The sequence below is a fragment of the Streptomyces sp. NPDC102259 genome, assembly GCF_044766465.1.
Classification (GTDB): Bacteria; Actinomycetota; Actinomycetes; order Streptomycetales; family Streptomycetaceae; genus Streptomyces.
In genome coordinates, this window is record NZ_JBIWMA010000024.1 from 1 (window position 1) to 56659 (window position 56659).

At 71.5% G+C, this 56659-nt stretch carries 49 protein-coding genes and 1 pseudogene (1 of these 50 cut by a window edge); 18 read left to right on the forward strand and 32 right to left on the reverse strand.

The window, feature by feature from the left end; genetic code table 11:
- From ACIRPU_RS35970 to ACIRPU_RS35980, 3 genes are all read right to left on the reverse strand, one after another.
- The coding region (locus ACIRPU_RS35970; RefSeq protein WP_403875119.1) for a sigma factor at positions 1-131 on the reverse strand (131 nt) is incomplete at its 3' end.
- 91 nt (positions 132-222) lie between these two features.
- The gene (locus ACIRPU_RS35975) at positions 223-1428 is read right to left on the reverse strand and encodes an NAD(P)/FAD-dependent oxidoreductase (protein WP_403874946.1); all 1206 of its coding nucleotides are present in this window, start codon (positions 1426-1428) and stop codon (positions 223-225) included.
- Between the two features lie 290 nt (positions 1429-1718).
- On the reverse strand, positions 1719-2561 hold the full coding sequence (locus ACIRPU_RS35980) for a class I SAM-dependent methyltransferase (protein WP_403874948.1): 843 nt from the start codon (positions 2559-2561) through the stop codon (positions 1719-1721).
- A 375-nt stretch (positions 2562-2936) separates the two neighbouring features.
- On the opposite strand from ACIRPU_RS35980, the gene ACIRPU_RS35985 reads away from it, so the two are divergent.
- The gene (locus tag ACIRPU_RS35985) at positions 2937-5342 is read left to right on the forward strand and encodes a M4 family metallopeptidase (RefSeq protein ID WP_403874950.1); all 2406 of its coding nucleotides are present in this window, start codon (positions 2937-2939) and stop codon (positions 5340-5342) included.
- 129 nt (positions 5343-5471) lie between these two features.
- Here ACIRPU_RS35985 and ACIRPU_RS35990 read toward each other — a convergent pair whose 3' ends face one another.
- The 3 genes from ACIRPU_RS35990 to ACIRPU_RS36000 all read right to left on the reverse strand — a co-directional run bounded on the left by ACIRPU_RS35990 (position 5472) and on the right by ACIRPU_RS36000 (position 8440).
- Positions 5472-6707: a glycoside hydrolase family 64 protein gene (locus ACIRPU_RS35990; RefSeq protein WP_385567380.1), complete on the reverse strand. Its 1236-nt coding sequence runs from the start codon at positions 6705-6707 to the stop codon at positions 5472-5474.
- 192 nt (positions 6708-6899) lie between these two features.
- Entirely contained in the window at positions 6900-7655 is a 756-nt protein-coding gene (locus tag ACIRPU_RS35995; protein ID WP_403874952.1) for a dienelactone hydrolase family protein, read from the reverse strand.
- 164 nt (positions 7656-7819) lie between these two features.
- Positions 7820-8440: an L-threonylcarbamoyladenylate synthase gene (locus ACIRPU_RS36000; RefSeq protein WP_384119042.1), complete on the reverse strand. Its 621-nt coding sequence runs from the start codon at positions 8438-8440 to the stop codon at positions 7820-7822.
- A 413-nt stretch (positions 8441-8853) separates the two neighbouring features.
- Between ACIRPU_RS36000 and ACIRPU_RS36005 the strand changes: the two genes are divergently transcribed.
- Complete coding sequence (locus tag ACIRPU_RS36005) at positions 8854-10389, forward strand: helix-turn-helix domain-containing protein (RefSeq protein ID WP_403875121.1); 1536 nt, start codon at positions 8854-8856, stop codon at positions 10387-10389.
- 115 nt (positions 10390-10504) lie between these two features.
- Here the strand turns inward: ACIRPU_RS36005 and ACIRPU_RS36010 are convergent, their stop codons facing one another.
- The 10 genes from ACIRPU_RS36010 to ACIRPU_RS36055 form a co-directional block, all read right to left on the reverse strand.
- On the reverse strand, positions 10505-11731 hold the full coding sequence (locus tag ACIRPU_RS36010; RefSeq protein ID WP_403874955.1) for a cytochrome P450: 1227 nt from the start codon (positions 11729-11731) through the stop codon (positions 10505-10507).
- A complete protein-coding gene (locus tag ACIRPU_RS36015) occupies positions 11728-12972 on the reverse strand; it encodes a cytochrome P450 (RefSeq protein WP_403874957.1) in 1245 nt (414 codons plus the stop codon). The genes ACIRPU_RS36010 and ACIRPU_RS36015 overlap by 4 nt, the downstream gene beginning before the upstream one ends.
- Positions 12969-13595, reverse strand: coding sequence for a GTP-binding protein (locus ACIRPU_RS36020; RefSeq protein WP_403874959.1), 627 nt, complete (start codon positions 13593-13595; stop codon positions 12969-12971). The genes ACIRPU_RS36015 and ACIRPU_RS36020 overlap by 4 nt, the downstream gene beginning before the upstream one ends.
- On the reverse strand, positions 13564-13929 hold the full coding sequence (locus ACIRPU_RS36025; RefSeq protein ID WP_403874961.1) for a DUF742 domain-containing protein: 366 nt from the start codon (positions 13927-13929) through the stop codon (positions 13564-13566). Before ACIRPU_RS36025 ends, ACIRPU_RS36020 begins: the two co-directional genes overlap by 32 nt.
- Positions 13926-14348, reverse strand: a complete 423-nt coding sequence (locus tag ACIRPU_RS36030) for a roadblock/LC7 domain-containing protein (protein WP_028806383.1) — start codon at positions 14346-14348, stop codon at positions 13926-13928. The genes ACIRPU_RS36025 and ACIRPU_RS36030 overlap by 4 nt, the downstream gene beginning before the upstream one ends.
- Positions 14345-15808 carry an ATP-binding protein gene (locus ACIRPU_RS36035; protein ID WP_403874963.1) on the reverse strand — a complete coding sequence of 488 codons (1464 nt, stop codon included), beginning with the start codon at positions 15806-15808 and terminating at the stop codon, positions 14345-14347. The genes ACIRPU_RS36030 and ACIRPU_RS36035 overlap by 4 nt, the downstream gene beginning before the upstream one ends.
- Positions 15809-16106: 298 nt before the next feature.
- The gene (locus ACIRPU_RS36040) at positions 16107-16574 is read right to left on the reverse strand and encodes a hypothetical protein (protein WP_403874965.1); all 468 of its coding nucleotides are present in this window, start codon (positions 16572-16574) and stop codon (positions 16107-16109) included.
- Positions 16575-16734: 160 nt separating this feature from the next.
- Positions 16735-18048 carry a DUF3500 domain-containing protein gene (locus tag ACIRPU_RS36045; RefSeq protein ID WP_403874967.1) on the reverse strand — a complete coding sequence of 438 codons (1314 nt, stop codon included), beginning with the start codon at positions 18046-18048 and terminating at the stop codon, positions 16735-16737.
- A gap of 118 nt (positions 18049-18166) precedes the next feature.
- Positions 18167-18535, reverse strand: a complete 369-nt coding sequence (locus tag ACIRPU_RS36050; protein ID WP_384119028.1) for an ArsR/SmtB family transcription factor — start codon at positions 18533-18535, stop codon at positions 18167-18169.
- A gap of 214 nt (positions 18536-18749) precedes the next feature.
- Complete coding sequence (locus tag ACIRPU_RS36055; protein ID WP_028806388.1) at positions 18750-19124, reverse strand: hypothetical protein; 375 nt, start codon at positions 19122-19124, stop codon at positions 18750-18752.
- Between the two features lie 349 nt (positions 19125-19473).
- Here ACIRPU_RS36055 and ACIRPU_RS36060 point away from each other — a divergent pair, with 349 nt between their 5' ends.
- A complete protein-coding gene (locus ACIRPU_RS36060) occupies positions 19474-20367 on the forward strand; it encodes an alpha/beta hydrolase (RefSeq protein WP_403874970.1) in 894 nt (297 codons plus the stop codon).
- 5 nt (positions 20368-20372) lie between these two features.
- Here ACIRPU_RS36060 and ACIRPU_RS36065 read toward each other — a convergent pair whose 3' ends face one another.
- From ACIRPU_RS36065 to ACIRPU_RS36095, 7 genes are all read right to left on the reverse strand, one after another.
- Entirely contained in the window at positions 20373-22109 is a 1737-nt protein-coding gene (locus ACIRPU_RS36065; protein ID WP_403875123.1) for an RICIN domain-containing protein, read from the reverse strand.
- A 115-nt stretch (positions 22110-22224) separates the two neighbouring features.
- Complete coding sequence (locus tag ACIRPU_RS36070; RefSeq protein ID WP_403874972.1) at positions 22225-24378, reverse strand: beta-galactosidase; 2154 nt, start codon at positions 24376-24378, stop codon at positions 22225-22227.
- A 63-nt stretch (positions 24379-24441) separates the two neighbouring features.
- Positions 24442-25374, reverse strand: a complete 933-nt coding sequence (locus ACIRPU_RS36075) for a carbohydrate ABC transporter permease (RefSeq protein ID WP_403874974.1) — start codon at positions 25372-25374, stop codon at positions 24442-24444.
- Positions 25371-26240 carry a carbohydrate ABC transporter permease gene (locus ACIRPU_RS36080; RefSeq protein ID WP_403874976.1) on the reverse strand — a complete coding sequence of 290 codons (870 nt, stop codon included), beginning with the start codon at positions 26238-26240 and terminating at the stop codon, positions 25371-25373. Before ACIRPU_RS36080 ends, ACIRPU_RS36075 begins: the two co-directional genes overlap by 4 nt.
- A 1-nt stretch (position 26241) precedes the next feature.
- Positions 26242-27639: an ABC transporter substrate-binding protein gene (locus tag ACIRPU_RS36085; protein WP_403874978.1), complete on the reverse strand. Its 1398-nt coding sequence runs from the start codon at positions 27637-27639 to the stop codon at positions 26242-26244.
- A 296-nt stretch (positions 27640-27935) separates the two neighbouring features.
- On the reverse strand, positions 27936-29066 hold the full coding sequence (locus ACIRPU_RS36090; RefSeq protein WP_403875125.1) for a LacI family DNA-binding transcriptional regulator: 1131 nt from the start codon (positions 29064-29066) through the stop codon (positions 27936-27938).
- A gap of 191 nt (positions 29067-29257) precedes the next feature.
- Entirely contained in the window at positions 29258-29869 is a 612-nt protein-coding gene (locus ACIRPU_RS36095; protein WP_403874980.1) for a hypothetical protein, read from the reverse strand.
- Between the two features lie 340 nt (positions 29870-30209).
- On the opposite strand from ACIRPU_RS36095, the gene ACIRPU_RS36100 reads away from it, so the two are divergent.
- The 6 genes from ACIRPU_RS36100 (at position 30210) to ACIRPU_RS36125 (ending at position 37319) form a co-directional block, all read left to right on the forward strand.
- Positions 30210-31064 (forward strand): ABC transporter permease subunit, encoded by an 855-nt coding sequence (locus tag ACIRPU_RS36100; protein WP_355709421.1) that lies wholly within the window; start codon positions 30210-30212, stop codon positions 31062-31064.
- Entirely contained in the window at positions 31061-31948 is an 888-nt protein-coding gene (locus ACIRPU_RS36105) for a carbohydrate ABC transporter permease (protein WP_403874982.1), read from the forward strand. The genes ACIRPU_RS36100 and ACIRPU_RS36105 overlap by 4 nt, the downstream gene beginning before the upstream one ends.
- Before the next feature lie 54 nt (positions 31949-32002).
- Positions 32003-33652: an extracellular solute-binding protein gene (locus ACIRPU_RS36110; protein WP_403874984.1), complete on the forward strand. Its 1650-nt coding sequence runs from the start codon at positions 32003-32005 to the stop codon at positions 33650-33652.
- 52 nt (positions 33653-33704) lie between these two features.
- Complete coding sequence (locus ACIRPU_RS36115; RefSeq protein WP_403874986.1) at positions 33705-34760, forward strand: LacI family DNA-binding transcriptional regulator; 1056 nt, start codon at positions 33705-33707, stop codon at positions 34758-34760.
- A gap of 23 nt (positions 34761-34783) precedes the next feature.
- On the forward strand, positions 34784-36724 hold the full coding sequence (locus tag ACIRPU_RS36120; RefSeq protein WP_403874988.1) for a DUF2264 domain-containing protein: 1941 nt from the start codon (positions 34784-34786) through the stop codon (positions 36722-36724).
- A 142-nt stretch (positions 36725-36866) separates the two neighbouring features.
- Entirely contained in the window at positions 36867-37319 is a 453-nt protein-coding gene (locus ACIRPU_RS36125) for an NAD(P)H-dependent oxidoreductase (RefSeq protein ID WP_355709431.1), read from the forward strand.
- Positions 37320-37340: 21 nt separating this feature from the next.
- On the opposite strand, the gene ACIRPU_RS36130 is transcribed toward ACIRPU_RS36125, so the two are convergent.
- Both ACIRPU_RS36130 and ACIRPU_RS36135 read right to left on the reverse strand, forming a co-directional pair.
- On the reverse strand, positions 37341-37904 hold the full coding sequence (locus tag ACIRPU_RS36130) for a precorrin-3B C(17)-methyltransferase (protein WP_403874991.1): 564 nt from the start codon (positions 37902-37904) through the stop codon (positions 37341-37343).
- A gap of 75 nt (positions 37905-37979) precedes the next feature.
- On the reverse strand, positions 37980-38447 hold the full coding sequence (locus ACIRPU_RS36135) for a hypothetical protein (protein WP_403874993.1): 468 nt from the start codon (positions 38445-38447) through the stop codon (positions 37980-37982).
- 653 nt (positions 38448-39100) lie between these two features.
- On the opposite strand from ACIRPU_RS36135, the gene ACIRPU_RS36140 reads away from it, so the two are divergent.
- A complete protein-coding gene (locus ACIRPU_RS36140) occupies positions 39101-41371 on the forward strand; it encodes a M4 family metallopeptidase (RefSeq protein WP_403874995.1) in 2271 nt (756 codons plus the stop codon).
- Between the two features lie 267 nt (positions 41372-41638).
- Here ACIRPU_RS36140 and ACIRPU_RS36145 read toward each other — a convergent pair whose 3' ends face one another.
- Entirely contained in the window at positions 41639-42343 is a 705-nt protein-coding gene (locus ACIRPU_RS36145) for a hypothetical protein (RefSeq protein ID WP_403874997.1), read from the reverse strand.
- 153 nt (positions 42344-42496) lie between these two features.
- On the opposite strand from ACIRPU_RS36145, the gene ACIRPU_RS36150 reads away from it, so the two are divergent.
- The 3 genes from ACIRPU_RS36150 to ACIRPU_RS36160 all read left to right on the forward strand — a co-directional run bounded on the left by ACIRPU_RS36150 (position 42497) and on the right by ACIRPU_RS36160 (position 44986).
- The gene (locus tag ACIRPU_RS36150) at positions 42497-42769 is read left to right on the forward strand and encodes a hypothetical protein (RefSeq protein WP_403874999.1); all 273 of its coding nucleotides are present in this window, start codon (positions 42497-42499) and stop codon (positions 42767-42769) included.
- 512 nt (positions 42770-43281) lie between these two features.
- Positions 43282-43614 carry a hypothetical protein gene (locus ACIRPU_RS36155; protein ID WP_403875001.1) on the forward strand — a complete coding sequence of 111 codons (333 nt, stop codon included), beginning with the start codon at positions 43282-43284 and terminating at the stop codon, positions 43612-43614.
- A gap of 337 nt (positions 43615-43951) precedes the next feature.
- The gene (locus tag ACIRPU_RS36160) at positions 43952-44986 is read left to right on the forward strand and encodes a helix-turn-helix domain-containing protein (RefSeq protein WP_403875003.1); all 1035 of its coding nucleotides are present in this window, start codon (positions 43952-43954) and stop codon (positions 44984-44986) included.
- Between the two features lie 271 nt (positions 44987-45257).
- Here the strand turns inward: ACIRPU_RS36160 and ACIRPU_RS36165 are convergent, their stop codons facing one another.
- The 3 genes from ACIRPU_RS36165 to ACIRPU_RS36175 all read right to left on the reverse strand — a co-directional run bounded on the left by ACIRPU_RS36165 (position 45258) and on the right by ACIRPU_RS36175 (position 49194).
- On the reverse strand, positions 45258-46766 hold the full coding sequence (locus ACIRPU_RS36165; RefSeq protein WP_403875005.1) for a GMC family oxidoreductase: 1509 nt from the start codon (positions 46764-46766) through the stop codon (positions 45258-45260).
- 493 nt (positions 46767-47259) lie between these two features.
- Positions 47260-47856 (reverse strand): HD domain-containing protein, encoded by a 597-nt coding sequence (locus tag ACIRPU_RS36170; RefSeq protein ID WP_403875007.1) that lies wholly within the window; start codon positions 47854-47856, stop codon positions 47260-47262.
- A gap of 177 nt (positions 47857-48033) precedes the next feature.
- On the reverse strand, positions 48034-49194 hold the full coding sequence (locus ACIRPU_RS36175; RefSeq protein ID WP_403875009.1) for an LUD domain-containing protein: 1161 nt from the start codon (positions 49192-49194) through the stop codon (positions 48034-48036).
- 197 nt (positions 49195-49391) lie between these two features.
- Here ACIRPU_RS36175 and sigJ point away from each other — a divergent pair, with 197 nt between their 5' ends.
- Positions 49392-50327 (forward strand): RNA polymerase sigma factor SigJ, encoded by a 936-nt coding sequence (gene sigJ / locus ACIRPU_RS36180; protein WP_403875127.1) that lies wholly within the window; start codon positions 49392-49394, stop codon positions 50325-50327.
- A 157-nt stretch (positions 50328-50484) separates the two neighbouring features.
- Here sigJ and ACIRPU_RS36185 read toward each other — a convergent pair whose 3' ends face one another.
- From ACIRPU_RS36185 to ACIRPU_RS36195, 3 genes are all read right to left on the reverse strand, one after another.
- Positions 50485-51801 (reverse strand): MFS transporter, encoded by a 1317-nt coding sequence (locus ACIRPU_RS36185; RefSeq protein WP_403875129.1) that lies wholly within the window; start codon positions 51799-51801, stop codon positions 50485-50487.
- 292 nt (positions 51802-52093) lie between these two features.
- Positions 52094-52498 carry a hypothetical protein gene (locus tag ACIRPU_RS36190; protein ID WP_403875011.1) on the reverse strand — a complete coding sequence of 135 codons (405 nt, stop codon included), beginning with the start codon at positions 52496-52498 and terminating at the stop codon, positions 52094-52096.
- Positions 52495-53136 (reverse strand): S1 RNA-binding domain-containing protein, encoded by a 642-nt coding sequence (locus ACIRPU_RS36195; RefSeq protein WP_403875013.1) that lies wholly within the window; start codon positions 53134-53136, stop codon positions 52495-52497. Before ACIRPU_RS36195 ends, ACIRPU_RS36190 begins: the two co-directional genes overlap by 4 nt.
- A gap of 233 nt (positions 53137-53369) precedes the next feature.
- On the opposite strand from ACIRPU_RS36195, the pseudogene ACIRPU_RS36200 reads away from it, so the two are divergent.
- The 4 genes and pseudogenes from ACIRPU_RS36200 to ACIRPU_RS36215 form a co-directional block, all read left to right on the forward strand.
- Positions 53370-54276, forward strand: a pseudogene (locus ACIRPU_RS36200) (NADP-dependent oxidoreductase).
- A 78-nt stretch (positions 54277-54354) separates the two neighbouring features.
- Complete coding sequence (locus tag ACIRPU_RS36205) at positions 54355-55416, forward strand: alkene reductase (protein WP_403875015.1); 1062 nt, start codon at positions 54355-54357, stop codon at positions 55414-55416.
- Between the two features lie 13 nt (positions 55417-55429).
- Positions 55430-55897: a MarR family winged helix-turn-helix transcriptional regulator gene (locus ACIRPU_RS36210; RefSeq protein WP_403875017.1), complete on the forward strand. Its 468-nt coding sequence runs from the start codon at positions 55430-55432 to the stop codon at positions 55895-55897.
- 166 nt (positions 55898-56063) lie between these two features.
- A protein-coding gene (locus ACIRPU_RS36215; RefSeq protein WP_403875019.1) for an SDR family oxidoreductase crosses the window boundary here: on the forward strand, positions 56064-56659 show its 5' portion. It continues 325 nt past the right edge of the window; 596 of the gene's 921 nt are visible here — the first part of the coding sequence; its start codon is at positions 56064-56066; its stop codon lies off the right edge, out of view.

Below are 56659 nucleotides of genomic sequence, written 5' to 3' on the forward strand. Positions count from 1 at the left end.
CGCAGCCAGGTCTCCTGGAGGACGTCCTCGGCGTCCGCCGCCGATCCGAGCATCTCGTACGCGACCGTGAAGAGGAGATTGCGGTGGGCGACGAAGGTGTCGGTCGCCGGGTCGGTGGCATGCTCGCTCATGTCTGGAACCGTCTCCCTCGTGGTCCGCCCTGTTCACCGGAGGCGTTCAGGCGTGCCTGCACAGCGGGTTTTCCCGATCGGCCACCGAGGCTCAGGCCGCGCCTTCGGCGACGGCCGGTGCCTCGGCCCGCCCGGCTCGCAGCAGCTGTCGGCTCCTGGCGGTCCCCGGGGCGCGGTGCAGCCTGTACGTGCCGGGCTTGTGTGCCTCGTCCGCCAGGTGCCTGACGATGCCCTGGCACACGAGCTCCTTGACCTTCGCGCCGGGGCGTCCGCCGATGTGGAGCCACACCGCGACGTCGGACGTGTCGGCGAACTGGAAGATGCCGGCGCGTCGGCCCAGGCTGATGCACTGGGCGCCGAACCCCTGCTTGAGGGGCGCGGGCCGCTCGCCGGCGATCCGGCTGAGCACCGTGTCGGCGGCCCGCGCGCCCAGCGGCATCGCGGCCTGGCAGCTCATCCGCAGCGGCAGGTCCGACGGTGCCGCGGAGTCCCCGGCCGCGACGATGCGCGGGTCGTCCACGCTGGTCAGGGTCTCGTCGGTGCGCAGGCGGCCCAGGGCGTCGGTGCTCAGCCCGCTGCGCGCGGCCAGGTCCGGCACGCCGAACCCGGCGGTCCAGACGGTCACCTCACTCGGCAGCTCGCGGCCGTCGGCGAGCCGCACGGTGTCGCGGGTCACCGCCGTGACCTGGGTGTCGGGGCCGTCGAGCACGGTCACCCCGAGCGCCGCCAGCCGTTCGGCGACCGACCGCCGTCCCCGAGCATGCAGATACGGGCCGAGCACCCCGCCGCAGACCAGGGTGACGGTGCGGCCCGCCTCCGCCAGTTCGGCGGCGGTCTCGATGCCGGCCGGGCCCGCGCCGACGACCGTCACCGCGGCCGAGGCGGGCGCGGCGGCGATGACCGGCCGCAGCCGCTCGGCCTCCTCCAGGGTGGCGAGCGGGTAGGCGAACTCGGCCGCTCCGGGGACGTTCTGGTCGGCGCTGCCGCTGCCCACCGCGTAGATCAGGTAGTCGTAGCCGACCGTGCCGCCCGACGCCGGCTCCACGTGACGCCCGGCGGCGTCGATCCGGGTCACGCTGTCGACCATCAGCCGCACGCCGTCGGCCAGCACCTTCCGGTAGTCGACGACCGCTTCGTGGGAGCCGCCCACCAGTTGGTGCAGGCGGACGCGGTGGACGAAGGTGGGGCGGGGGTTGATCAGCGTCACGGTCACGTCGTCGCGCCGCGTCAGGCGGTTGGCGGCCATGACGCCGGCGTATCCGCCGCCGATCACGACGACTTCGTAGGTCCCGGTCATGGTGTCTCCTCCATGCTCAGCCTTGCTCGGTGGTCCGGCCTCAAGACACCGCGTCGTCGATCCCTGTGACAGCATGTGAGCCGGATCACCCCCAAGTGGGGCCGGTGTGACCGCACTTGGGCGTCGTCGTCCGCCCGGCCGTGGGGAAGGCGGGGCCGGTATGACCGTCGCGAAGCCGGTGAGGACGGCGGCCGACCGGGGACCTCGCAGGCGCCCGGCGCGTCGAGGCCGTCCGGACGCCCGTCCCGCCCCTGGCGGCGCCCACCCGCCGGGTCCGGGTCCGGTCACCGTTACGAGGCGCCCTTCCTCCAGACGAAGACCTCGGTGCTCGGCCGGCGTTCGGAGAACCGTTCCGACGCGGAGGCGTCCCGCAGCAGTCGACGCAGGTCCGCCTCGAAGTCGTCGCGGCGCGTGCCGAACAGATGGGGAGCCGAGAATGACATCGAGAACACCCCCGCCACGACGTCGTCGGCCGTGCGCTCGAGCGGCTGTCCGCCGGGCGCCACATGGCGCTGCGGACCGGTGAATCCGGCCCGGGCGAGCACCGCGGCCTCACCGTCGGGCGTGCCCTGCGGCAGCACGCCTCGACCGGCCCGGCGGACCGGCCCGAGGTAGTGCCTGATCAGTTCCTCGATCGCCGCACCGGGCGCCGCCGGATGGGGAAGACCGTCGACGGTGAGCGTCTCGGACTTCAGGTCCGAGATGTGCACCAGTGCCCCGCCGGGCCGCAGCATGTCCCGGGTGGTCGCCGCCACCAGCTCGCGATCCATCCAGTGGAAGGACTGGCCGAAGGTGGCGACGGTGAACTCTCCCAGATCCGCGGGCAGTTCCTCGGCCCGGGCCCGCACCCACCGGGCCTTCCCGGCCACTCCTCCTTCGGCGGCTTCCCGCCTTGCTTCGGCGATCATCTCCCGGTCCGGGTCCACGCCGACGACCTCGCTGAACAGGTGGGCCAGAGTCAGGGCGAGGATCCCCGGCCCGCATCCCACGTCGACGAGGCGTCCCCGTCCGTCGAGACGCAGGGCCTCGGCCAGCACGTCCGCCAGTCCCGGGGCGTACGGGAGCCGGCCGCGCCGGTAGTGGGCGGCGGTGCCGGCGAACAACGTCTCGTCCCACTCCCACCCGGCCGCCACGTCCGCCCACCGCCTTCGCGAAGTTCCCCTTCGGCTGTCCGCCGATGGTCCCACGGCCGGGGCGGCGCACACCGGCCCGGCCCGCCCGGCCCGCCCCCCGATTGCCGGGACAGCGAACGCACAGTCGCCTCACAGGGAGGCCGGGGGGTGGAGGCCCCGTCCCCGCCCGGCACCGAGGGATAACCCTTGAAGCGCCCGGCTTTGGCTGACATGCCACTGTCAAGCCTGTCATTCTCCCACCCAACTACCGCGCACCAGCGGCACGTTGTCTTCTCATGCTTACGGTCCCGCACCACTCAGCTCGTCCCGGACAGCACACCCGTCTGCCCGGTCTGTCACCGGCCGTTCCCCACGGCCGCCGCAGTAGGAGAACGAGTGAGACCCAGCCCCCGCAAGCGGACCACGGTCGGAGCGGCCCTGCTCTCCACCGCCGCCCTTCTGGCCCTCGGTGTTCAGACGGTTCCGGCGACCGCGTTGCCCGCAGCCCCCCACCCCAGCCCCCTGCGCGCCGGCGGCCAGTCCGCCGACCTCACACCCGCCCAGCGCACGACTCTGATCAAGAGCGCCGAGGCTAGCGCGACGGACACGGCCGAGTCCCTCGGCCTCGGCGCCCAGGAGAAGCTGGTCGTCAAGGACGTCGTGAAGGACAACGACGGCACCCTGCACACGCGTTACGAGCGCACCTACGCCGGTCTGCCCGTCCTCGGCGGCGACCTCGTCGTGCACACGCCCCCGGCCTCGCTGGCCGCCGGCACGGTGAGCACGACCTTCAACAACAACCGCCGTACCGTCTCGGTCAAGTCCACGACCGCCACGTACAGCAAGGCGGCCGCCCAGACCAAGGCCCTCACGGCGGCCAAGGCGCTCGACGCGACGAACCCCGCCGCCCAGAGCGCGCGAAAGGTGATCTGGGCCGGCGAGGGCACGCCCAAGCTCGCCTGGGAGACCGTGGTCAGCGGTCTCCAGGACGACGGCACGCCGAGCAAGCTGCACGTCATCACCGACGCCGTCACCGGCGCGAAGCTCTCCCAGTTCGAGGGCGTCCAGACCGGCACCGGCAACAGCCAGTACAGCGGAACCGTCACCATCGGCACCACGCTGTCCGGCTCGACGTACCAGCTGAACGACACCACGCGCGGCACGCACAAGACGTACAGCCTCAACAACGCCACGTCCGGCACCGGCACCCTGATGACGGACGCCGACGACACGTGGGGCACCGGCGCTGGCTCCAACACCCAGACCGCCGGCGTCGACGCCCACTACGGCGCCCAGGTGACGTGGGACTTCTACAAGAACACCTTCGGGCGCAGCGGCATCAAGAACGACGGCGTCGCCGCCTACTCCCGCGTCCACTACAGCACGGCGTACGTCAACGCCTTCTGGGACGACGACTGCTTCTGCATGACCTACGGCGACGGCACCAGCAGCACCCACGCGCTGACCTCGCTGGACGTCGCGGGCCACGAGATGACCCACGGCGTCACCTCCAACACCGCGAACCTGAACTACACCGGGGAGTCGGGCGGCCTGAACGAGGCCACCTCCGACATCTTCGGCACGGGCGTGGAGTTCTACGCGGCGAACTCCTCCGACGTCGGTGACTACCTCATCGGCGAGAAGATCGACATCAACGGCGACGGCAGCCCGCTGCGCTACATGGACAAGCCCTCCAAGGACGGCGGCTCCGCCGACAGCTGGTACTCCGGCGTCGGCAACCTCGACGTCCACTACTCCTCGGGTCCGGCGAACCACATGTTCTACCTGCTCTCCGAGGGCAGCGGCACCAAGGTCATCAACGGCACCTCCTACACCAGCACGACGTCCGACGGTGTCGCCGTCGCCGGCATCGGCCGGGCCGCGGCCCTGCAGATCTGGTACAAGGCGCTGACGACGTACATGACGTCCAGCACCACGTACGCCCAGGCCCGCACGGCCGCGCTGAACGCCGCCTCGGCGCTCTACGGCGCCAGCTCCGCCCAGTACGCCGGAGTCGGCAACGCCTTCGCCGGTATCAACGTCGGCAGCCACATCACGGTCCCGTCGACGGGCGTCTCGGTGACCAACCCGGGCAGCCAGTCCGCCACGGTCGGCACCGCGGTGAACCTCCAGATCTCCGCCAGCAGCACCAACAGCGGCTCGCTGACGTACGCCGCGACCGGTCTGCCCGCCGGCCTGTCGATCAGCAGCTCGACCGGCCTGATCTCCGGCACGCCGACCACGGCCGGCTCCTCCAGCACCACCGTCACGGTGACCGACAGCACCGGCGCGACCGGTACCGCCGCCTTCACCTGGACGGTCAGCTCCTCCGGCGGCGGTGGGTCCTGCACCGCCACACAGCTGCTGGGCAACGCGGGCTTCGAGTCGGGCAACACCACCTGGACGGCGAGCAGCGGAGTGATCACCAACTCCAGCAGCCAGGCGGCCCGCACCGGCTCCTACAAGGCCTGGCTCGACGGCTACGGATCGACCCACACCGACACGCTGACGCAGTCGGTGACGATCCCGAGCGGCTGCACCAACACCACGTTCACGTTCTACCTGCACGTCGACTCGGCCGAGACCAGCACCAGTACCGCGTACGACAAGCTGACGGTCACCGCCGGATCCACCACCCTGGCCACCTACTCCAACCTCAACAAGGCCACCGGGTACGTCCAGAAGTCCTTCAGCCTCGGGTCCTTCGCGGGCTCCACCGTGGCGCTGAAGTTCTCGGGCGTCGAGGACTCCTCGCTCCAGACCAGCTTCGTCGTGGACGACACCGCCGTCACGACCGGCTGATCAAGACCGGCTGATCACGATCGGTTGAACACGGCCGGCTGATCACGACCGGTTGATCCGCTCCGACCGACGACGTCCCGCACGCGGGCTCCCTCCGCGTGCGGGACGTCGTCGTGCGTGCGGTTCGGTTCAGTTCATCGGGTCGAGCGTCAGATACGCCTGGCGCGGCGAGCCGTCGTGGACGAGGGACTCCTGCTGTCCGACGTCGTCGAAGGCGAACGCGTACGCCTTGCCGTCCGCCATCTGCGCGTGGATCTTGCGGGCGTAGTGGTTGGTCACCGTGTCCTGGTAGAAGTTCGCCGTCGTGGTGTCCGGCTGGTTGGGGTTGACCAGGAGCGTGGAGCGGTTGAAGCCCGCGCACAGGGTGCGGGAGATCGGTCCGCGCACCGCGTCGTTCGGCGCGTCCAGGAGCCGGTGGCAGCCGAAGATGCTGGACGCGTCCGGTTTCTGGAAGCTGGTCACGACCGCGCCGGAGGAGTTGGTGAAGTTCATGACCCCGCCCGAGACCCGGCCGTAGTACCTGGTGCCCGGCTGGTCGGCGAACGGGGTGACGGTCAGCGTGGTCGTCGCGTACTTCTGCCAGACGCGGTTGACGTAGTCGTCCATGACGTTCGCCGGAAGGGCGCCCGTCTCCACCCCGTACAGCGGGGCGAGAGCCCGCAGCACGGTGCCGTCGGACCGGGTCTGGACGAGGTTCGCCCAGCCGCCGGGCTGTCCGCGCAGGGCGTTGAAGAAGCCGGTGTAGCCACCCGCCTTGAGGTGTCCGGCGCTGATGGTGGTGCCGTCGGCGCGCTGCACGCCGACCGCGTACGGCGCGGAGAACATGTCGACCTGAGTGCTGTTCAGCCACAGCCCGGAGTCGTTGAGCGTGTACTCCGACCAGTTGAACAGGATGTTCCGGTTCGGGTCGGTCGGGTTCTGCACGGCGGGCTGCACCAGCCCGCCGGTGGTCAGTCTGAAGTCGAGCTTCTGGCCGTAGGAGAAGTAGACCCGGCCGGAGAACTTGGGGATCCGGATGGTGGCGGACTGGCCGGCGGCCGGGCCCGCGATCGAGGCGTCGGGCGCGGGCGTGGGCGGATTGCCGCCGGCGGGCCAGGCGTGGAAGGCGCCGTTCGCGTCCGCCCAGCCCTGCCGGCCCGTCGTCAGCTGGGTGCCGAGGTTGTAGACGTAGAGGGCTTCGCCGCGCCCCGAGTTGTTGGTGATCTTCAGCGGGATGGTGTCGGGGACGGCCGCCTGGGCCGGGGGGCCGAGGGAGAGCAGCGCGCCGACGAGAGCGGCGGCTCCGGCGATTCTGAGTGTGAGCGTGATCCTTGAGAGCACTCTCCACCTCCGTGCGGGTAGGCCTGTGGGGTTGGTCCGTACCATGTTGAGAGCGCTCTCAACGTCGCATCGAGGTTGTGCCCATGTCAACAATGTGGACAGAGGCAGAGACAGAAAAGGAAAGACGGTCGAAGAGAGACGGAAGGAGAAAGACGGAAAGAGGAAGACGGAGACGGAAGGAACGAGGACGCCCTCGGCGGCTCGTGCCAAGGGCGTCCCGGTGCTCGGTCCCGGCGGTCAGAAGGTCCGCTTCAGCAGCTCCAGCAGCGCGGCCCAGTGCCGCTCGGAGCCCTTCTCGTCGTACGCGGTGGTGTCGGCCTGCGTGTAACCGTGCTCGGCGCCGGCGTAGACCTCACAGGTGTGACGGACGCCCGCTGCCGTGAGGGCGTCCTCGAAGCGCTCGATCTGCTCGGGCGGCAGGGAGTGGTCGTTGTCGGCGTGGCCGAAGTACACCTCGGCCGTGATGTGCTCGGCCGCCAGGTGGGGGCTGTCCGGCGCGTCGGTCACGAGCCGCCCGCCGTGGAAGCCGGCCGCCGCGGCGACCCGGTCCGGATACCCGCCGGCGGTCCACAGGACGAGCCGGGCGCCCATGCAGTACCCGGTCAGCGCCACCGGGCCGTCCGCGACGAGCGGGCTCTCCTCCAGCCACCGCAGATACGCGCCCGCGTCCCGCACGGCCGACTCGGAGGTGAGGGACTGGATGAGCGGGCTCAGGGCCGCGAAGATCTCCGGACGCGCCCCGGGGTCGATGAACTCGGGCAGCTCCACGACGGGCGCACGCCCGTGCCGGTAGAACACGTTCGGGACCAGCACCGTGTAGCCGGCCTCGGCGAGCCGGTCGGCCATCGCCCGCAGGTGCGGGCGCAGTCCGAAGGCGTCCTGGTAGAGCAGCACGCCCGGCCGGGGTGTCCCGTCGCCGGGATGCGCGAGATAGGCGTCGGCGACGCCGTCCTCGGTGGGGATGTCCACGGCTGTTCCCTGTACGGAGGTCATGGGGGTGCCTCTCTGCGCGGTGCACTGCGGCGAGCGGACGAGCGATCGACCGGCCCGGTGGGGCCGGGCAGCGACCATCGTTGCATGCACCATCCACCCGGCCTCCGGGACCCCCGAGCCGAGGACGTCGGGGCGCGAAGGGCGTTGCTCGAAGCGGGCGGGCGTCACTCGAACCGGGAGGTGTCACCCGCCCCGCGCCGCACGATCTCCGCCTCGCCGTCGGAGAAGTCGATGACCGTGGTCGGCTCGGTGCCGCAGTCCCCGGAGTCCAGCACGCCGTCCACCACGTGGTCGAGCTGGTCCTTGATCTCCCAGCCCTGGGTCATCGGCTCGTCCTCGCCGGGCAGCAACAGGGTGCTGGACAGCAGCGGTTCACCGAGTTCGGCGAGCAGGGCGTGGGTGACCACATGGTCCGGGATGCGCACGCCCACCGTCTTCTTCTTCGGGTGCTGGAGCATGCGCGGCACCTCCTTGGTCGCCGGGAGGATGAAGGTGTAGCTGCCCGGCGTCGACGCCTTGATCGCGCGGAACACGTCCTTGTCCACTCGTACGAACTGGCCGAGTTGCGCGAAGTCCTGGCACACGAGGGTGAAGTGGTGCTTGTCGTCCAGCTCGCGGATGGCCCGGATCCGGTCGATGCCGTTCTTGCTGCCCAGCCGGCAGCCCAGCGCGTAGCAGGAATCCGTCGGGTACGCGATCAGCGCGTCCGCCCGGATGGCGGCCGCGACCTGGGAGATGGTGCGCGGCTGAGGGTTGTCGGGGTGCACGTCGTAGTACTTCGCCATTGGCCGAGCTTATGCCGTGCCACGGGGCGGCGACTCCGCAGGACCGCCGCGCGGCTCGTCCAGGAGGAGCTCCCAGCTGTCGGCGAGCGGCCCCCGTGCTGCCGGGTCGCGTCCACCTGCCCGCATCCCGAGCCCCCACCCGAGGCCCTGAACCGCCTGCACGCCTCGACGGCCAGGCCCTCATGAACGGCCTGCACGCCGCCTCCGTGGTCGCCTGCCCGCTGTGCGTCGGGGGAGCCGGTCCGGCCGCCGTCGGCGTCCGGAAGTCCGCGACCGTCGGCCGACCTCCACGGTTCCCGCCGGCGATACCCCGGTCCCGCGGACGGACGTTCCGCCCCCGCGTGAGGTAACGTCCCCGACCGATATGACTGGTTCGGCCCGCAGGGGCCGTGAGGGACGAGGAGAGCGCCGACATGGCCGGCCGGGACGACGGCAAGCCCCACACCGACACGGCGGACGACGCCGACTCGGCGTGGGCGCGGGAGCTCCTCGGACATCTGCGCCCCACCGGCGGCGACCTCCGCAGACTCCTCGACTGGCTGGCGGACACGCTCGACGCGACCGTCTCCCTGCGCGACGACACCGGCGCCTCGCTCGCCGGGCCGCTCACCCCGCTCGACGAGGGCCTGGCCGCCGCCGTCATCGGCGGCCGGCTCGCCTCCGCCGCCTGGGAGGGCGAGGGCAGGTACGTGCGTCTGATCAGGGTCGAACTCCCGCGCCCCGCCTCGTCGGGCGTGCTCGCCGTGACCCGGACGAGCCCCTTCGACCGGCGCGCCTCCGCCGTCGTCACGCACACCGTGGGCGTCCTCGAACTCCTGCTGCGCGCGCGGGAGACCGCCGCGACCGGACAACGGCTGGCCCGCGCCACCGCCGACCTGCGCCTGGCCATCCTCCAGCTGCTCATGGTCGAGGACACCGTCGCCGCCCGACGCGTCGCCGCCGGCCTGTGGCCCGGCCTGCTCGACACCGACACCGCCTGCGTCTACGTGGTCGAGACCAGCCCCGAGGAACGCGACCGGCTCGCGGCGGCCTGCGTGGCGGCGACCCACGACGAGGCCCTCGTCGTGCGCTGCCCCGCCATGGACGGCCACGTCATCGTCGTCGTCCCGAACGACACCGCGGGCCGTGCACTGCGCGCCCTGTGCGACCGGCGCGCCGGCACGTTCCTCGGCGGCAGCGCCCTCCAGAGCCTCGCCCGCACCGCCATCGCCTACGGACAGGCCGTCAGCGCCCTCGCCGTCGCCCGCTTCCGCCCCGACAAGACGGCCGTCTACGCCGAACGCACCCACCCCGAACGCCTGATGGACCCCGAGATCCTGCGCACCTGGACGACCCGGCTGCTGCGCCCCCTGGACGCCCTGCCGCACCACACCCGCGCCGAACTCCTCGCCACCACCCGGCTCGGCCTGGAGTTCACCGCCGTCAACGCGGCGAAGGTGCTCGGCGTCAGCCGCAACACCGTCCGCGCCCGCATGGAACGCGTCGAGAACCTGCTGCGCGCCGACTTCTCCGACCTCACCGTCCGGGCCGCCGTCCACCTCGCGCTGCACACCCAGGTCGCCATCGCCGGGAACCTGACGGGGACCGCGGCGGCTCCCGCCCGGCTCGGCGAACTGCTCGGCGGGCCCGCCCTGCGCGACTGGGCGCGGGAACTGCTGGCCCGTCTCGACTCCGACGGCCGGGACCTGCGCGGCACGCTGCGTGCCTGGATCGCCGCCGGCGGCAACGCCGAACGCGCCGCCCAACTGCTCGGTGTGCACGCGCAGACCGTCCGCGAACACGTCCGCAGCGCCGAACCCGTCCTCGAACGCCAGCTCCTCGCGGCCGGCAGCGACCTGTACGAGGTCGTCCTGGCCCATGTGGCGGCAGGCGACCTCGCCCAGCCCGACCTGCACGAATCCGCCCACCGGGCGGAATCGGGCCATCCGGACCCACCTGTGCACAGGTGAGTCCTGCGGCGGCCGGAGCGGGCATCGACACGATTCCCAGCCGCTCGCCGGGCACGTACTTTCGAGGAGCGGCGGGGGTACGACCGGAACGGGGGACCGGTCGCACCCCCGCGCCTCAGCCCCGCAGGCGGACCGGGATCTCCTGCCAGCCGCTCGCGATGAACGAGGGCACCTGCCGCAGCTCCGCGGCCCCGGTGTCCAGCCGCAGCTCGGGGAACCGCTCGAACAGCGCGGGCAGCGCCGTCAGCGCCTCCATCCGGGCCAGCGGAGCCCCGATGCACCGGTGCACACCCATCCCGAAGGCCAGATGGTCCTCCGCCGCGCGCGCCGCGTCGAACACGTCCGCGTCCGCCCCGTAGTGCGCCGGGTCCACGTTCGCCGCCGCGTACGTCGTGATGATGGCGTCCCCGGCCGGGATCGTCACCTCACCCACCGTGACGTCCTCGACGGCGAACCGCAGCGGCAGACTGGCGATCGGCGGGTGCAGCCGCAGCGTCTCGTCGACGACCGCGTCCCAGCCGATCTCGCCCCGGCGGACGGCCGCCAGCTGCTCGGGCCGCCGCAGCAGCGCCACCGCCGCGTTCCCGATGAGGTTGACGGTCGTCTCGAAACCGGCGCCGATGACCAGCAGCAGCGTGTACAGCAGCTCCTCGTCGCTGAGCCGGTCGCCCTCCTCGTCGCGCACACGGATCAGCTCGGTCGCCATGTCGTCGCCGGGATGCTCGCTCTTGTACGCGATGAGCCCGCCCAGCACCGAGCCGATCTGCTCCTGCACACGAGCGGCGTGCTCCGGGGTCGGGTCGGTGGTGTCCATGATCGCCGCGACCAGCCGGACATTGGCCTCCCGCAGGTGGTCCGGCACCCCGAACAGCTCACAGACGATCTGCATCGGCAGCGGATGCGCGAACGCGGCCTTGAGGTCGACCGCGGCGTCGTCGCCCTTCTCCAGCCCGTCCAGCAGCTCCGCGGTGATCGCCTCCACCCGGGTGCGCAGCGCCTCGGTGCGCCGGTGGGTGAAGCTCGGCGCCACCAGTTTGCGCAGCCGCGCGTGGTCGGTGCCGTACGTGGAGAGCATGTTGATCACGCCGACCCAGCCCAGGATCCAGCCCCAGGAAGGGTGCTCGCCGAGTTCCGCCCACTGCCGCCAGTGCCGCCGCGGATCCTTGCTTACCCGCGGGTCCAGGATCAGCGCCTTCAGGGTGTCGTACCCGGTGGGCGCCCAGGCCGGGATGCCGCCGGGCAGCTCCACGGGCACGATCGGGCCGAGGGCGCGCAGCCGGGCGCTCTCGGCGTGCACATCGGTGCCGGACGGGTCGAGGACGATGCGGTCGGTCACGGTCACGAACGGACTCCTGAGGATTCGGAGGCGGGGGAGCGGGGGCTGAAGCGGACGGGCAGCGCGGTCAGCGCGCGGTGGAACGGACCGGGCCGCCAGGTCAGCCGCTCGCGGGGCACGACGGGGTCGAGGTCGGGCAGCCACTGGGTGAGCCGCTCGATCGCCTCCGTGACCAGCAGCAGCGTGTGCTGCTTCACCGGACAGGCATGCGCTCCGGCCCCCCACGACAGGTGCGAGGCGTCGTTGGGATGCCGGCCCTCGGTGACCTCCCGCTCGGCGAGGATCCCGAGCGCGCCGTACGACACCACGACCGGCACCGCCTCGCGCAGCCACACCCCGTGGAAGGCCACGGGCCGGCGGACGTAGTAGATGCCGTAGTTCGCGAGCGGCGTCTCGTGGTGCAGCACCTCGACCACCGCGTCCATGACGGGGCGGGCGCCGTCGGTGAGCGTGGAGTAGTAGAGCGGGTTGCCGAGGATCCTCGACAGCGTGTTGGACAGCAGGTTCGCGGTCGGCCCGTATCCGGCGCCGAGGGTGAGGAACACCTGCCAGGTGACCTCCTCCCGGGTCAGCCCGGCCGGGTGGTCCAGCAGCCGGCTCGGCAGGTCGTCGCCGCGCCGTTCGCTCTTGGCGGCGATGAGGTCCAGTACGTACTGCGCGTACTCCGCCTCGCCCACGGTCGCCCGGTCGCCGCCCTCCATCATCTTGCCCACGCCCGAGTGCAGCCGGTCGCCCTGGCTCTCCGGCAGGCCGAACAGGTCGTTGAAGACCAGCGCCATCAGCGGCTCGGCGAAGTCGCGGACCAGATCGGCCTCGCCCCTCGGCCCGATCCGGCCCACCAGCAGCCGTACCGCCCGGTGCACCCGCCCCCGCAGGTCGTGCGGTTCCACCAGGTCGAAGACGTCGATGAGGGTGGTGCGGTAGCGGACGTGCGCGGCCCCGTCGGCGAACAGGGCGTTGGGCCGCCAGCGCATCATGCCGAGCACCGGCGAGTCGTCGGGAACGGTCGACTCCCACGCGCGCGGGTCGTGCGAGAACGTCTCCTCGTCGTGCAGGACGTCCAGTGCGGCGCGCCGGTCGGTGACCACGTACGCCGGCACTCCGGGGGCCAACTCGGCCCAGCCGACCGGCCCTTGGCTGCGCAGCGCCAGGTAGCGGCGGTGCGGGTCGGCTGCGAAACCCTCGTCCCACAGCCGCACCGGCACGGAGCGCGCGAAGTCGTGCCGGTCAGGGGGATGGATGGTCACCGGGCCTCCGCGGGGTCATGTCCGATCAGATGCTCGACGAGCGCGAGGAGCGCGTCGATCGAGGAGTCGGGGTCCCGCGCGTCGCAGGTCACCATCGGCGTCCCGGGCTCCAGGTCCAGCGCCTGGCGCAGCCGCTCCGCACCGTAGTGGCGGGGCGCGTCGGGAAACGTGTTGAAGGCCACCGCGTACGGCAGCCCGCTCTCCTCCACCAGGCCCAGCACGTCGAATGACGCGTCGAGGCGGCGGCTGTCGACGAGGACGAGCGCGCCGAGCGCCCCGTAGGCGATGTCGTCCCACAGTGCCCGGAAGCGCTCCTGCCCGGGCGTGCCGAACAGGTACAGCACGATGTCACCGGGCAGGCTGATCCGGCCGAAGTCGATGGCGACGGTCGTCGTCGACTTGTCGCGCACCCCGGCCAGGTCGTCCACCTCGGCGGAGGCCTCGGAGAGGTGCTCCTCGGTGTGCAGCGGCCGGATCTCGGACACCGAGTCGATCAGGGTCGTCTTGCCCACCCCGAACGGCCCCGCGACCAGGATCTTCACCAGGTCGCGGGCGGTGTCGGGGCGGTGGACGGCGCCGGGCGCGCCGGCGCTAGGGGTGGTGTTTGAGGGCGCGGAGGCCATCGGCCACTCTCTTCAGCAGGTCGGGGTCGAACCGTTCGGCGGGCGGGATCGGCGCGCGGGCGAGAACGAGGTCCCGGTCGACGAGGCCGGCCGCCAGCACCCGCACCGCGGAGACCGGCAGCCTGAGCAGCGCCGCCGCCTCCACCACCGCCAGCGAGCCGCCCTCCAGGGTTTCCAGCAGGGCCAGTTCGGCGGCCGGCAGACCGACCGGCGGCGGCTCCTCGGTGCGGGCGAGCACCGACAGCCGCTCCAGGTGGGGCCGGCTGGGCCGGGTCACACCGCCGGTCGACAGGTACGCGGGGACGAGCGGACGGCCGGCCGGGCGGCGGGTCATGCCGGCGCGTTGTCGTCGGCTCCTCGGGGCGCGGCCGCCATGGCCTTCTCGCCCAGTCGTGCCACCTGGGAGTGGACCCGGTGTGCCAGCAGGTCCAGCCGCGTCTCGCCGTCGCCGTACGCGGCCACGCAGGTGCCGTGGTCGGTCGGCACGATCAGCACATAGCCGTGGTCGGACTCGATGACGATCTGGCGTACTTCCGCCCGCTCCCGGTCGGCGAACGCGGCGGCGGCCGTCCGGCAGGCCCCCTGCACGGTGCTGGTGATGGCGGCCACCCGCTCGGCCGACGGCTGCGACAGGGCGTCGGTGTACCCCGTCACCAGTCCGTCCCGGGTCAGCATGACGGCGGCCAGCACGTGCGGCACCTGCAGGATCGGTTCCAGCACCCATGCCGTGTCGCCCGTATTACGGCTGGTCATCTCGCCGCTTCCCCCTCGATGTCGGTGTGGTCGGTGTGGTCGGTGCAGTGCGTGTGGTCCGTGTGGTCGGGCTCGCCGGTCCGGTCGGCCGGGGTGCTCCCGTGGCCGCCGGCTCCGGCGTTCTCGGCGGCCGCGCGGGCCGCCGCCGTGCCGGACTGGAGCGCGCCGAGCGCGGCCGCGGCCTCCTCCGGTCTGCGCGCGGGTCCGTGCGTGGGGCCGTGCGCCGGTCTGTGCGCAGGGCTCTCTTCGGGTGCGGCGGCCCGGGTGCGGCGACGGCGCTGCGGCAGGCCGTCGGCGTCCGTCGGCTCGTGGTGCCCCGGCGCCGGCTCGGGGAGGCCGGTCTCGGCTCCGTACGCATGGGAGGGCACGGGCCGGTCGGCCGCGGCCTTGCGCGTCGTGCGCGGCGCGCTCGCGGCCGGCGGCCGGTCGGCCGGGTCGAGACGGCTGAGGAGATGGCTGTCGACCCGCAGCACCGCGCGCACGCCGCCGTACGGGGAGGCCGAGGAGACGTCGACGCCCAGGTCGAACTGCCGGGTGAGACGGCCGATGGCGGCCAGCCCCATGCGCGGCGGATCGCCCAGGTCGGTCAGCAGGATGGGGTCGTCGCCGGCCACCAGCCGCTGGGCGCGGTCGCGTTCGTCCCGCGTCATGCCGAGACCGGCGTCGTCGATGGTGACGCACACGCCGTGGTGGACGTGCTGCAGGCTCACCACGACGTCGGTGTCCGGCGCGGAGTGCCTGAGCGCGTTGTCGAGCAGCTCGGCGACGATGATGGCCACCGGCTCGACGGCGTGCGAGACCAGGGCGGTGCCGGTCTCGAGGTGGTTGTGGACCTGGACCCGGTGGTAGCCCGCGAGCCGGGCCTGACCGCCGGTCACCGCGTCCACCAGGTGCGACTCCTCGCGCGCCAGCCCGACCCACGCCCCGCACACCACGGCGGTGACCTGCGCGCGGCGCAGCGACTGTTCGTTCTCGTGGTCGAGCCGGAACAGGGTCTGCGCCAACTCCGGGTCGTCGTACCGCTGCTGGAGTCCGCGCAGCGCGTCCTGGAGCCGGTACAGGGCCGCCTGGATCTCCCGGGTGGCGCCCCGCATCCCGGCCTGTGCGGCCGCGTCGACCCGGGTGCGCTGGGCCGCCACCTCGGACTGGAGCGCCAGCACCACGTTCTCCAGCGCGATGCCCAGCGGGGTGCCGGTGGTCAGCGGCTGGAGCGGGCCCGGCTCGGGTACGTGCGGATGGGCCACCTGGCGGGCGGCGGCGGGCACTCGCCGGTCGGCCAGATGCTCGACCTCGGCCGTGAACGCCTTCAAGGACCCGTCCAGTTGGGTGCGCAGCGCGGCGATCTCGGCTCGCTGCCTGGTCTGTTGCCGCCGTATTCGCAGCAGTCCGCCGGCGAGGGCGAGCGCGGACAGTGTGCCGGCGGCCAGGACGCCGGCCACCAGGTCCGGTAATTCGATCATCGATTCGGTTCCAGGGAGGGTCGGGCGTCGTCTCGGTGCTCAGGGCAGTCGCTTCGGTGCTCAGATCGGGGGTGGGTCCGAGGGGCTCGAACCGGGCACTCGCAGCACAGTACACACCGTCATCGATCGATCCCGCACGGTTGAGTGAGACTTGCCTCCCAAAGGGCCCGGTATCTGTTCACTTCTGCGTCGACTGTCTGAATTGCCTTACGGGCTCGATGAGTTACCCGGCGGGCTCGGTCGGTTCGGTCGGCTCGGCCCGGCCGCGACGAGGGCGGTACGTCGCGCCCGGGACGCGCTACCGGCCGCACATCGGGGTCAGCACGGCCAGCGTGCCGTTGGCCTGGCGCAGGGCCAGCTCCAGCGTGACGGGCGCGTGCAGCATGCCGGTCCCGTCCGGCGGGACCAGCCACTCCAGGAACCGCGCGGCCCGGTAGGGCGGGGGAATCGCCACCCAGGAGCCCCGGCCCGCGCGTCTCAGTCCCGCGCCGATCCACCGGGTGGCGGGGTCCGGCGGGAGGAAGAATCCGACCCGGTGTGCCGCGGTGTCCACGAGTGTGGGTCCCGGAGCGGGGCGGGACGTCTGCCACAGCAGATCCAGGGTGAGCAGGCCCAGCCGGTCCGGCACGCTGAGGACGTCCCAGTAGCGGCCCGCCTCCAGCAGGGCGATCCCGTCGCCCTGGTCCCATTCCCGCTTGCACAGCCGCGGGTCCGTCGCGGCGGCGGCGAGCCACTCCACGCCGCGCGTCCACATCGCATCGCTCATGTCGGCTCCGTGTGACGTTCGCCCCCGGCCGCATGCCGAGCGGGCATATGCATGCTGGTAGATATTTCTACATGGCGGAAGGGGTGGCGAACCGTGGCGTTTCGGTGTGTTTCGTTCGAGTCCCGAGCCGCTGTTCGGACCCGCGGCGTCGGCCGGACCCCTAGTGGTCGCTCTCCAGGTGCAGTTCGAGCAGGTCCACGCCGTAGTCGCCGCCGTTGGGGGTGCGGATGATCGTGTGGATGTGCTGCTGGGTCGGGGTCCCGTTCGGGCCGCCCATGCCGCCGCCACCGTTGCTGTCCTTGGTGCCGTAGGCGAGCGGCGACTGGGCGTCGTACTCGATGAGGACGACCGGGCTGTGCACGCGGTAGTAGAAGGCCGAGGAGTCCTTGGTCTCGCCGATCCAGTAGAAGTACGTGTCGTCGAGGTGCTCCTCCACCTCCTTCATCTTCACCTCGGCGTGCCCGTCGTCCATGTTGCCGACGTAGACGCGCACCAGGTCCAGCAGAGCGCTCCGCTGGGCGGCGGTGAACCCGGAGGCGACGAGGCCCTGGTGAGCGAGCTCGAGGTTGTCCTGGCCCGCCCCGGCCTTCAGGTTGTCCCCGGCCTTGGACTCCGAGGAGATCACCTTCTTCCGCTGGGCGTCCGTGAGCGACCGCAGCAGGGTGAGGCCGGCCGTCGTCTCCTTCTTGAAGAGGGTGATCTTCTCGCCGACGTAGGTGGCCGAGGTCGGCTCGGAGCCCATGAAGGTGGGCGTCATGACCACCTGGTCGCCGAGCACGAAGTAGTTGATGGCCACATGGTGGCCCTCGTACTGGAAGCCCCACGGCTGGCTGGTCGACGGGGTGCCCATGAAGGTGAAGAAGTAGGCGCCCTCGGTGAGCGTGTCCCGGTTGCCGCCGCTGTAGTCGCCGAGGAAGGCGTTGAGCTTCATGATGTTGCGGGTCTGGGTGAGCCCCTCGGCGGACAGCGCGACCCCGAGCAGCGCGTAACCGAGGTCGCGCTGCTTGTCGGTCAGGTCGCCCATCCGGGCGCCCTCGCGCTGATAGCCGTCGACGTTGCTCCAGGCGAGCCACTCGTCGTCGTCGCCCTCGAAGACGGAGGCCTTGCGCTCCTTGGTGGTCAGCCCGTCCAGGAACGCCTGGGCGGCCTTGACGACCTTGTCGGTGGAGACGTCCGTCGCGTGGATCGAGTACAGGTCGTCCGCGACCTTGCCGTCGGTGGTGACACCGACGAAGTCCGCGTACTTGACCTCGCTCGCTCCGGGGCCCATGCCGCCGGCGCCGCCGCCGGGTCCCCCGGAGGGCATCCCGCCCGGTCCGCCGTAGGACGAGGAGGCGCCCGCGGTGTCGGAGGAGCCGGAGGAGCAGCCGGTCATGGTCGCCATCGCGGCGACACCGCCGGCGAGCAGCGCCTTGTTCATGAACCAGCGACGGCTGCGTTCGGTTGCGGGGGTACGTGGTCGGTGTCCGTGCATGGGCCCCAAGCTTCAGGAGCTACCTGAAGGAAACCTGAAACGGGACCCGCCGTCCCCCGGTCCGCCCCTGCCCCCGCCCGCACACTGGCCTCCGCCCTCGTCTTCATCCGCGCCCCCGTCACGTCCGGCCGGGGCCGCCGTGCGGTACCGGCAGCGGCAGATCGGCCTGGCGCAGCTCCGCCAGCAACTCGTTCTGTCCCGCGAGGAGTTCGGTGAGGATACGGCGGGCGGCCCGCAGCAGCTCGGCCACGTCGCCGCCCGCGAGCGCGTAGCTGACCGTCGAGCCCTCCCGGATCGACACCACGATCCCGGCACGGCGCAGCACCGCCAGTTGCTGAGACAGGCTGGACGGTTCGATCTCGATCTCGGTGAGCAGGTCCCGCACGGCGACGGGGCCGCCCTGGAGCAGTTCGAGGACCCTGATGCGGACCGGGTGCCCGAGCATGCGGAAGAACTCGGCCTTGGCCTGGTAGAGGGGAACCTGCATGGTCTCTCGCTCGCTCCCTGCCGCGTACGTGGTGCGTGGTGCGCGACGGCGCGGCGGCCCGCCCGGCCGCCCGTACGCCACCGCGCGCCACGTGCTGCGTCACGATCCTGGTGGCTGCGGACTCCGCACACCCGTGTGATGCGCTGATCTGGATGTGTCGAGATGAAGAAATCTTCAATTCCAGGGTGTGCGAAGCCGCGGGCCGTCCGGTCGCCTAGACCTCGAGCTCGGCCTCGATCCGCTTGAGCTGGTGGCGGGCCATGGCCAGGTTGGACCGGCCGCGGTCCAGGACGAGATAGAGGAACAGCCCGCTCCCGCCACGGCCCTTGAGCAGCCGGATGAGGTGGTACTGGCTGGCGAGCGTGATCAGGATGTCCTCGATCTCACCCTTCAGCCCCAGGTGTTCCATGGTGCGGACCTTGGCGCGGATCACATCGGTGTTGCCGGCCGCGGCCACGTTCAGATCGAGGTCCTTGCCGCCGCCGAGCGTGCCGAGTGCCATGCCGCTGGTGTAGTCCACGACGGCGACTCCCACCGCCCCCTCGATCGCGGTCATCGTCTCCTTCATCGAGATCTCCAGATTCGCCACGGCGTTTCTCCTGCCGGTTGCGCGGGCCCGGGCTCCTCCGGCCCCGCTGGTTCCTGGAACGTACGGAGCCCGTCCCCCGACGGGGTGACGCGCTTCGGGACTGGCCCGAGGAACTTCGGAACGCGAAGGTCTCCGCCGCATTTTGACCGTGGGGGTACGGGAGTTGAACGGATCGGCGGCGCCGGCGGGAACGCGTGATCCCGTCCCGTCGATCCCGCGCGTCCCCGGGTTCGAATCCCGGCGGCGTGAGATGGCGCGCAGGGAGTGGCGCGCTCGGTCCCTCGCGGTGCAGGATGACCTCAACCATCAGGAATCCTGTTGATTCCGCAGTGCGAGGACGGGACCGATCATGCCCCTCACCACCAGATTCCAGGCCAGGGCCGTCCAGCTGCTGCTCGGCGGCATGATGGCCCGCGTGCACAAGGACCTACGGTTCACCGACGTCCCCAAGCACGCCGAGACCCTTCAGGTGGAGACCGGCGCCGGGCCGGTGACCTGCACCGTCTACCGCCCGTCCGGCGCCGACGGCACGCCCGCCCCCGTCTACGTCAACTTCCACGGCGGCGGGTTCATCGTCGGGCGCCCCGAGCAGGACGACCACCTGTGCCGCTACATAGCCGCCACGGCCGGCTGCGTCGTGGTCAACGTGGACTACGCCGTCGCCCCGCAGCGGCCGTTCCCCGCCGCCGTCACCCAGGCCTACGACGTCACCGCGTGGATCGCCGGGAACGGTGACGCGGGCAGCTGGGACGGCTCCCGGCTCGCCGTCGGCGGACACAGCGCGGGCGCCAACCTGACGGCCGCGGTGTGCCGCACCGCCCGTGACCGCGGCGCTTTCTCACCGCGCCTCCAGATCCTCGACTCCGCCCCCGTCGACATGGTCACCGATCCCGCCGCCAAGCTCTCCCGCATCGCCAAGCCGCTGCTCACCCCCACCCTCATGCGGATCTTCACCGGCGTCTACGTCGCGGACCCGGCCAAGCGCGCCGATCCGCTCGTCTCGCCGGGGCTCGCCGACGACCTCGCCGGGCTGCCGCCCGCGCTGGTCATCACCGCGGAGAACGACCGCCTGCGCGACGAGGGGGACGCCTACGCCAAGGCCCTGGAGGCCGCCGGGGTGCCGGTCACGCACCGCGTCTTCGAGGGCGTCGACCACTACTTCACCCACGTCGGCCCGGTGCCGGCCGGGAAGGAGGCCATCGAACTGATGGCCGCCACCCTGCGCACCGCCCTCGCCGCCTGACACCCCTACGGGACGAGCTCCCAGTCCTGGGAGCCGTCCGCGAGCGCGTTCTGGAGGGTCAGCTGCGCTCCGGCGGACGCGCCCGTCAGGTACAGGTTCGTGTTCCTGACGGACTGCAGCCGGTAGAACCCGTCGGCGGTCCTGACGAGGTTCCAGCTGCCGGTGGCGCTGTTGTCGACCCACTGGCCGATCTTCTGGCCGGCCGTGGCGTTGCCGGTCCAGACGGCCGCCGCCCGGCCGCCCGACTTGTTCAGCAGGCTCACGCCACCGTTCGGCTCGGTCGTCACATGCCAGTACTGGGTGTCCGCGTTCGCCGCCGAGCCCGAGGCCTCGAGCCGGACGTCGGGCACGTCCGCGTTGCCGATGTTCGCGTCGTTGGTCCTGTTCCCGGTGCCGATCACCTGGTCGGTTCTGCGGTTCACCAACTGGTGGTAGGCGCCGGCCGAGTGGCCGAGGTCGACCTCGGCGTAGGCGATCGTGGACGTGCCCTGGTTGTTGAGGATCGCGATGCGCCCGGTGCCCTCGACGTACTGGAGGTCGCGGCTGTAGCCGGCCGCCGAGGTCGTCTGGTACTCCTTCCACGTGCTGTCGCCGCGTCCACTGTCGTTGACCCAGACGTTGCCGCTGCCTGCGGCGTTGTAGACCAGTCGGCCACCGGGCAGCCGGACGAGGACCGGGCTGCCGCCCGTCGCGAGGGCGTGCGAACCGGCGTCGAGCGGCAGGGTGCTCACGCCCGTGCCCGTCGCGGACCCGGCGAAGAACTTCAGCGGGTCGGAGGCGAGCACGTATTTGGTGTCGACGCCTCCGCCCCAGTACTCGAAGGTCAGCAGCCACTTGCCGTCGCTCGTCCGGACGACGTTGGCCATACCGGGCCGCCCGCCGCCGATCTCCGTCTTGCCGCCGCCCATATCCTGGTTCAGTCCCGCGATGTCCACCACCGGGTCGCTCCACTGTGCGGTGCGCCCGTCCCAGGTCTTGTGGGCGAGGATCTGGCCGTGCGAGTCCGTGGCCGTGCCGTTGGCGGGGTCGAGGGTCGGGACACCGGTGGTCGCGTCGAAGCCGGTGTAGTCGTTCTCGTCGGAGTAGTAGCAGACGAGCTTGCCCTTGTGGACCATCAGATACGGCTCCCAGACGGGGTCCACCTGCCGGTTCGTGTTCGCGGCCGCGATGTTTCGGCCGACCGCGCCCGCGCTGCCGCCCTGCCAGCCGCCGGTGGCGACGACGTTCTCGACCCTCCATGTCGCACCGTCGTCGGTGCTGGAGTACAGCGCGATCGCCAGGTCCTGGCGGTCGCCGTCGTTGGTCGGCGTCCAGTTCGGGTCGGCCGCCTTGTGCTCCTTGTAGTAGGCGTCGTCGCCCGACACCACGCTCGCCAGCAGCAGCGTGCCCTGCTTCAGGTTCCCGACGTCCTGCGGAAGGACGTACAGGTACGGGTTGGTCCAGTTGCTCGTGTACTTCGCGTACCTGGCGTCGGCCGACAGATACGCCGGAGCCCTGACCTCCGACAGCGGCTGCCAGGTCGTTCCGTGGTCGTCGCTCTTGTAGACCGGAAGGGTCTGCCGGTCGGCGCTGCCCGTCGCCGTCACGACCGTCGACTTCTCGAACGACGCCACCAGACGCCCGCTCGGCAGCTCCGCCGACTTCGGGTAGACCGCGCAGTTGCCCCGCCCCTTCAGGCACGGCTCGCCGCCGAGCTGGTAGAGGATCCCGCCCGTCGGGGCGTACGCCTGCGCGCCGGTCATGGGGATCGCCAGCAACGCGGACGCGGCGACGACGGTTCCCAGCACTCGGCCCGTTCTTCTTCTCTGCACAGCCCCTCCTCGGGGGACGGCCACGGTGATGTCCGCGGGGATCGGGTCAGGCGACGAGGACACGCACGTCCCAGGGCCCGAGGTCCAGGGCGGCGCCCGCGGGGACCGAGGCGCCGGTCAGGACGTCGGAGAGGGCCAGCGGGACACGGACGCCAGCCGGCTCCCAGCTCCAGTTGTGGACGATGTGGACGCGTCGTCCGTCCGGTGCGGTGCCGGTCGTCGCGGTGACGGAGGCCGGGAGGTCCCGCCAGGCGTGCCGCGCGGCCGGCGCGAGCCACTCGGCCAGCGCCCGCCCGAGGTCGCGCCCCGGCGCGGTGCCCACGTACGTGACCCGGCCCGCGCCGTGCCGACGGCTGGTGACCGCGGGCCAGCGCCCGAAGTGCGGGTGGTCGTACGTGACCAGCACCTCGGCGTCGGTGACGGTCAGGCCGTCGGCCCAGCGGGTCGCCGTCGCACCCTCGGGAAGGTCGAGCGGGCCCCCGGACGCCGATCGCACGGGGACCTCCCCGACGAGATTGCTGAACTCGTCGTACCGGACGCCCGCGACGTCGGTCAGCCGGCCGGGGGCCGCTTCGTGCCGGGCCCGGGCCTCGTGGTCGGCGTAACCGGTGCGCGGGCCGAGGACGAGATGGCCGCCGGCCTCGGCGTAGGCCGCGAGCCAGTCGAGCGTCGAGTCGGCCGCGAGGTACAACGCCGGCACCACGAGCACCGGATGACGGCGGACGGCCTCCTCGGGCGTCACTCCCTCCCTGCCTGGGACGGGCGACCCCGAGCCGCGCGGATCGTGCAACTGGCGGGCGTGCACGATGCGCACCTGACGGCCGGCCTCGAACGCGCCGCGGTAGAAGGGGTCGAAGAGACGGTGGTAGGCGGCCGGGTCCGGTTCGCCGTCCGGCTTGGCCAGCGGCGGGTACTTCTGCATCAGCCACTTGCTCGGCGTCGAGTACACCATCGTGATGTCCGCGTCCGGCTCCAGTCCCGCGACGAGCGGGCCGGCCGCCTCGAACTCCGCGCCGAGCCGGGCGAGTTCGGCGTAGGTGCGGCCGGGCTGCCCGGTGTGCGGGAGGACGCCTCCCCAGTAGGTCTCGGCGCCGAAGTGCAGGGTGTTCCAGTGCCAGTACTCGATCATGCGGGCGCCGCGTGCGACGAGCGCCCAGGCGGCCTGCCGCCACTGGCCGTCGTAGGCGGGGCGGTTGTCCCACGGGAAGCCGATGGAACCGGCATTGGTCTCGGTCACCAGGAACGGCTCCTGGCGGGAGGAGAACATCCAGTCGGCGGTCTGGTACAGCGCCCACACACCCGTGGTCTTCCACTTCTGTTCGTGGTCGTCCGGGGTCGGGTCCGGAAGCAGGAGGCCGTCCTGCATGTCGTAGTACGGGTTCCCGGTGGCGATGTCGAGACGATCGGTCAGCTCGTCGTCCTCCACCGCGGGGCGGGTGTAGGAGATGCAGGTGGTGACGAACTGGCCGGAGTGGGCGTACTCGCGGACGAGGTCGGCCTGCCAGCCGATGAACTCGGTGACCTGGCGGGCCTGGAACGCCCGCCAGGCGACGTCGTACTGGGGCTGCGCGTTGCCGTCCGGCGTCCACAGGTCGGCCCACGTCGACAGCCGGTGCGACCAGTAGACCAGCCCCCACTCGCGGTTGAGGGTCTCGACGTCCCCGTACGTCTCGCGCAGATGGTCCACGAAACGCTGGAAGACACCGTGGTTGTGGAAGAGTTCCAGGCCCGGCTCGTTGTCGACCTGGAAGCCGATGACCGCGGGGTGCTCGGCGTACCGGGCGACGATCTTGCGGATCACCCGCTCGGCGTGGAACCGGAAGCCGGGGTGGGTGAAGTCGACCTCCTGACGCGCGCCCCAGCCGATGCGCTCACCGGTCCGCCGCTCGCCCGTGATCTCCGGGTACTGCCGGACCAGCCACGGCGGGACGGCGTACGTCGGCGTGCCGAGGACGACGGAGATGCCACGCTCGTGGGCGCCGTCCAGCACCGGCTGGAGCCAGTCGAGGTCGAACCGGCCGTTCTCCGGCTCCCAGGTCGACCACACCGACTCGCCGACCCGGATGACGGTGACACGCGCGTCGGCCATCAGATCGAGGTCGGTCTTGAGACGTTCGCCGAGGCGGTCGTCGCCGTAGGGGGGCCGGTACTCGTGGTAGTACGCGGCGCCGAAGAGGACGCGGGCAGGCAGAGCCGCCATGAAGGAAACCTCCGGGGGGAACGAGGGAAGCAAGGGGAACGAGGGAAACAAGAGGGGAAGGGGTTACTGCTTGACGCCACCGGCGGCCAGACCGCTCTGCCAGTACCGCTGGAGCAGCAGGAAGGCCACGACGAGCGGGACGATCGAGATCAGGGAGCCGGTCACGACCAGCGCGAGCATGTCGCTGCTGGCGCCCGCCCCGCCGTTCTGCGCCTGCGCGGCCCAGGAGGAGAGCCCGACCGTGATCGGGTACAGATCCGGGTCGTTGAGCATGATCAGCGGCAGGAAGTAGTTGTTCCAGGTCGCCCCCAGCGTGAACAGCAGCACCGTCACCAGGCCCGGAGCCAGCAGCCGCAGGGCGATCCGGAAGAAGATCCGGGCCTCGCCGGCCCCGTCGATGCGGGCGGCCTCCAGGACGCTGTCCAGGACGGCGTCCTGCGCGTAGACACGCATGAGGTAGAGGCCGAAGGGATTGACCAGGGAGGGCAGGACGACCGCCCAGGGCGTGTTGACCAGGCCCGCCTTGGCGAAGAGCAGATAGGTCGGGATCGCCAGCGCGGTGGTCGGCACCATGACGGCGCCGAGCACCAGATGGAAGGCGGTGCGGTCGCCGCGGAAGCGGAACTTCGCGAAGCCGTACCCGCCGGCGGCCGCGAGCAGCGCGGCCCCGACCGCGCTGACGCCCGCGTACAGCACCGTGTTGACCAGCCAGCGCAGGAAGACCCCGTCGTCCTGGGTGAAGGTCTCCCTGACGTTCGTCAGCAGCTGCGGGGTGTGCGAGAACCACAGGCCGAAGCTGTTGAACAGGTCCTGGGTGCTCTTGGTCGAGGCGATCAGCAGCCAGAAGAGGGGGAGCAGGAAGTAGGCCAGGGCGGCCAGCATGGCGATCGTCAGCGGGGTGCTGCGCCGGGCCCCGCGCCGACGGCGTCCCGGGGGAGTGGCGGGGGCCTGCCGGGTCGGCTCGGCGATCGTGGCCGTGGGGATCGTGGTCGTCACGGGGTCCTCCTGCGGTTCGCGGTGAGCAGGACGGCGTAGGAGGCGATCACGATGACGAGACCGAGCAGGAAGGACACCGTGGCCGCGTAGTTGACCTGCTGGCCGGTGAAGGCGAGCGTGTAGGCGTAGAGGTTCGCGGTGTAGGAGCTGCTGATCACGTCCGGGGCGATGGTCATCAGCAGCTTCGGCTCGTTGAACAGCTGGAAGCTGCCGATCACCGAGAACAGCAGGGTGAGCATCAGCGCCGGGCGCAGGGCCGGCAGCTTGATCGACCAGGCGATGCGCCAGGCGCCGGCCCCGTCCACCGCGGCCGCCTCGTACAGCTCCTCGGGGACGGTGCGCAGGGCGGCGTACAGGATGATCATGTTGTAGCCGACGAACTCCCAGGTCACGATGTTCGCCAGGCTGCCGAGCATCCAGCCGTCGCCGAGAAAGTCCGGGACCGGCAGGCTGAGGTCGCGGCCGAGCTGGGCGAAGGGGCCGAAGTCCGGCCCGTACAGGTAGCCCCACATGAGCGCGGCGACCACGCTCGGGACGGCGTACGGGACGAAGACGCCCAGCCGGATGACACGGGCGAGCCGGAGCAGACCGCTGTCGAGAGCCAGGGCGAACGCCAGCGCCAGCAGCAGCATCACGGGGACCTGGAGCACGAAGAACAGCGCGACGCGCCCGATGCCGTGCAGGAACTGCGGATCGCCCAGGGCCTGGGCGTAGTTGTCGAGCCCGACGAACGCCGTGCCGCCGATGAGGCGTTCCTGGAACAGGCTGAGATAGGCGGCGTAGCCGAGCGGGGCGAGGAAGAGCAGCAGGAACAGCACCATGAACGGTGCGACGAACAGCGGTCCCGCCACCCGTTGGCGGCTCATCTCAACTCCCCTTGACGGTGAAGCCCTGGTTCTCGGCGTACGAGGTGAGCCGTGACTGCCAGGTGCCGAGCGCGCGGACGGTGTCGGTCCCGTCGGCGAGCGACTTGCCGACGGTCTCCGTCCAGTCGGTCGCCGCCTGGTCGAGGAACGGGGGCCACTGGAAGGAGGAGTTGACCGTGGAGCCGATGTCGGCGAAGACCTGGTTGACCTTCTGGCCGCCGTAGAAGGCCGGGGCGTCCGACACGAACTCGGCGTCGGTCAGCAGGGCCTTGGTCGCCGGGAAGAAGAACTGCTCGGTGGCGAACATCCTCGCGCTCGCGGGGTCGGTGTTGAGGAACTGCGCGAACAGCGCCGCCGCCACGGGGTTCTTGGAGGAGCGGATCACCGCGGTGGTCGAGCCGCCCCAGTTGCCCGAGCTGGGCTTGGCGGCGTCCCACTGCGGCAGCGGGGCCGCCCGCCACTTGCCCGCGGTGGCCTTCGCGGAGCCGGAGAGGAAGACCGGACCCCAGGCGGCGGTGATCCAGGTGGCGTACTTGCCCTTGTTGAGCGCCGCGTACCAGGAGTCGGTGAAGTCGGGCTCCACGCCGATGACTCCCTCCTTCGCGAGCCCGCCCCAGTAGGCGCCGAGCTTCCGGGAGACGCTGTCGTCGACGCTGATGGTGATGTCGCTCTTGCCGGACGTCACGTAGGGTTTGGCGCCCGCCTGCCACAACAGGCCGTGCCAGGCGGCCACTTGGTTGGCCGCGAGGTTCGTGAGGTACACCTCGGGGTCGGCCTTGTGCAGCTTGCGGGCCGCGGCGGCGAACTCGTCCCAGGTCCCCGGCACTTCGATACCGTGCCGGTCGAAGATGTCCTGCCGGTACAGCATGCCCATCGGCCCGGTGTCCTGGGGGATCGCCCATATCTCGCCGTCACCGCCGCTGACCTGGCTCCAGGTCCAGTCCACGAAGGTGGACTTGAGCGCGGCGGCGCCGTACGGCCGCAGGTCCAGCAGGCTGTCGGTGATGGTGAACGTCGGAATGGCCTGGTACTCGATCTGCACCAGGTCCGGGGCGCCGCTGCCGGCCTTCAGCGCCGTGCGCAGCTTGGTGTACTGCGGGGTGCCCTGGCCTGCGTTGACCACCTTGACCTTGATGGCCGGGTACCGCTTCTCGAAGAGCGCGACCTCCTTGTCGATGTTCGGGACCCAGGTCCAGAAGGTCAGCTCGGTGGGCGTCTTCATCGCCTTGTCGATGTCGGCCTGCCCGATCGGCTTGCCGGAGCCGGTGGAACCGCCGGAGTCGTCCCCGCCGCAGGCGGTGAGCGCGGCGCCGAGCGACAGGGCGCCCGTCGTGGTGAGGAACAGCCGGCGGCTCATCGAGGAGCGGCCGGGCAGGGGTGTGGACGTGTTCTGGGGCATGGTGAACTCCCGCCGGAGGCGATGGTCACGGCACGCCTGGCGAGGGCGTGCGCGGGCATGGTGGAGGAAGGCGCGGGCGCGACGACCGGGGCTGACACGCCGACGCGGTCGAGGCTGAGGAGGGGAAGGCGGAGGCTTCGAAGGTCGGAGACCCGGATCGGGGTCCGCCGCGATCAGCGGCGGCCCGGTGCGGCTCCGGCAACGGGCCGGTGGCGAAGGGCGCGGACGGTACAGCGGCTCGGCTTCGGGTCACGCGCGCGGCCAGGAGGGTGGTCGGCCGGGTCGGTTCGTGCTGCTCAGTGCGGTGTCGAGGGGCCTCCGTCCGCCGGTCGCGAAGTGGGCGCGGCTGCGCGTGAGGGGGCAGAGGTGCGGGAGGGGGCCGAGGTGCGGGAGGGGGCTGCGGTGCGTCGCCCGCGAGCCGGGGTCGTCCGGTTCGGCGGGGGAGCGGTCGAGAACCGGACGACGAGGTCGACCGGTGGGTCGCTCGCCGGCAGCGGATCCGCTTCCGGGTTCTCGATGGTGTGCACCAGGCGCTTGAGGCCCTCCTGCGCCACGGCGTCGAAGGGCTGCGGGACCGTGGTCAGCGGAGGAGCCACATAGGCGGCGACGGGAACGTCGTCGAAGCCGACGACGCTCACGTCCTGGGGCACCCGCCGTCCCGCTTCCGTCAGTGCGCGGATCAGACCGATCGCCATGTCGTCATTGGCGGCGAACACGGCGGTGACGGTGGAGTCGGCGGCCAGGGCCCGTCCGGCGGCGTACCCGGACGCGGCCGACCAGTCGCCCTCGACGACCGGCGGCACGTCCCTGCCGTGGGCGGCCAGCGTGGTCCGCCAGCCCTCCAGCCGGTCCCGGGCCGCGTACCAGCGCTGCGGTCCGGCGAGGTGGTGGACCGTCGTGTGCCCGAGGTCCAGGAGGTGCTCGGTGGCGGCGCGGGCCATCAGGTCGGCTCCGTCGCCCGCGGTCAGGACCGTGGGCGCGGCGACGGGGGACGGCGCGCCGAGGACGAGGACCGGCACGTCGACGCGGAGGGAGACCTCACCGTCGGCCCCGCGTTCGTCGATCGGCTCGGAGATGACGATGCCGTCCACCCCCTGGTCGAGGAGCGAGTCCACGGCGCCGGCGATGCCCGCCGGGTCACCCTCCATCGTGTTGACCACCCGGAGCGCGTAACCCGTGTCCCGCAGGGCCCGCTCGACTCCCATGAGCAGTGAGGCGGGACCGTACAGGGCGGTGCCCAGCGTCACCACGCCGATGGAACGGGTCCGCCCGGAGGCCAGCGCCCGGGCGGCGTTGTTGCGCCGGTAGCCGAGCTCTTCGGCGGCTTCGAGGACGCGCCTGCGCACCTCGGCGGAGACGTACTGCTCGTCGTTGAAAACCCGGGAAACCGTCTTCTGCGAGACGCCGGCCAGGCCGGCCACGTCCACGCTGCGCGGTGCCGCGGAGTTCTTGCCCCGCCCTGTTCCTCGCGTCACGGTGTCTCCCGGTGGCCGTACGTGCGGACGATGATGCCAGACATCGTCGCCTGACTGCGCTGTCATGTCTACGCAGTCATAAGACGGCCGTCAAGAGTCGGGAACGCATCTGTCACACACGACGGGGCGTCGGCCCGCGCGCGTCAGTTCGTGGGCAGCCACTTCTCCAGGGCGCCGATGAGGCGGTCGAGCGCGGGCTCGTCGGCGGAGCGGTCCGTCATGACCGTGCGGCCGTCGAACTGAAGCGTGTACTGGAACTTGTCGGCCGACCCCATGTCGATCGCGAAGGCGGGGACGTCGGCGAGCGCCGGATCTCCCAGCAGCGTGCGCAGTGTCGTGAACTGGGCCGTCGTGGTGCGGCGCACCGCGGACTCGCCGCTGTCGGTGGTCCGTACCGTGCCGTCGCCCCGGAGGATCACCTCCCGGTTCACCCCGGCGAAGCCGCCGCTGACGGTCATGGTCACCAGCTTCTGGTCCGGACCGGTGACGGGCACGGGCGTCGGGCTCGCCGACGCCGGGACCGACGCGGAGGGGGAGGCGGAGGAGGGCGAGGAGGGGGAGAGGGAGGGGGAAGCGGGCGACGGCGGGGGGTCGGAGACGGTCGCCGTGACGACGGTCTCGTCCGTCGGCTCCGCCGCCTTGCCGTCGTCCCCGGACGAGCAGCCGGCCAGCGCCAGCGCCGCGGCCGCGCACACCATCACCGAACTCCGACTGAGCACCTTGGTCTCCCTGCGTGCGATGTCTCCGTGTGTCATGTCCCTGAGTACCTGTACCCCGAGCGCCGGTATTCGAGCGTCTGTACCTAAGCGCCTCTACCCGAGCGCCTGTCCCTGAGTACCCGTCATGTCAGGGTGTCATGCCGCGGGTTCCGCTGCCCCGGCTGACGCCCTGCCTCTGTCAGAGGTGTTGACCCGACCTCTGAAAACGTTTTAACTTCAGTCGACTCGACCCCTGAGGGGAGGAGACTCCGTGGCGACGTTGCTGCGTGAGAACCCCAGTAAGACGGAAGAGAGCGGCGCGTCTCGACGTCCGTTTCGCCGCCGGAACGAGCGAAAACGTTTTCAGAGAACGCGTAATCGGACGCTGTTCCTGCTCATGCTGCCGGGGCTCGCCTACTTCCTCGTGTTCCACTACGGCGCCCTCGCCGGCAATGTCATCGCCTTCAAGGAGTACGTGCCGTTCGACGGGATCTGGGGCAGCCCGTGGGTCGGCCTCGGCAACTTCCGGCGGATGTTCGAGGACGCCGAGTTCTGGGACGCGGTCCTCAACACCCTCTGGATCGCGGTCCTCCAACTCGTCTTCTACTTCCCCGTCCCGCTCGGCCTCGCGCTGCTCCTGCACACCCTCACCTGGAGCACGGTCCGCCGCTTCGTGCAGTCCGTGGCCTATCTGCCGCACTTCGTCTCATGGGTGATCGTCGTCGCGCTCTTCCAGCAGGTCCTGGGCGACACGGGCATGGTGAACGGCTATCTCGGCGACGCCGGTCTGCACACCGTCGACATCGTCGGCAACCCCGACGCCTTCCGCCCGCTCGTCGTCGCCCAGGTGATCTGGAAGGACGCCGGCTGGGGCACGATCATCTTCCTCGCCGCGCTCTCCCAGGTCGACGAGCAGAGTTACGAGGCGGCCGCGATCGACGGCGCCGGGCCCTGGCGGCGCTTCTGGCACATCACCCTGCCGGCGATCCGGCCGGTGATCGTGCTGCTGCTCGTCATGCGGCTCGGCGACGTCCTCTCCGTCGGCTTCGAGCAGATGCTGCTCCAGCGCGACGCCGTCGGCCCGCAGACGGCCGAGGTCATCGACACCTTCGTCTACTACCGGGGCATCGTCGGCGGCGACTACGGATTCGCCGCCGCTGCGGGCCTGTTCAAGGGCCTGGTCGGCGCCCTGCTCGTGTACGCGGCCAACAAGGTCGCCCACCGCCTCGGCGAACAGGGGGTCTACAGGTGAGCGCCCACGTCCGACCCGCCTGGATGGAGAAGCCGCGGCCCGCCACCCAGGCCGCGAAGGCCGTCGCCCTCGCCACGGTCGTCCTCCTGGTCTGCGTGCCCTTCCTCGTCATCGTGTCGACCTCGCTCGCCGCCCCGCGCGAGGTCGTGGCGAACGGCGGCTGGGTGCTGTGGCCCGAGCACCCCACCCTGGAGGCCTACCGGGACATCCTCGACGGCGGCATCGTCACCCACGCCCTCGCCGTCAGCGCCGGCGTCACCCTCGTAGGCACCGCGCTGAGTCTCGTCTGCACGGTCACCCTCGCCTACGCCCTCTCCCGCCCCGGCGTGTTCGGCGCCCGCCCGGTCCTGCTGCTGATCCTGTTCACCTTCCTCTTCCCGCCGGGCATGATCCCGGGCTTCCTGCTGGTCAAGGAGCTGGACCTGCTGGGCAGTTACGGCTCCCTGGTCCTTCCGGTGCTGGTCAACGTCTTCAACCTGGTCGTGCTGCGCGGCTTCTTCCAGGGCATCCCCGAGGAGCTGTACGAGGCCGCCCGTCTCGACGGCGCCGGTGACTGGCGCGTCCTGTGGACCATCGTGCTGCCGCTGTCGAAGGCGGCGCTCGCCGTGGTCGGACTGTTCTACGCGGTGGCGTACTGGAACTCCTGGTTCTACGCCTCGCTCTACCTCGAGAGCGACCACTGGCCGGTGCAGCAGGTGCTGCGCACCTATGTCGTGGCCGGCTCCGGCCTCACCGACACCACCACCGGCGAGGCCACGGTCAACGCACCGCAGACGATCCAGATGGCCGTGCTGGTGATCGCCACCGTGCCGATCCTGCTCGTCTACCCCTTCCTCCAGAAGTACTTCACCAAGGGCGTGCTCACCGGCGCCGTCAAGAGCTGACCCCGCACTTCGAGCGCTGACCCCGCACCTCGCCCCGAAGAAAGGTCATTCGTCATGTCCGGCATGTCCCGACGCACGCTGCTGCGCTCCGTGGCCGCGGGTGGCGCCGCCGTCGCCGTCCCCGGTCTGCTCACCGCCTGCTCCACGGCTTCGGACGACAAGGGCGTCTCCAACGCGGGCAAGGAACTGGCCCCCTGGCCCGCCTACGCCGCTCCCGCCGGCCCCCGTGCCGACCTCGCGCCCACCGACGCGGGCGTCCAGGCGGGCTTCACGTCCTACCCCTCCTCCCTCGTCACCTCGGTCGCCCGCACCCCCGGCGACGGCTCCACCGTGAGGGTCTTGACCGTCACCTTCGGCACCCCGCCCAAGGCGTCGGCCGAGAACCAGTACTGGCGGGCCGTCGAGAAGGCCCTCGGCGTGAAGATCGAGTTCACGGTGGTCCCGCAGGCCGACTACCAGAAGAAGATGGCCACCGTCATGGCCGGCGACCCCGACTCACTGCCCGACATCATCAACGTCTTCACCGGGGTCACCCTCCCGCGCGAGGCCCAGTTCGTGCAGCGCAGGGCCGAGGACCTCACGCCGTACCTCTCCGGCGAGGCGGTCCGGGACTACCCCAACCTGGCGGGCGTCCCCACCCACGCCTGGCGCGACATGGGCCGCATCGGCGGGCGGCTCTACGGCGTCCCCCTCGAACGCCCGCTGCCCGGCTCGACCCTCTGGCTCAACCAGGGCCTGTTCACCGAGGCCGGCATGAGAGCCGGCTGGACCTCCACCGACTTCGCCGACGTCGCCCGCACGGCCACCCACGGCAAGCGGTACGCGCTCGGCGCCTCCGTCGGCTCCCTCTTCGGCAACGCCGTCCACGCCGCCGCCCACCACGCCCCGAACGGCTGGGCCGTCGACAAGAACGGCACCTTCCACCCCCACTACGGCGACGACCGCTACAAGGCCGCCGTCGCCTTCCAGGCACAGCTGCGCAAGAACGGCTCCTACCACCCCGACGCCACCTCGATGTCCCAGGTGGACCTCGGCACCCTCTTCCTCAACGGCACCGTCGCCGCCCTCCAGGACGGCTTCGGCGCCTACCAGACCCGCTACCCCGACGCCGAGGGACTGCTGACCCCGGCGCCGGCCCTGCCGTACAGCGTCGACGGCACCCCGGGCGGCATCGTCGGCGCCCGCCGCTCCTTCGGCTACACGATCCTCAAGAAGGCCGGGAAGGAGCGCGTCCAGATGCTGTTGCGCCTCCTGGACCACCTCGCCGCGCCCTTCGGCACCAAGGAGTGGGAGCTCGTCCACTACGGCCTGGAGGGCGTCCACTTCACCCGGGGCGAGGACGGCGCCCCGCGGGCGACGAAGCTCGGCGAGGTGGAGAACGTCTCCAACCTGCCGTTCCGCTACCTGGCCGAGGGCCCTCAGGTGCTGTTCCTGCCGGGCCTGCCCGACGCCGTGCGCGCCCTGCACACCTGGCAGCGGACGGTCGTACCCGTCGCGATCCGCAACGCCTCCTTCGGCCTGAAGTCCCCGACCGACACCTCCCAGGGGGCCACGCTCAAGGCCCTGATGGACGACACGATCACCGCCGTCGTCGCCGGCCGTGCCCCGATGTCGGAGTACGACGAGGCGGTACGGAAATGGCGCTCGCGGGGCGGCGACAGAATGGCCGGGGAGTACGCCGAGGAGTACGACGCCAACACCTGAGTCGGCGGCGGCAGCGGCGGAACGGACACGGGCGAGCGGAACGGGGTACGACATGGCGGCACAGGGACGGGTGACCATCCGCGAGGTGGCCGAACGCGCGGGCGTGTCCGTGGCCACGGTCTCACGCGTGCTCAGCGGCAACTACCCGGTGCCACCGGCCACCCGCACCCGGGTGCTGCGCGCCGCCCGCGCCCTCGACTACGTCGCCAACGCCCACGCCCGTGCTCTCGTCGGCGGCGGCCGCAAGACGGTCGCCGTCGTCGTGCGCCAGGTCACCAGCCCGTTCTACGCCCAGGTCGCCGAGGGCGTCGAGGCGGAGGCCGCCACCCACGGCTGGCTCTGCCTGGTCGGGACCACCGGCGGGGACCCGCAGCGCGAGCTGGAATTCGTCCAGCTGATGCGCGAGGAGGGCGCTCGGCTGGTCATTTTGGTCGGCGGGGTCGTCGAGGACGACGCCTACCGCGAGCGGGTCGCGCACTACGCCCAGGCCCTCGACTCCGCCGGGGCCCGCCTCGTGCTGTGCGGGCGGCCCGCCCCCGACCCCGGCATCCCCGCGCTCGTCGTCGAGTTCGACAACGAGGCCGGGGCCCGCGCCATCACCGGGCACCTGCTCTCGGCCGGTCACCGCAGGATCGTCTTCCTCGGCGGACTGCCCGGCAACACCGCCCTGGACGCCCGGGTGCGCGGCTACCGGGCGGCCCTCGCCGAACACGGGCTCCCGCCCGAGGCCGCCCACGTCGTCGACTGCGGGCTGGGGCGGGCCGCCGGACTCCGCGCGATGGCCGAACTGCTCAAGGAGCGGCCGGAGTTCACGGCCGTCTTCGCCGGCGACGACATGGTCGCGGCCGGCGCGCTGCGCGCCATCGCCGAGGCCGGACTGCGCGTCCCCGAGGACCTCTCCGTCGTCGGCTACAACGACATCCCGCTCGCCGAGGACTTCAACCCGCCCCTCACCACCGTGCGCACGCCCGCCGAGGAGCTCGGCCGCGCCGCCGTGCGCATCGCCCTGCGCGACACCGATCAGGTCGCCGCCACCCACCATCTGCTCGGCACCCACATCGTCGTACGCGACAGCGTCGCCGCGCCCCCACCCGGGCGCGCCCGCTGACCGACTTAAGGAACCGCCTTCGTATGACCGTGCCGCACCTGTCGGCCGACGCCGGCCGACTGCCGCCCCCCGACCCCGACCTGTCCCCGCACACCGGCTACACCCGGGCCCACTGGGAGGCCACCGCCGACCGGCTGCTCGCCGCGCTCCGGCCGTACGCCGGCCCCGGCCTCGCCCAGTACCGCCTGCCCGGCCGCACCGGTCACTCCGGCGCCTGGTCGGACGGGCTGGAGGGGTACGCCCGCTCGTTCCTCCTGGCCGCCTTCCGCATCGCGGGCTCGGGCGGAGCCGTCGGCCCCACGCTGATCGAGCGCTACGCCACCGGTCTCGCCGCCGGCGTCGACCCGCGCCATCCGGAGCACTGGCCGCCCATCACCGACCGGAGCCAGCCCATGGTCGAGGCCGCCTCCGTCGCCGTCGCCCTGCACGAGACCCGCCCCTGGCTCTGGGACCGACTGCCGGACAGGACGAAGGAGATGACGGTCGCCTGGCTGGGCGGCTTCGTCGGCGCCACCGCCAACGACTCCAACTGGCGGCTGTTCCAGGTCATCACCGAGGAGTTCCTCGCGTCCGTCGGCGGTCCGCACGACCGCGCCGAGATCGACGGGGGACTGGACCGCCTCGACGACTGGTACCGGGGCGGCGGCTGGTACACCGACGGCGAGGGCCGCAAGTTCGACTACTACAACGCCTGGGCCCTGCACCTCTACCCCGTCCTCTGGGCCCGCGTCGCCGGCCACCGCGCGGACCCCGCCCGCGTCGCCACGCACCGCGCCCACCTGCGCGAGTTCCTCGACGTCCACCAGTACTTCTTCGGCTCCGACGGGGCCCCCGTCCACCAGGGCCGCTCCCTCATCTACCGCTACGCCACCGCCGCCCCGCTCTGGGCGGGCGCCCTCGCCGACGCCACCCCACTGCCCCCCGGCCGCACCCGACGCCTCGCATCGGGCGCCCTGAAGCACTTCACCGACCATCAAGTGCCCGACGAGCAAGGCCTGTTGAGCCTCGGCTGGTACCGGCCCCACCTGCCCGTCACCCAGCCGTACTCGGGGCCGGCCTCCCCGTACTGGGCGAGCAAGGCCTTCCTCGGTCTGCTGCTGCCCGCCGACCACCCGGTGTGGACGGCACCGGAGGAAGCGGGCCCCGTCGACACCGCCGACCGGCAGCTGGCCCTGCCCGCGCCGGGATGGCTGCTGCACTCCACGGCCGCCGACGGGATCGTTCGCCTGGTCAACCACGGCACCGACCGGCTCCCGCCGCCGCCCGCCCCGTCCGACGACAGTCCGCACTACACGGGCTTCGCCTACTCCACCGCGACGGCCCCCGAGACCCCGCCCCCCGGCGAACCACCCGGCCCCGACAACCGCATCGCCCTGCTGGCCCCCACGGGCCCGTCCCGTCGCGGCCGCATCCACCCGCTGTACGCGGAGGGCCGGGCCGCGGCGTCCTGGCACACCCCGCTCGGCCCGGACGGCGACGAGCATCTGCGCATCACCACCGCGAGCGTGGTGCGCGGGCCGTGGGAGATCCGCGTGCACCGTGTCGAAGCCCCCGCCGGCACGCCCGTCCGGGTCGGCGGCTGGGCGGTGGCCTGCGACGACGCGCCGCCCCTCGCGCGGACCGGCGAGGCCTGGGCGGTGGCTCGCCGCACCGACGGTCTCACCTCGGCCCTCGTCGGCCTGTTCGGCTGGGACGACGGCATCGCCGAGGTGACCCGGGCCCGCGGCCACAACGCCTACGGCGACCACTCGGCCGTGCCGGTCCTCACCGCGCCGCACCCGGGCGGCGCGCAACTGCTGGCGACGCTGGTGGTCCTCACCGCCGACCCGCTCACCGCCGACCCGCTCGTCGCGGCGGACGTACGGACCGGCGCGGGTGCGGTCCTCGTCTCCGACGACGCCCTGGAGGTGCGTTTCCCGGACGGCACGACCGAGACCGTCACGCCGGTGCCCGATCCCGGGTGAGGGCCGACACGCGGCGGGCGCGACCCCCTCCCCCTTTGCCCGGCCCCTGCCCTGCCCCCTGCCCCGCCCCCTGCCCTCCTCCCTGTCCGGCCGCGTGGCGTCGCTTGCGGCCGGGCCGGGGGAGCGGGCAGGGTTCCGTGCCGTGGCCACTTTGCTGATCGTCCATCACACCCCCTCGCCCAACTGCCAGGCGCTCTTCGAAGCGGTCGTCTCGGGCGCGACGGCGCCGGAGATCGAGGGCGTCCGCGTCGAACGCCGGGCCGCCCTCGCCGCGACCGCCTCCGACGTCCTGGCAGCCGACGCCTACCTGCTGGGCACGCCGGCCAACCTCGGCTATATGTCCGGCGCGCTCAAGCACTTCTTCGACCAGGTGTACTACCCCTGCCTCGACACCACCCGCGGCCGGCCGTTCGGCTACTACGTGCACGGTGGCAACGACGTCACCGGCGCGGTACGCGGGATCGAGACCGTCACCACGGGTTTGGGCTGGCGGCGCGCGGCCGAGCCGGTCACCGTCACCGGGGAACCCGACAAGGCGGACGTGGCGGCCTGCTGGGAACTGGGCGCGACGGTCGCGGCCGGCCTGATGGCCTGACGGTCCCCGGGCCGCCGTACCTCAGTGCCCGCCCAGCCCGGGCAGACACGTCCCCTCGACCGTACGCCCGACGACCTCCGCCGTCGCGTGACCGCCGCTGTCGACGGTCCCGTTGACGCACACCCGGCCCTCGCCGCCCCCCACGAGCATGTCGTGCAGGGGGACCAGGAAGACGCCCTGCACCTCGACCTGCCGCGCCTCCAGGCCGAGCGCCTCGGCGGCGGCCGTCCGCAGTCCGTCCAAGGTGGTCCCCCTGGCCGCGAGTTCCTGAAGAGCCGCGGCCAGTGCCGTCGCCCGGGGCTGCGCCTTCTGCCGTTGCTCGGCGGTGATGGGCTGGGCCTGGCGGTACGCGTGGTTCTCGGCGACCCGCTGGTCCCAGCCGTAGCTGATGCACGGAGACGGCGACGCCCGGGTGTCCTCGGGCGGCGGGCAGAAGCCCTTCGCCTGCGCCGAGTCGGACGGTGAGGCGGTCGCCGGTCCGGCCGCCCGGGGGTCGCTCGACGGATCGGCGCATCCGGCGGTGAGGACGAGCAGAGCGAGCAGAACCGGGGCGCCGAGCCGGCACCGTGGCCGTGTCCGTGTCATGCCTCGATCATGGCAGGCGGGGAGGGCACCCGGGGAACCGGAGCGAGACGGCCGGACACGGGGCCTGGAGCAGGCTCAGTTCCAGAGCGGGTACGTCACCACGCGCGCGAACTGGTCCGGCCTCTCTCCGAGGTAGGTGAGGGTCATCCGGCTGTAGTGCCGCACCTGCGGGTTCTTCTTCCAGGGCTGCGGCCGGTCCAGCTTCACGACGACGGCGTACGGGTGGAAGGCGCCCGCCGCGCAGTACGGATCGCAGTCGTTGACGACGTTGACCCCGGTGGCCCGCGCCGAGTTCGAGCCCCAGCTGTCCCAGTGCAGCGAGACCAGACGGCTGTTTCCGTCGCCGCACGCGAGGATGAAGTCGCCGGGCCGCACCTTGGCGTGCCAGAGGCAGTCCACCAGGACGGGCGGCGAGGCCTGCCGCACCGCGGCCGCGCGCGCGGTGGGCGGCGACGCGGCCGGCACGGCCGAGGCCGAGCCGACGGCCGCCGTGAGGCCCAGCGCCGCGCAGAGCATGACCGCTGTTCTCGTCGTGTGTCGCATGTCCGCTCCCGCCCGACGGAACCGGGAGCCGTCTGTGTCCGCGCCCGGATGAAGTGCACTACCGACGCTACGACGGCGAGCGGAAGGGGACCACTCGAACGGCCCAGAGCCGCGATGCCCCACGACGACCGGGAGAGACGCGCCGACGACCGGGACGGACGCGCCGACGACGGGGCGGAGAGGGGCGCGCCGACGACGGGGAGGGATGCGTCAGCAGACGTCCGCCCGCGCCACACGGCTCCCCGCCCCACCCGCGCCGCCCCCGCCCTTCGCCGCCGACTCCCGTCGCCACCTGAACTCGCAGGGTGCTGCCCGGAGTGCCACGACACGCCGTGGGGGTCCCCGTATTCACCCTTTCGGGAAAGGGGGTCGCTCCGCGGCTGAAAACGTGCGCCGAGCAGGGCGGATCCCCAGCAGGACATGGTCATTTCCAGCCGTTGTTTTGGCATTCCCATGACAAACCTGTGCACGCAGTGCCACGCTGCTGCCGAAGTTCACCATTCCTTCACACCCGCATCATGCGGGGCATCCCACTCACCCCCCACCTCCTTCCACCCGCCTGCCGTGCAGCGCTCCGGACCGGCCCCATCCCGTCGGTCCGCCCCCCTCCGGCCCCCCACCACGGGCCGACCGTCGCACAGAAGGAGAACCCGTTGCCCCGGCGACACCACCCCATCCTCCGGCGCAGACGCGCCACCGCCCTCGCGCTGACGACCATCGGGACCCTGCTCGCCCTGGGAGCCCCCGCCGGTACCGCAGGCGCGGCGCCCGCCGACCCCCGCCCCGCCAAGATCACCGCCACGCCTCGCGCCGGTGCGGCGGCGACGGCCCTGTCTCCGGCCCGCCGCGCCGCGCTGATCAAGAGCGCGCAGACCACGTCCGGCGCCACGGCCCAGCGGCTCGCCCTCGGCGCGCAGGAGAAGCTCGTCGTCAAGGACGTCGTCCAGGACGCCGACGGCACCACGCACACCCGCTACGAGCGCACCTACGCCGGACTGCCCGTCCTCGGCGGTGACCTGGTCGTCCACCTCAAGAGCGGCCGGACCACCGTGTCCAAGGCGAGCGGGGCGACGCTCACGCTGCCGTCCCTCAGCCCGAAGCTCTCCGCGACCGGCGCCGGCGGCAAGGCGCTCGCGGCCGCCAAGAGCGCGGACGTCACCGGCGCCGCGACCGAGCGCGCGCCCCGCCTCGTCGTCTGGGCCGGCACCGGCAAGCCCGTCCTGGCCTGGGAGACCATCGTCGATGGCGTCCAGCAGGACGGCACGCCCAGCGAACTCCAGGTGGTCACCGACGCGACCACGGGCAAGCAGATCCTCGCCGCCGAGAAGGTGCACACCGGCACCGGCACCGGCCAGTACGTCGGCACGGTTCCCGTCGGCAGCACGCTGTCGGGATCGACGTACCAGCTCACCGACGGCGACCGCGCCGGGCACAAGACGTACGACCTGAACCAGGGCACCTCCGGCACCGGCACCCTGTTCACGGACGACAACGATGTCTGGGGCACCGGCCTGCCGTCCAACCGGCAGACCGCCGGTGTCGACGTGGCCTTCGGCGCCGCCGCCACCTGGGACTACTACAAGGATGTGTACGGCCGCAACGGCATCCGCAACGACGGCGTCGCCGCCTACAGCCGGGCCCACTACGGCAGCAACTACGTCAACGCCTTCTGGCAGGACAGCTGCTTCTGCATGACCTACGGCGACGGCTCCGGCAACACGCACCCGCTGACCGCCCTCGACGTGGCCGCCCACGAGATGAGCCACGGAGTCACCGCCGCCACCGCCAACCTGACCTACTCCGGCGAGTCCGGCGGTCTCAACGAGGCGACCTCCGACATCTTCGCCGCCGCCGTCGAGTTCCACTCGGATCTCGCCGCCGACCCCGGCGACTACCTCGTCGGCGAGAAGATCGACATCAACGGCAACGGCACCCCGCTGCGTTACATGGACAAGCCCTCCAGGGACGGCTCCTCCCGCGACAGCTGGAGCTCCACCCTGGGCAGCATCGACGTCCACTACTCCTCGGGCCCGGCGAACCACTTCTTCTACCTGCTCTCCGAGGGCAGCGGCGCCAAGACCGTCAACGGCGTCGCCTACGACAGCCCGACCTACGACGGCCAGGCCGTCACCGGCATCGGCATCGAGAACGCCGCCGCCGTCTGGTACCGGGCGCTGACGACGTACATGACCTCGTCGACCAACTACGCGGGCGCCCGCACCGCCACCCTCCAGGCGTCGGCCGACCTGTTCGGCGCCTACAGCCCCACCTACCTCGCCGTCGCCGACGCCTGGGCCGCCATCAACGTCGGCAGCCGCATAGCCCTCGGCGTCAACGTCGCCCCGATCGCCGACCAGACCAGCGGCGTCGGCCAGGCGGTCAGCCTCCAGGTGGACGCGTACACCACCAACTCCGGTGCGGGCCTGACCTATGAGGCCACCGGCCTGCCCGACGGGCTGACCCTCAGCGCGAGCGGCCTGATCTCCGGGACGCCCACCACCCTCGGCACCAGCGACGTCGCCGTCACGGTCACCGACAGCACCGGCGCGTCCGTCACGGACACCTTCACCTGGCGGATCGCGTACATCTACGCCACCGCCACCCGCGTCGACATCCCCGACAACGGCGCCGCCGTGGAGTCCCCGATCACCATCGAGGGCCGCGACGGCAACGCCTCGGCCACCACCTCGGTCTACGTCAACATCGTCCACACCTACCGCGGTGACCTGACCGTCGACCTGGTCGGCCCCGACGGCACCGTCTACTCGCTCCTCAACCGCACCGGCGGCTCCGCCGACAACGTCGACCAGACCTTCACGATCGACGCCTCGGCCCAGCCCCTCACCGGCACATGGAAGCTGCGGGTCCAGGACCGCGCGTCGATCGACGTGGGCTACATCCAGCGCTGGCAGCTCACACCCTGACCGAGCCCCTCTCCGGCCGGTTCACTTCCTGACCGGTTCCCTGGCCGGCTGCTTCACTCGCTGACCGCAGACCGCTCGACACCGCCGCCCGGGTCTTCCCAGACCCGGGCGGCGGGATCGTTCCCGCGGGCCCGGGGCGCACACCGGCCCGGCGCCGGAGCCACCGTCCGCATCGGGTCAGTCGCGGTGCCAGATCCCGAAGGGCAACGCACGTGGCCGCGGGCAGCGCGCACCTCCTCGTACGCCTGGTGACCGGAGGAAGGGGGATCACGCGCGCCGGGGGGTCGGGGCGATCCCGCCCGCGAGCTGGGTCAACGGCGTTCCACGCGCCCACAGTTGAAGACGAGGACCGTCGATGAGATAGGTGTGGGGCTCGCGCGAGGCCCACACCTTGTCCCGGTGGGTGAACGTGCCCCGGTGCACGACGAGCCGCAGCGGGGGCCCGGCCCGCGCCCGTACCCGCAGCCGCCTCCGGCAGGAACAGGCCGACTCCTCGTCGGGCAGCGGCTCGGCCACGGGACGGAACGCCACGTCGAGCAGCCGCCCTAGGCCGTCGCGGGCGGCGAGATGGTGGGTGTCGTGCCGAGGGGGTGGCAGCACCCGCCAGCCGTCCCGACGGAGCATCCGGGCCACGGCGAGTACCAGCTCGGGCATGTCCAACTCCGCCAGCTCCTGGGCGGTGTAGTACCCACCCCGCCGCCGGGCGGGGCGCCGGGACCGACGGCTCAGGACGGCGGCGACCACCACGAGGGGCCCGAGGGACAGCGCGCAGGCCGGAGTGCCGAACGCGCGGTAGACCAGGGCGAGCCCCCCGAGCGCGGCGCCCACGAGGACGACCGAGACGGCGAGGGCGGGCAGCACGTCGCGCAGCCTTGGTCCGTAGCGGCCCGACGCCCGCAGCTCGCGCACGGTCCGTCGACGCTGTGCCCGCGCCGACTCGCCGGTCCGCTCCCGTTCCCGCCTGCGTGCCATCAGGGCCGGCCCCCCACCCCATACACAACGATGCGTAGGGGGTGGATACCCGGCCGGGTCGGGGATCGCGCCCGGATGCCACTTTTCCGCCATGGCCTTGGCCGAAGAGTGCTCAACGGGCCGTTGTCAGTGGTGGGTGACAAGCTGCTGGTCATGGACGAGGTTGAGTTCTTGCGGGGCCGGGTCTACGGCGCCGATCACGACGACGCGGCACCCCGCCCGGGCCGCACCTACGCGCAACTCGTGGGCGGCCCGTTGGACGGGCTGCTGCTGGACGTCACGGACCGGACCCGGCACGAGCTGCGCGAGGTGGCGCTGATCACGGAGATAGGCCGCTATGGGCCCGGCGGCCGCGCCCTGTACGAGCGACGCACCGGCGACGACCGCCGTTTCGACTGGCGGGGCGACGCGCCGGGCGCCCCCTGAACCAGCCCTGGTCCCGCGGCGGCGCTACCTGAGACAGGGCCCGTCGGCGCCGATCTTCCCGGGCCCGTTCAGTACGTACACCCGCAGGTTGCCCCGGCCGGGGGCGGCCACCGACAGGGTGCCGTTCGAGACGCTCTTCACACCACCCGTGACGGCGTCCGTGCGACGGTCGTCCGCAGTGGGACGGGGTCGGATCCGCACGGGCCCGCGAGCAGTCCGACCAGCCCGGCCGCGGCCATGGCGACGGCGAGCGGACGTGGTGGCCTGCGTCTGCGGGACGTTCTCGGTGCGCGCCTGCTGGCCTCTCCCCGGTACGGGCAGCGGATGGAGGGAGTAGCCATGAAAGAGCAACTGGCAACTTCCTCAACGGATTTGCGAACGGAAGTTACAGGGACATGGCACCCCTGTAAGGAGATCCCGAGGGGCGGGCGCGGCGGGAGGAGGGGCGGGTCACCTGGGCCGGGGCGAGCGGAACGATGGCTTCCATCTCGGCAGGGTGATCAAATGTGCGAATGTCTACAGGATCCACACCCGCGTCCCGGGTGATGACCGCCCCTCCGACGGTCCGTCATGGCTGGCACAAGCTGCTCATCGGCCTGATTCTGCTCGGGCGCGTCGCGCGCGTCCCGGCCGCCATGGACGCCACCACGGGGGCGACCCCTTCGGGCTGGTGGCACGTGGTGTGGGAGGTGCTCGCCCTGGTGCTGGCCGCCTTCGCGGTGAGCGAGTGGGAGATCCTCAAGGCGGCGTCCTGGCGCATGTCCGTGACGCAGTGGATCTGCCTGGTCCTCTTCCACGTCGGCCTGCTCGGCTTCCTGGGCGCTCAGGTGCTGCAGCTTTTCTAGCCCCAAAGCCGTGAGGTTTGCGGCTGGGTGTGTTGTCAAAGGACTGGTACTTGGAGATGGCGCGTTCGACGATGCGGGGGCTGACCCGCAGCCGCCGTGCGGGCAGTGGATCGGCCAGGACGTGCCGGCCGATCGTGCCGGCCAGGTCGATGCCGACGCGTACGCAGACGATCAGCTCATCTCGCCGACTGAGACGCATCAGCCCTGCCCCTCGACCGCTGCCCTGCGGGCCGTCCATCGGAAGATTGGACAGCGCACATGAACCACGGTGACGTCCGTACGGAGCACGAGCACCACGGATGACGTTGGAGCCATGAATGTGAGGGATCGGGGAGAGATGGACGCTACGGGAACGGAAGTCGACGGCGCGCGGGGGGTGTTCTCGGTGGACTCGACCGCCCCGGGTGCCGCCCCGCGGGGACTCGACTCCTTCCGGCGCGGGTGGGAGACGCAGATCGGCGACGATGTCTTCCAGCTGCCGGCCTTCAGCCCGGACACGATCGGTGACTTCCGGGTCAAGGGCCAGGTGGCCAAGGTGCACGGTGCGGCGATCGCCGATCTTCACGCCGCGTCGGCAACCCGGACCGCGGACGTCCCGGGCGGCGATCAGGACCTGGTGGCGATGTACGTGGTGCAGCGCGGTGCATGGACTCTGGGCGGCCCGCCCGGTTGCGGCGAGCAGACCATATCGGCCGGGCAGTTTCTCGTCCGGCACGTCGGGGGCCTGTCGGCCTTCGAGACGACGGCGCACCTCACGGCGAAGTTCTTCGTCCTACCCCCCGACGAGCTCAAACCCCTGCTCGGGAACCGGGTCATCACCGGGCCGGCGGACTCGGCCGAGATACGCCTGCTGACGGCCCTCACGGACACCATCCGCAGCACTGTGGCCGACCTCGGCCCGGTCGGTGTGGAAGCCGCCCACGGCGCCCTGATCGAGCTGGCCAAGGCGGTGGCGAAGGGCCGGTTCGACGACGTAGAACCCCGGCTGGCCCCCGCGCTCACCCAGGCAGCCAAGGACCTCGCGGACCGCCGACTCGCTCATCCCGAACTTTCTCCTGCGATGCTTGCGCGTGAACTCAACGTCTCCGTCCGTACGCTGCACCGGGCATTCGCCGCTGTGGGAGAGCAGGTGACCACCTACATCCGCCACCGGCGACTGCAAGAGGCCCGGCTCGCCCTCACCGCACCGTCAGGTCGCCTGAGTATCTCGGAACTCGCCGCCCACTGGCAGTTCGCGGACAGCAGCCACTTCACCCGGACCTTCAAGAAGCACTACGGTCAGACTCCCACCGAGTACGCCCGCTCGACCGGAGCGGCCTCGCTCTCGCCGAACCGGCACCCGCCGGGCCACGGGCCGGCCGAAAGCGCGTGACCAAAGGCACGACCGAGGTTCAGCGGTGCCGCCTACTCGTGTCCGCTGCCCGCCTTGCGCCGGCCGACCGACGACGAACCGGCGTCAGCACCCTCTTTCGCGCGTATGCGGCAGCCGTCCACACAGGCCCAGGCCCCGTCGAGCTCGCCGGCCGCCTTGAGTTCGGTGCAAGCAGGACGCCGGCAGCTGATCGACGACTCCGATCAGCCGCCGGCGGTCCAGGCGTCGGAGATGAGCGCGTTGTGGAAGTGTCGTGGGCGCTGAAATGGGCTCAGCCGATGAGTTCGGCGGCCCGTTCGGCGATGGCGTAGACGGTCGCGTTGGTGTTGGCCGAGGGGATGGACGGCATCACCGAGGCATCGGCGACCCGTAGTCCGGCTATTCCGTGCACGCGAAGGTTCGCAGGGTCGACGACGGCATCGGCGTCGGTTCCCATGCGGCAGGTGCCGGTGAAGTGGAAGTAGGGGCCGGTCGCCTTGCGGATGAACTCGTCCACGGATTCGCCGCTCGTCCCGGAGCCCGGCACCGCTTCCTGCTTGCGCCACTCGGCGAACGCGTCGGCCTCTCCGATGCGGCGTGCCAGGGCCAGGCCCTTGCGCATGGTCTCCAGGTCACGGTCGTCGCTCAGGTAGCCGGGGTCGACGACGGGAGCGCTGCCGGGATGGGCGTCCGCCAGGCGCACGGTGCCGCTGCTGTGCGGAGCCATCGCGGCGAAAGCGATGGAGTAGCCGTTGGCCGGCGGCTGACCCCATGCCGACGGGAGCGGCGCGGCGACGATGTAGACCTGAAGGTCCGGGCGGGCCGCGGCGGGGTCGCTGTACAGCAGGCCCATCATTTCGGCCGGCGGGTTGGCAGGAACGAACGGTACGGGCTGGACGGCCTCGTACACCACGCCCGCCATCGGATGGTCCTGCAGATGGGAGCCCACTCCCGGCAAGTCGGCGACGACGTCGATGCCGTGTTCCTCAAGGTGTGGTGCCGGGCCGATCCCCGACAGCATCAGGAGGTGTGCGGAACCGATGGCTCCCGCGGTCAGTACCACCTCGGCGCCGTCGACGGACACGCGCTCCCCGCCGATGGTGTACTCGACGCCGGTGCAGCGGCCCGCGGTGGTGCGCAGCCGCTGCACGGTCGCGTCCGTGACGACGTCCAGGTTCGGCCGGTCGAGGAACGGACGGATGTAGGCGTCGGCCGCGCTCTGGCGGGCGCCGCCGGGCAGATTCATGTCACTCCACCCGAACCCGGTCTCCAGCCCGCTGCCGATGTCATCGGCGCGTGCGAACCCAGCCTCCACCGCGGCGTCGACGCCCGCCGTGGCCAGGGGATGGGGTTCCGGGACCGGGGCGGCCACGACCGGCCCGTCCGTGCCCCGCACGGAGGCATCACGGCTGCGGGTGCTCTCGCTGCGGCGGAAATAGGGCAGCAGATCGTCGAAACCCCAGCCTGGAGCACCGAGGCCGGGCCATTCGTCGTAACCGGAGCGGTGGCCCCGCAGGTGGTAGAGGCCGTTGATGCTCGACGATCCGCCGAGCGCCTTGCCGCGCAGCACGTCAGCGGCCCTGCCTGTACCCGTCTGCACGGTCGAGGCGCCCAGCCAGAGGGATGACGGGTCGAACCCCAGGAAGCCCCAAGGAGATGCCATCGTCTCGGTTGCGTCCCGGGTTCCCGCCTCGAGCAGCAACACCCGGACGCCGGGACGTTCCGAAAGCCGGGAGGCAATCACGCATCCCGCTGTCCCCGCTCCCACCACGACATAGTCATAAGAACTCTTGCCCGTCATGTCTCCGCTTTCCACGGCAGCCTTGTCCGGCCACCGAATTTCAGATACTCAGCTCCTCGACGAACAAGGAGCTGATGATGCTTACGTACTGAAGTGTTCTAAAAGTTGGGGTGGTTGTTTTCGCGTCACCTCTGTGGGTCGCCCAGCCGCGTCCGGGCTCGGCTCGCAGAAGGCTGGAATCGCCTGTCAGCAGCGAGCGGGCTACAGAGGTGACCCGGTGGCAAACGATCACATTGATCCGGCGGGCCTGCGATCCGCACACCGCCGATCACCCCGTCGGGGATGTCCATATCGGCGCCGGTCCCTGCGATGACGGCCGCGCGGCCGGAATTCTCTTGGTTCACGAGTTTCTCGTCTTTGCTGTGTACCCGTCCAGGAACAGCCTGGGTGTTCCCTCTGCCTTCGAAGCTTAGGAAAACCGACACAGCACGCACTTGAACCACCGCGACGTCCGTTCGGAACCTGAGCGCCATCACGGGCCGCGCCGCCGGCCTCACACCTGCGCGTGGCCGTATCGCGCCCTGGCGGAGGTCAGGTCGGGTTCGCCGAACCGGGCCCGCAGCAGGCCGAACGCGTGCACCTTGTCCGCGCCGAAGCTCTCCACGCGCGTGGCATAGGAGTCGGCGGTGAGGAACGTGGGGGGAGTCGTCTTGCTGTGGAACTTGTCCGCGTACATGACCAGTTGCTCTTCGACGGTCTCGGCCAGATAGTCAGCCTCGGGTATGGGAAGCCCCTGAGCACGGATGTCGTGCCGGGTGAGACCGACTCCCGTGTGGCAGGAGCAGAAGCGGCGCAGGCGCTCAGGGAACCCCTCCTCGTGGAGGATCTCGTAGCCGAGCACGCCATGGCGGACGTAGTCGCGGTGATGGAGCCGACCGGCCCGGTCGTAGAGCCGGTAGACGCCGATGTCGTGGAGCAGGGCGCCGACACGGACGAGGTCGGCGTCGAGGGGGAGGTCCGTCCGTACCAGGAGCTGCTCGGCGATGCCGCTGACGATCTCGCAGTGGGTGAGGACGAGGTCCAGTGCCTCTCGCGACGGCGCGTGCCGCTCGTGCAGCGCGCGTACCTCATCGACCGTCGGAAGGACCACTTCGGCAGGGTACCTGCCCACCCGACACGAGAAGGGACACGAGAACGGACACGAGAAGGAGCCCGGACCCTCGACCGGAGCGGACGTTCCGTCCGGAGCCGGCCACCGGCCCCTGACCGGTCCGGGCTGCCCACGCCGGTCGGCGAGCCGGAAGCCGAATCCCGCCCCTGGGCCGGGTCAGTAGCCGATGGCCTCTCGGAGAAGGAGCACGGTGCCGCGTCCCTGGCGCTGTTCCGCGTTGACGATGAGCAGGCGGTTGACGGCGCTGGGCATCCCGTACACCGCCAGGGCGCGGGCGTTCTCCAGAGGGAGGGCGTGCTCCTCGACGCGGCGCAGCGCGGTGCTCAGGTCGGGCACCACCTTCTGCGCGCCGACGATCCAGACCGCGTGGGCGGCGCCGCCCGCGTTGGCGGGGAACTGGCTGCCGCTGCCCGAGGCGAGGACGAGCGAGCCGGTCTCGGTGACCGCCGCGACGCTGTTGACGACGAATTCGGGACTGGCGACCAGCCTTCGGATCTCGTCGGCGCCGGTGACCCGGTCGATGGCCAGGACGCGCGGTCTGATGGCGTCGTACCGGCCGCCGGCGTTGATGTCCTCGTCGATGCCGGACAGTCGGAGGGTCTCGCTGGCCCCGGTGAACACGCCCGCGCCCTCGGGGATCAGGTCCTTGACGCGGGCGCGCGCGGCGGCGGCGTCGTCGAGGATCTCGGCGGCGAAGCCGTTGGCCCGCAGCGCGGCGGCCACCCGCTCCAGTTGCTCGGCCGACGCCGGGTCGGCGAAGGACGCGGCCGGAACTGGAGCCGGAGCCGGAATCGGGGTCGGAGCCGGAGCCGGGGTCGGAGTCGGAGTCGGGGTCGGGGTGGCCGTTGCGTCCGCCCGGTCCGTCCCGGAGCCCTGCGCCGTCTGGGGTGCCTTACCCGCCAGCGGGGAGGTGTCGAGGTACCTCACCTCGTACACCCGCTCGGCGAACTTCCAGCCCTCCGTGGTGCGCTGATAGCGGTCGTGGTAGACGGCGTAGTGGAGACCCTGGCGTCCGTCGAGGGTGCGGAAGAGTTCCTGGATATAGGCGCGGCCGGTCGCGGTGTCGTCGTCGAGCAGGATCGTGCCGGGGTGGGTGGTCTGCACGAAGAAGTCCCACTGGCTCTGCAGCCGCTCGCCCCCGGCGCGGATCTCCTCGCGGCCGACCTGGTCCGCGGGGATGTCGGGCATGCGCAGGGCGCCGTCCGGTGTGAACAGCGACGCCAGGCGGGGGCGGTCGCGCATCATCACCGCGTCGGTGAACTCGCCGCGCAGTGCCTCGATCTCGACCCGGTCCGCGATGGTCTGGAAGTCGTTCATCCGAGTTCCCTCTCCGTGATGTCGTCGTCCTCACCGGTTGAGACAACGCGGCCCTTCGGAATGTGAGGCGGGGGTGTCGACCTCACAGTCCGGTGCGCTGTCTTGTCGTAACGGGTAGCGGCACGGCAGCGAGCGAGGGAGACGGCCACACCATGACCAGCCGGACTATGACCAACCGGGCCTTGACCGGCCGGACCATGACCACCAGAGCCGAGCCCGGCGACGAGCGGAGCGATCCGGGCCTGAGCGCGATCATGAGCGAGCGGCGCCGGCTGATCAACCTCGCCTATCGGCTCCTCGGGTCCCTGGCCGACGCCGAGGACGTCGTGCAGGAGACCTACGCCCGTTGGTACGCCATGTCCGCGCGGGAGCGGCAGGCCATCGAGTCGCCCGGCGCCTGGCTGATGACGGTCGCCGGCCGCATCTGTCTGAACCTGTTCGGCTCGGCGCGGGCCAGGCGGGAGACGTACGTGGGCGACTGGATCCCGGAACCGCTGCCCGAACCCACGGAGTGGATCAACGGGCGCTCCGGCGGCGGGACCGACCCGGCCGATCTGGTCACCCTCGACGAGTCCGTGACGATGGCCTTCCTGGTCGTCCTCGATGCGATGACCCCGGCCGAGCGCGTCGCGTTCGTCCTGCACGATGTCTTCCGATATCCCTTCGGCGAGGTCGCCGAGATCGTCGGCCGTACTCCGGCGGCGTGCCGCCAGCTGGCCTCGTCCGCCCGCCGTCGGATCCGCACCGCGCAGACCCCGGTGGGCCCGGGTGCCGGGCAGGCGGGAATCGTCAGGCAGTTCAGAACGGCGTGGGAGGCGAAGGACATCGACGCCCTGATCGGCCTGCTCGACCCCGAGGCCACCGCGACCGCCGACGGCGGCGGGCTGGCCGTCACCCATCTGCTCCCGATCGTGGGCGGTGAGCGGATCGCACATGCCTACGCCGAGATCGCCCGTGTGTCGGGCGACCGCACGACGTTCCTGGAGTGCACGGTCAACGGCCTGCCCGGCTTGGTGGCGCAGCAGGACGGCGACATCGCGACCGTGTTCGCGTTCGAGATCGCGGGCGACCGGATCAGGCACATCTGGGCGGTGCGAAACCCCGAGAAGCTCCGGCCCTGGCGGATCGGCTGAGGAGCCGCCCGCCACACGAGCCGCCCGCACAGGAGCCGTCCGCACACCAGCCGCCCGTACGGGAGCCGCCCGCACGCGATCGGTCCGCACAGGAGCGGTCCGCAACGCCGCGGCTCCGGCGAGCAGTTCCTCGGCGGCAGCGCGATCGCTGCTCTCTTCACGACGGGCCGGGCCCGCCCGGGGCCGTCAGCGGCGTACGCCGCCCGGACGGAAGTCCAAGACGTGCGAGCGGGGACAGGGCCATCACCGCCGGGGACAGCATCATTCCTGCGGCCGTCGCCAGGAGACTGGCGCGCAACCCCCACTCCTCGGCGAGGAATCCGCCGAGCAGGGAGCCGAGCGGGGACAGCCCCATGCCGACGAACGTGATCGTCGCGGCCGCGCGGCCCTGCAACCCGTCGGGAGTGACCGTCTGCCGGACGGCCATGACCGCCACGTTCACCAACTGGCCGCCGGCCCCGAACACGAAGTTGACCGCGAGGAGCGTGGGAACGGTCACCGCGGGGGAGCCGTGCAGCGCGGGTACACACAGCAACACGCCGTCGCCGAGTGCCGCCGCGGCCACGAGTACCGGGCCGTATCCGAACCGGTTCGGCAGGCGGGCGGCCAGCACGGAGCCGAGGAGCGCGCCCGGACCCGTCGCCGCGAGTGCCAGCCCGACGGCGGTGCCGGACAGGTGCAGTTCCCGCGGCAGGAAGAGCAGATAGACGGTCATCACGGCCGCGAAGAAGAACTGGAAGGCGGCCGAGGCCAGGCACACGGTCCGCAGCGCGGTGTCGCCGACGACGAAACGGAGACCCTCGTGGACCCGCCGCCAGACCCGAGGAGGGCGCTCCAGGCGCTCCGGGGTCGGTTCGACCCGGCGGACGCGTCGGATGGACAGGAACGACAGCGCGAAGAACAGCGCGCTGGAGGCGGCGGCGATCGGCGCCGACAGCAGGGACACCAACGCGCCGCCGAGTGCGGGACCGCCGATCTGGGCCGCGGACCGGCTGCTCTCGAGTGCGCTGTTGCCCCGCACCAGCTGGTCGCGTTTCACCAGCCGTACGAGAGACACCTGGTAGGCCACGTCGAAGAACACGGACAGGGCGCCGACGACGAAGGCGACCAGGAGGAGCGCGGGCAGGCCGAGCCGGCCGAAGAGGGCGGCCAGGGCGGCGGCGCCCAGGGCGAGGGTTCGGCCGACGTCGGTCAGCACCATCACCGTGCGGGTCCGCCACCTGTCCACCCATGCGCCGACGAAGAGCGACAGCAGGAAGATCGGCGCCTGCCCCACGGCGCGCAGGACGCCCAGCTGATCGGCGTCGGCGTCGAGCGTCAGGACGGCGAAGAGCGGGAGAACCACCAGGCCTGTGTGTTCGCCGAGTTGGGAGGCCGTCTGCCCCACCCAGAGTCTGCGGAAGTCGCCGTCCCGCCACAGGCTTGACGGAACAGGCCGACCGGAAGCGGATGCGGCGGAGGACACGGACGGCACGGACGGCACGGGGATCCCTCGGGTTGCCGACGACGAGGCCCGCCACCGAGCACACGACAGATGCGCCGACGGTTCGGGCGGCAGAAGGCTCGCTGTGCCGCTCCATCAAGGGCAGCACGCGATGACGGGCCGATCACGGCCTACGACGTCAACGCGCGCTCGGACGACCGATCATGTCTGCAACTCCTCGTGGGTCGACTCGCCACCCCGGACACTAGTACTGCAACCTGCGTTCCCGAAGCTGCCGTCCAGTGACAAGTAGCTCTCAATAACGATGCCACGGTTGATGCGGTCATGTAGGAGTCGTCGGGGTGTTATCGGTTGCTTCGGGGACGTAGCCGCAAACCTGCGGTCCGCATTCGGCCTTGTGGTCTCGGCCCCACTGGGAGGTGTCTCGCTCGATGGAGCGGACGCGGTGGACGAGTCGCTGCTGGTCCTTCCGGAGCAATGTCGAGGGCAACGCCGTAAAGGTCTCCGGGAGGACGGCGACCATGCCTCGGACCTGCTCTCCGGTGTACATCTGCAGCAGCATGGCGCACTGCCACCAATCGATCTCGCCGCCGCGGCGGTTCGGAGTACCGGGCCAGTAGTAGTTCGCCGGATCCGGGAGCGGACAGTGGACGCCACTCTCGGTAAACGCCATGGCCGCCAAGAACGCGGCTATGTCCTGGTCGAGCTCAGCCTCCTGGCTCCTCATGCCGATCCGCCCTCAATGCCCCTCTCGGAGCGGGTTGTGCGGGCCTGGGTATGCGACAAGGAAATGCGGCGGCGCGCGATGTCGACCTCCATGATCTTCACGGTGAGGGCGTCGCCGACCTCGACGACGTCTTCGGAGGTTTCGTCCAGCTCGCTGGTGTGCACGAGCCCCTGGAAGCCGTCCTCTCGGTCTTCGATGCGGACGAAGACGCCGAACGGCACGATCTTGGTGACCGGCCCGACGACTACTTGGCCGATCCGCTGCGCTACCTGCGGCCACGGGTCTTCCTGCACCGCTCGGAGCGACAGAGGCACCCGTTCCCGGACCATGTCGACGTCGAGGACCTCGGCTGTGACCACTTGGCCGACGCTCACGACGTCAGACGGGTGGTCGAGCGGGCGCCAGGACAGCTCCGGGATGTTGATCATCGCGGTGAAGCCGCCGATGTCCACGAAGGTGACGCCGAAGCTGGCGATGGACGTCACCGTGCCGGTGACGACCTGGCCGCGCCTCAGGGTCTTCAGGAACGCCCAGTCCCGGTCGCCGGGCGTCGGCTCGGTCTGCCAGCGAGCGCGTAGAACGCCGTCGCTGTCGGGCAGCACAGCGGTGAACAGCGGGAGATCTTCACCGGCATACATGGACGCTCGCGCTGCCCCGGCTCCGGGCAGGGCCGGGTGCGCCGGTCCGTGGCCGGCCACGGACATTTACATGGTCGACCACATGAGTGGCGGGCGCATCCTGAGAGCCGCCGCAACGGCCGTTCCGCACACCACCTCCGGTAATACTTGGCTAGCCACGTGATTGCTGTTACGGTTGTTATGTGTCCAGCCACACTATTTGTGGCGGAGCGAGTGGAATGAACGGAGTCATCATGAAAGCGATCGTTTTCGAAGAGTTCGGCGGCCCGGAGGTACTGCACGAGGCCGACGTCGAGGTCCCTCAGCCCGGCCCCGGCCAGGTCCGGGTCCGGGTGAAGGTGGCCGGACTCAACGCCATCGACGGCAAGACCCGCGCCGGGATGCTCGAGGCCGTCTACCCCACGACCTTCCCGGCCACCCCCGGGGGGTGAGCTGGCCGGCGTGGTCGACGCGCTCGGCGAGGGTGTGAGCGACGTGCAGGTCGGCGACGAGGTGCTCGGCTGGGCCGACACCGGCTCGTACGCCGAGTTCGCGCTGGCCACCGCCGTGGCCCCCAAGCCCGCCGGCCTGTCCTGGCAGGACGCGGCCGCGCTGCCGGTCGCGAGCGAGACCGCCGAGCGGGTCCTGGACCAGCTGGGGGTGGCCGCAGGGGAGACGGTGCTGATGCACGGCGCGTCCGGAGCGGTGGGCACCGTGGCCGTCCAGCTCGCCGCCGCCCGCGGCGCCCGCGTGATCGCCACCGCCGGCGCCGCCAACCAGGACTACCTCGCCTCGCTCGGCGCGACGCCGACCACCTACGGCGAGGGCCTGGTCGAGCGCGTACGCTCCCTGGCCCCCAACGGCATCGACGCGGTCTTCGACCTGGCCGGCAAGGGCGCCCTGCCCGACTCCATCACCCTGCGCGGCGGCACGGAGCGCATCGTGACCATCGCCGATTTCTCCGCGCGCCGGCTGGGCGTCACCTTCTCCCAGGGCACCCCGGGGCACTCCGCCCAGCGCCTGGCCGCCGTCGCCCAGGAGGCCGCCGCCGGAAAGCTGACCACCACCGTCACCGCCTACCCCCTGAACCTGGCCGCCGAGGCCCAGGGCGCCAGCGACGCCGGACATGTGCGCGGCAAGCTCGTCCTGACCGTCAGCTGAGCACTCCCGCCCCCTCGCACACCCCCACCCCTCTTGTTGCGGTGGCCGTCGGGTCACCGCATTACCGAAGGACTTTTCATGCTCGAATCCCTGTGGACCCCGACCACCCTCGGCGGCGCCTCTCTGCCGCACCGTCTGGTCATGGCGCCCATGACCCGTGACCGCTCCACCCCGGAGGGCGTGCCGACGGAGCTGAATGCCGAGTACTACGCCCAGCGCGCCTCCAACGCGCTGATCATCACCGAGGGCACCCAGCCCTCGGCCGACGGCCAGGGCTATCTGCTGACCCCCGGCATCTACGACCAGGCGCAGGTCGCCGGGTGGCGCACCGTCACCGATGCCGTGCACGCGGCGGGCAGCCGGGTGTTCATCCAGCTGATGCACGTCGGCCGGATCTCCCACCCGGACAACACCCCCCATCACCGACAGCCCGTCGCCCCCTCGGCGATCCGCCCGCAGGGCGTGATGTTCACCGCCTCCGGCCCGCAGGAGATGCCTGAGCCGCGCGCCCTGTCGACCCAGGAAGTCGCCGAGACCGTCGAGGACTTCCGCCGGGCTGCCGCGGCCGCGATCGCGGCGGGCGCGGACGGTGTGGAGATCCACGGCGCCAACGGCTACCTGATCCACCAGTTCCTCTCGGACAACTCCAACCAGCGCACGGACGCCTACGGCGGCTCGATCGAGGCGCGTATCCGCTTCGCCGTCGAGGTCGCCGCGGCGGTGGCCGACGAGATCGGCCCGGAGCGCACCGGCATCCGTATCTCGCCCGGAAACCCGTACAACGACATCGCCGAGTCCGACACCCACGCCCTCTACCCGGCCCTGGTCGAGGCGCTGCGCCCGCTCGGCCTGGCCTATCTGCACCTGATGCACGCCGGTGACGAGGCGTTGCTGGACACGCTGCGTGCGCAGTGGCCGGGCACGCTGATCCTCAACCGGGCCGGCGCCGACATCCCCACCCGGGCCAAGGACATCGAGAACGGCACGGCCGATCTGGTCTCGGTCGGCGCGCTGGCCCTGGCCAACCCCGACCTGGTCGAGCGGCTGCGCGTCGGGGCGGAGCTGAACAGCCCGGACCCGGCGACCTTCTACGGTGGCGGTGCGGTCGGCTACACCGACTACCCCACCCACACCGGCTGAAGAAGCGGGGACCATGCCTGACATTCCCACTACTGCCGCAGGAGGGCCGATGGGTTACGCGATCTTCCAGCTCGCCCGCGCCCACCGCGCCTACGCCGGCGCCCTGCTGCGCAAGATGAATCTGCACCCCGGCCAGGAACTGCTGCTCATGCAGCTCCTCGACCGCGAGGGGCAGACCCAGTCCGAACTCCTCGAGAGCGTCGGCCTGGACCACTCCACCGTCTCCAAGTCCCTGCGCCGCATGCAGGACGCGGGGCTGCTCACCCGCGAGCCGGCCCAGCACGACCGGCGCGTGATGGTCGTCCACCTCACCGACAAGGGCCGCGCCATGCGCGAACCCATCGCCGCCCTGTGGCAGAGCCTGGAGGACATCTCCGCAGGCAACCTGACGGAACAGCAGGCCCAGGCCTTCGTCGAGACCGCCTACGCGATCACCGACGCGATCACCAGCCGCCCGCTGCCGCCAGAAGAACCCGGCTGACACACCGGTAGGACAAGCACGGCCCTCCAACGGCCGGCGGTGTGGCAGCACTCCAAGAAGCCCACAGGGGACATCGAACTGCCTCCACACCGCCGGCCGTCCGCACACCGGCCCAGCCGGCCACCGCCGAAAGCCCCACCGTGACCTGAAGGAAAGAGAATCCCCCATGCCTGCCACCGACTCCACCCCCCTGCCCGTCCTCGTCGTCGGGGCCACCGGCTCCCTGGGGAGCAAGGTCGTCGACGAACTCCTGGTCCGCGGCAAGAAGGTCCGCGCCCTGGTGCGGCCCACCAGCGACGCGAGCCGGCTCGAAGGCCGGGGAGTGCAGATCGCCCGCGGCGACATGCTCGACGTCGACTCCCTCGTCACCGCCATGAAAGGCGCCGACGCCGTCATCACCACCGCCGCCGGCTACACCCGCGGCGGCAAGAACGCCAACGACATCGACACCATCGGCAACGCCAACCTCGCCGAGGCCGCCCACCGCACCGGCATCCGCCGCTTCGTCCTGACCAGCATTCTCGAAAGCGACAAGACGCCCGACGTCCCGCACTTCTGGCACAAGAAGCTCGCTGAGGACAAACTCGAACAGCTCGGCGTCCCCTTCGTCGCCCTGCGCCCCGGAGCCTTCCTCGACCAGATCACGACCGGAGCGGGCAACCCGATCGACAAGGGCCGCATGATATGGATCGGCAAGACCGGCGTCCCGCTGACCTTCGTGCGCATGACCGACCTCGCCGGCTACCTGGCCGCCGCGGTCGA

Coding starts and splice junctions, on each gene's coding strand:
- ACIRPU_RS35990 (WP_385567380.1), bottom strand. CDS start 6,707: ATGGTACGGACCAACCCCACAGGCCTACCCGCACGGAGGTGGAGAGTG.
- ACIRPU_RS36020 (WP_403874959.1), bottom strand. CDS start 13,595: ATGGCCTCCGCGCCCTCAAACACCACCCCTAGCGCCGGCGCGCCCGGC.
- ACIRPU_RS36065 (WP_403875123.1), bottom strand. CDS start 22,109: ATGACCGGCGCGCAGGCGTACGCCCCGACGGGCGGGATCCTCTACCAG.
- ACIRPU_RS36110 (WP_403874984.1), top strand. CDS start 32,003: ATGTCCGGCATGTCCCGACGCACGCTGCTGCGCTCCGTGGCCGCGGGT.
- ACIRPU_RS36120 (WP_403874988.1), top strand. CDS start 34,784: ATGACCGTGCCGCACCTGTCGGCCGACGCCGGCCGACTGCCGCCCCCC.
- ACIRPU_RS36030 (WP_028806383.1), bottom strand. CDS start 14,348: ATGACCAGCCGTAATACGGGCGACACGGCATGGGTGCTGGAACCGATC.
- ACIRPU_RS35975 (WP_403874946.1), bottom strand. CDS start 1,428: ATGACCGGGACCTACGAAGTCGTCGTGATCGGCGGCGGATACGCCGGC.
- ACIRPU_RS36060 (WP_403874970.1), top strand. CDS start 19,474: ATGCCCCTCACCACCAGATTCCAGGCCAGGGCCGTCCAGCTGCTGCTC.
- ACIRPU_RS36165 (WP_403875005.1), bottom strand. CDS start 46,766: ATGACGGGCAAGAGTTCTTATGACTATGTCGTGGTGGGAGCGGGGACA.
- ACIRPU_RS36135 (WP_403874993.1), bottom strand. CDS start 38,447: ATGCGACACACGACGAGAACAGCGGTCATGCTCTGCGCGGCGCTGGGC.
- ACIRPU_RS36050 (WP_384119028.1), bottom strand. CDS start 18,535: ATGCAGGTTCCCCTCTACCAGGCCAAGGCCGAGTTCTTCCGCATGCTC.
- ACIRPU_RS36205 (WP_403875015.1), top strand. CDS start 54,355: ATGCTCGAATCCCTGTGGACCCCGACCACCCTCGGCGGCGCCTCTCTG.
- ACIRPU_RS36190 (WP_403875011.1), bottom strand. CDS start 52,498: ATGAGGAGCCAGGAGGCTGAGCTCGACCAGGACATAGCCGCGTTCTTG.
- ACIRPU_RS36085 (WP_403874978.1), bottom strand. CDS start 27,639: ATGCCCCAGAACACGTCCACACCCCTGCCCGGCCGCTCCTCGATGAGC.
- ACIRPU_RS35995 (WP_403874952.1), bottom strand. CDS start 7,655: ATGACCTCCGTACAGGGAACAGCCGTGGACATCCCCACCGAGGACGGC.
- ACIRPU_RS36045 (WP_403874967.1), bottom strand. CDS start 18,048: ATGCACGGACACCGACCACGTACCCCCGCAACCGAACGCAGCCGTCGC.
- ACIRPU_RS36150 (WP_403874999.1), top strand. CDS start 42,497: ATGGACGAGGTTGAGTTCTTGCGGGGCCGGGTCTACGGCGCCGATCAC.
- ACIRPU_RS36095 (WP_403874980.1), bottom strand. CDS start 29,869: ATGACACACGGAGACATCGCACGCAGGGAGACCAAGGTGCTCAGTCGG.
- ACIRPU_RS36145 (WP_403874997.1), bottom strand. CDS start 42,343: ATGGCACGCAGGCGGGAACGGGAGCGGACCGGCGAGTCGGCGCGGGCA.
- ACIRPU_RS36035 (WP_403874963.1), bottom strand. CDS start 15,808: ATGATCGAATTACCGGACCTGGTGGCCGGCGTCCTGGCCGCCGGCACA.
- ACIRPU_RS36175 (WP_403875009.1), bottom strand. CDS start 49,194: ATGAACGACTTCCAGACCATCGCGGACCGGGTCGAGATCGAGGCACTG.
- ACIRPU_RS36115 (WP_403874986.1), top strand. CDS start 33,705: ATGGCGGCACAGGGACGGGTGACCATCCGCGAGGTGGCCGAACGCGCG.
- ACIRPU_RS36210 (WP_403875017.1), top strand. CDS start 55,430: ATGCCTGACATTCCCACTACTGCCGCAGGAGGGCCGATGGGTTACGCG.
- ACIRPU_RS36025 (WP_403874961.1), bottom strand. CDS start 13,929: ATGACCCGCCGCCCGGCCGGCCGTCCGCTCGTCCCCGCGTACCTGTCG.
- ACIRPU_RS36005 (WP_403875121.1), top strand. CDS start 8,854: ATGGCCGGCCGGGACGACGGCAAGCCCCACACCGACACGGCGGACGAC.
- ACIRPU_RS36000 (WP_384119042.1), bottom strand. CDS start 8,440: ATGGCGAAGTACTACGACGTGCACCCCGACAACCCTCAGCCGCGCACC.
- ACIRPU_RS36080 (WP_403874976.1), bottom strand. CDS start 26,240: ATGAGCCGCCAACGGGTGGCGGGACCGCTGTTCGTCGCACCGTTCATG.
- ACIRPU_RS36160 (WP_403875003.1), top strand. CDS start 43,952: ATGGACGCTACGGGAACGGAAGTCGACGGCGCGCGGGGGGTGTTCTCG.
- ACIRPU_RS36155 (WP_403875001.1), top strand. CDS start 43,282: ATGTCTACAGGATCCACACCCGCGTCCCGGGTGATGACCGCCCCTCCG.
- ACIRPU_RS36070 (WP_403874972.1), bottom strand. CDS start 24,378: ATGGCGGCTCTGCCTGCCCGCGTCCTCTTCGGCGCCGCGTACTACCAC.
- sigJ (WP_403875127.1), top strand. CDS start 49,392: ATGACCACCAGAGCCGAGCCCGGCGACGAGCGGAGCGATCCGGGCCTG.
- ACIRPU_RS36195 (WP_403875013.1), bottom strand. CDS start 53,136: ATGTATGCCGGTGAAGATCTCCCGCTGTTCACCGCTGTGCTGCCCGAC.
- ACIRPU_RS36040 (WP_403874965.1), bottom strand. CDS start 16,574: ATGAGCGATGCGATGTGGACGCGCGGCGTGGAGTGGCTCGCCGCCGCC.
- ACIRPU_RS36130 (WP_403874991.1), bottom strand. CDS start 37,904: ATGACACGGACACGGCCACGGTGCCGGCTCGGCGCCCCGGTTCTGCTC.
- ACIRPU_RS36100 (WP_355709421.1), top strand. CDS start 30,210: ATGCTGCCGGGGCTCGCCTACTTCCTCGTGTTCCACTACGGCGCCCTC.